Source organism: Candidatus Binataceae bacterium (assembly GCA_036495685.1).
Lineage (GTDB): Bacteria > Desulfobacterota > Binatia > Binatales > Binataceae > JAFAHS01.
Genome location: DASXMJ010000020.1, coordinates 1 through 49,635, shown reverse-complemented (window position 1 = coordinate 49,635; position 49,635 = coordinate 1). Strand labels below are relative to the sequence as shown.

The 49,635-nt window shown below is 62.0% G+C and carries 42 protein-coding genes and 1 tRNA gene; 33 read left to right on the top strand and 10 right to left on the bottom strand.

Annotation, left to right across the window (positions count from 1 at the left end):
- Positions 1–1,055 precede the first annotated feature (1,055 nt).
- The 12 genes from def to VGI36_01890 all read left to right on the top strand — a co-directional run bounded on the left by def (position 1,056) and on the right by VGI36_01890 (position 11,613).
- Positions 1,056–1,595: a peptide deformylase gene (def, locus tag VGI36_01945; GenBank protein ID HEY2483877.1), complete on the top strand. Its 540-nt coding sequence runs from the start codon at positions 1,056–1,058 to the stop codon at positions 1,593–1,595.
- Complete coding sequence (gene fmt / locus VGI36_01940) at positions 1,567–2,550, top strand: methionyl-tRNA formyltransferase (protein ID HEY2483876.1); 984 nt, start codon at positions 1,567–1,569, stop codon at positions 2,548–2,550. The genes def and fmt overlap by 29 nt, the downstream gene beginning before the upstream one ends.
- Positions 2,547–3,926 (top strand): 16S rRNA (cytosine(967)-C(5))-methyltransferase RsmB, encoded by a 1,380-nt coding sequence (rsmB, locus tag VGI36_01935; protein HEY2483875.1) that lies wholly within the window; start codon positions 2,547–2,549, stop codon positions 3,924–3,926. The genes fmt and rsmB overlap by 4 nt, the downstream gene beginning before the upstream one ends.
- A gap of 392 nt (positions 3,927–4,318) precedes the next feature.
- Entirely contained in the window at positions 4,319–4,906 is a 588-nt protein-coding gene (locus VGI36_01930; protein ID HEY2483874.1) for a septal ring lytic transglycosylase RlpA family protein, read from the top strand.
- Between the two features lie 90 nt (positions 4,907–4,996).
- Positions 4,997–5,812, top strand: coding sequence for a DUF169 domain-containing protein (locus tag VGI36_01925; protein ID HEY2483873.1), 816 nt, complete (start codon positions 4,997–4,999; stop codon positions 5,810–5,812).
- Between the two features lie 35 nt (positions 5,813–5,847).
- Positions 5,848–6,528, top strand: coding sequence for a ribulose-phosphate 3-epimerase (rpe, locus tag VGI36_01920; protein ID HEY2483872.1), 681 nt, complete (start codon positions 5,848–5,850; stop codon positions 6,526–6,528).
- 144 nt (positions 6,529–6,672) lie between these two features.
- Positions 6,673–7,563 (top strand): dienelactone hydrolase family protein, encoded by an 891-nt coding sequence (locus VGI36_01915; protein ID HEY2483871.1) that lies wholly within the window; start codon positions 6,673–6,675, stop codon positions 7,561–7,563.
- Positions 7,564–7,639: 76 nt separating this feature from the next.
- A tRNA-Pro gene (locus tag VGI36_01910) sits at positions 7,640–7,717 on the top strand.
- A gap of 22 nt (positions 7,718–7,739) precedes the next feature.
- A complete protein-coding gene (plsY, locus tag VGI36_01905; protein ID HEY2483870.1) occupies positions 7,740–8,360 on the top strand; it encodes a glycerol-3-phosphate 1-O-acyltransferase PlsY in 621 nt (206 codons plus the stop codon).
- Between the two features lie 272 nt (positions 8,361–8,632).
- A complete protein-coding gene (locus tag VGI36_01900; GenBank protein HEY2483869.1) occupies positions 8,633–8,971 on the top strand; it encodes a P-II family nitrogen regulator in 339 nt (112 codons plus the stop codon).
- A 1,850-nt stretch (positions 8,972–10,821) separates the two neighbouring features.
- Positions 10,822–11,160: a hypothetical protein gene (locus VGI36_01895; protein ID HEY2483868.1), complete on the top strand. Its 339-nt coding sequence runs from the start codon at positions 10,822–10,824 to the stop codon at positions 11,158–11,160.
- 153 nt (positions 11,161–11,313) lie between these two features.
- Entirely contained in the window at positions 11,314–11,613 is a 300-nt protein-coding gene (locus VGI36_01890; GenBank protein ID HEY2483867.1) for a hypothetical protein, read from the top strand.
- Between the two features lie 133 nt (positions 11,614–11,746).
- On the opposite strand, the gene VGI36_01885 is transcribed toward VGI36_01890, so the two are convergent.
- Both VGI36_01885 and VGI36_01880 read right to left on the bottom strand, forming a co-directional pair.
- Positions 11,747–12,982, bottom strand: coding sequence for an acyl-CoA dehydrogenase family protein (locus VGI36_01885; GenBank protein HEY2483866.1), 1,236 nt, complete (start codon positions 12,980–12,982; stop codon positions 11,747–11,749).
- A gap of 149 nt (positions 12,983–13,131) precedes the next feature.
- Complete coding sequence (locus VGI36_01880) at positions 13,132–13,440, bottom strand: hypothetical protein (GenBank protein ID HEY2483865.1); 309 nt, start codon at positions 13,438–13,440, stop codon at positions 13,132–13,134.
- 285 nt (positions 13,441–13,725) lie between these two features.
- On the opposite strand from VGI36_01880, the gene VGI36_01875 reads away from it, so the two are divergent.
- Together VGI36_01875 and VGI36_01870 are read left to right on the top strand one after the other, a co-directional pair.
- Positions 13,726–14,940 (top strand): CoA transferase, encoded by a 1,215-nt coding sequence (locus VGI36_01875; GenBank protein HEY2483864.1) that lies wholly within the window; start codon positions 13,726–13,728, stop codon positions 14,938–14,940.
- Positions 14,937–16,187, top strand: coding sequence for a CoA transferase (locus VGI36_01870; GenBank protein HEY2483863.1), 1,251 nt, complete (start codon positions 14,937–14,939; stop codon positions 16,185–16,187). Before VGI36_01875 ends, VGI36_01870 begins: the two co-directional genes overlap by 4 nt.
- Before the next feature lie 169 nt (positions 16,188–16,356).
- Here the strand turns inward: VGI36_01870 and VGI36_01865 are convergent, their stop codons facing one another.
- Positions 16,357–16,689: a hypothetical protein gene (locus tag VGI36_01865; GenBank protein HEY2483862.1), complete on the bottom strand. Its 333-nt coding sequence runs from the start codon at positions 16,687–16,689 to the stop codon at positions 16,357–16,359.
- Positions 16,690–16,830: 141 nt separating this feature from the next.
- Here VGI36_01865 and VGI36_01860 point away from each other — a divergent pair, with 141 nt between their 5' ends.
- From VGI36_01860 to VGI36_01845, 4 genes are all read left to right on the top strand, one after another.
- Positions 16,831–17,370 (top strand): metallophosphoesterase family protein, encoded by a 540-nt coding sequence (locus tag VGI36_01860; GenBank protein HEY2483861.1) that lies wholly within the window; start codon positions 16,831–16,833, stop codon positions 17,368–17,370.
- Positions 17,371–17,404: 34 nt separating this feature from the next.
- A complete protein-coding gene (locus VGI36_01855) occupies positions 17,405–18,751 on the top strand; it encodes a glycine--tRNA ligase (GenBank protein ID HEY2483860.1) in 1,347 nt (448 codons plus the stop codon).
- Between the two features lie 74 nt (positions 18,752–18,825).
- A complete protein-coding gene (gene ppdK / locus VGI36_01850; GenBank protein ID HEY2483859.1) occupies positions 18,826–21,573 on the top strand; it encodes a pyruvate, phosphate dikinase in 2,748 nt (915 codons plus the stop codon).
- Between the two features lie 150 nt (positions 21,574–21,723).
- Positions 21,724–22,710 carry a phytanoyl-CoA dioxygenase family protein gene (locus tag VGI36_01845; GenBank protein ID HEY2483858.1) on the top strand — a complete coding sequence of 329 codons (987 nt, stop codon included), beginning with the start codon at positions 21,724–21,726 and terminating at the stop codon, positions 22,708–22,710.
- Between the two features lie 56 nt (positions 22,711–22,766).
- Here the strand turns inward: VGI36_01845 and VGI36_01840 are convergent, their stop codons facing one another.
- Entirely contained in the window at positions 22,767–24,431 is a 1,665-nt protein-coding gene (locus tag VGI36_01840; GenBank protein ID HEY2483857.1) for an amidohydrolase, read from the bottom strand.
- On the bottom strand, positions 24,428–25,582 hold the full coding sequence (gene solA, locus VGI36_01835; protein HEY2483856.1) for an N-methyl-L-tryptophan oxidase: 1,155 nt from the start codon (positions 25,580–25,582) through the stop codon (positions 24,428–24,430). Before solA ends, VGI36_01840 begins: the two co-directional genes overlap by 4 nt.
- 170 nt (positions 25,583–25,752) lie before the next feature.
- On the opposite strand from solA, the gene VGI36_01830 reads away from it, so the two are divergent.
- From VGI36_01830 to VGI36_01820, 3 genes are read left to right on the top strand one after another with little or no spacing between them, the layout of a single operon-like run.
- The gene (locus tag VGI36_01830) at positions 25,753–26,574 is read left to right on the top strand and encodes a hypothetical protein (GenBank protein ID HEY2483855.1); all 822 of its coding nucleotides are present in this window, start codon (positions 25,753–25,755) and stop codon (positions 26,572–26,574) included.
- Positions 26,575–26,579: 5 nt separating this feature from the next.
- Positions 26,580–28,100 carry a DNA polymerase Y family protein gene (locus VGI36_01825; protein HEY2483854.1) on the top strand — a complete coding sequence of 507 codons (1,521 nt, stop codon included), beginning with the start codon at positions 26,580–26,582 and terminating at the stop codon, positions 28,098–28,100.
- On the top strand, positions 28,093–31,323 hold the full coding sequence (locus VGI36_01820; GenBank protein ID HEY2483853.1) for an error-prone DNA polymerase: 3,231 nt from the start codon (positions 28,093–28,095) through the stop codon (positions 31,321–31,323). The genes VGI36_01825 and VGI36_01820 overlap by 8 nt, the downstream gene beginning before the upstream one ends.
- A gap of 77 nt (positions 31,324–31,400) precedes the next feature.
- On the opposite strand, the gene VGI36_01815 is transcribed toward VGI36_01820, so the two are convergent.
- The 3 genes from VGI36_01815 to VGI36_01805 all read right to left on the bottom strand — a co-directional run bounded on the left by VGI36_01815 (position 31,401) and on the right by VGI36_01805 (position 33,854).
- Complete coding sequence (locus VGI36_01815) at positions 31,401–32,243, bottom strand: isocitrate lyase/PEP mutase family protein (protein ID HEY2483852.1); 843 nt, start codon at positions 32,241–32,243, stop codon at positions 31,401–31,403.
- Positions 32,244–32,402: 159 nt separating this feature from the next.
- Complete coding sequence (locus tag VGI36_01810) at positions 32,403–33,311, bottom strand: trypsin-like peptidase domain-containing protein (protein ID HEY2483851.1); 909 nt, start codon at positions 33,309–33,311, stop codon at positions 32,403–32,405.
- 132 nt (positions 33,312–33,443) lie between these two features.
- Entirely contained in the window at positions 33,444–33,854 is a 411-nt protein-coding gene (locus VGI36_01805) for a hypothetical protein (protein HEY2483850.1), read from the bottom strand.
- Positions 33,855–34,194: 340 nt separating this feature from the next.
- On the opposite strand from VGI36_01805, the gene VGI36_01800 reads away from it, so the two are divergent.
- From VGI36_01800 to VGI36_01745, 12 genes are all read left to right on the top strand, one after another.
- Complete coding sequence (locus tag VGI36_01800) at positions 34,195–35,286, top strand: hypothetical protein (protein HEY2483849.1); 1,092 nt, start codon at positions 34,195–34,197, stop codon at positions 35,284–35,286.
- Between the two features lie 12 nt (positions 35,287–35,298).
- On the top strand, positions 35,299–36,516 hold the full coding sequence (locus VGI36_01795; protein ID HEY2483848.1) for an acyl-CoA reductase: 1,218 nt from the start codon (positions 35,299–35,301) through the stop codon (positions 36,514–36,516).
- The gene (locus tag VGI36_01790) at positions 36,513–37,727 is read left to right on the top strand and encodes an aspartate aminotransferase family protein (GenBank protein HEY2483847.1); all 1,215 of its coding nucleotides are present in this window, start codon (positions 36,513–36,515) and stop codon (positions 37,725–37,727) included. Before VGI36_01795 ends, VGI36_01790 begins: the two co-directional genes overlap by 4 nt.
- A gap of 11 nt (positions 37,728–37,738) precedes the next feature.
- Entirely contained in the window at positions 37,739–39,016 is a 1,278-nt protein-coding gene (locus tag VGI36_01785; protein ID HEY2483846.1) for a HAMP domain-containing sensor histidine kinase, read from the top strand.
- Between the two features lie 197 nt (positions 39,017–39,213).
- Entirely contained in the window at positions 39,214–40,200 is a 987-nt protein-coding gene (gene thiL, locus VGI36_01780; protein HEY2483845.1) for a thiamine-phosphate kinase, read from the top strand.
- 13 nt (positions 40,201–40,213) lie between these two features.
- Positions 40,214–41,425 carry a hemolysin family protein gene (locus VGI36_01775; protein HEY2483844.1) on the top strand — a complete coding sequence of 404 codons (1,212 nt, stop codon included), beginning with the start codon at positions 40,214–40,216 and terminating at the stop codon, positions 41,423–41,425.
- On the top strand, positions 41,422–42,714 hold the full coding sequence (locus VGI36_01770; protein ID HEY2483843.1) for a hemolysin family protein: 1,293 nt from the start codon (positions 41,422–41,424) through the stop codon (positions 42,712–42,714). The genes VGI36_01775 and VGI36_01770 overlap by 4 nt, the downstream gene beginning before the upstream one ends.
- Complete coding sequence (larB, locus tag VGI36_01765) at positions 42,711–43,484, top strand: nickel pincer cofactor biosynthesis protein LarB (protein ID HEY2483842.1); 774 nt, start codon at positions 42,711–42,713, stop codon at positions 43,482–43,484. Before VGI36_01770 ends, larB begins: the two co-directional genes overlap by 4 nt.
- Positions 43,484–44,830: an AarF/ABC1/UbiB kinase family protein gene (locus VGI36_01760; protein HEY2483841.1), complete on the top strand. Its 1,347-nt coding sequence runs from the start codon at positions 43,484–43,486 to the stop codon at positions 44,828–44,830. Before larB ends, VGI36_01760 begins: the two co-directional genes overlap by 1 nt.
- A 103-nt stretch (positions 44,831–44,933) precedes the next feature.
- Positions 44,934–45,782 carry a hypothetical protein gene (locus VGI36_01755; GenBank protein ID HEY2483840.1) on the top strand — a complete coding sequence of 283 codons (849 nt, stop codon included), beginning with the start codon at positions 44,934–44,936 and terminating at the stop codon, positions 45,780–45,782.
- 232 nt (positions 45,783–46,014) lie between these two features.
- Entirely contained in the window at positions 46,015–46,839 is an 825-nt protein-coding gene (locus VGI36_01750; protein ID HEY2483839.1) for a ThuA domain-containing protein, read from the top strand.
- A 123-nt stretch (positions 46,840–46,962) separates the two neighbouring features.
- A complete protein-coding gene (locus tag VGI36_01745) occupies positions 46,963–47,895 on the top strand; it encodes an alpha/beta hydrolase (protein HEY2483838.1) in 933 nt (310 codons plus the stop codon).
- 87 nt (positions 47,896–47,982) lie between these two features.
- Here VGI36_01745 and VGI36_01740 read toward each other — a convergent pair whose 3' ends face one another.
- Positions 47,983–48,711, bottom strand: a complete 729-nt coding sequence (locus VGI36_01740) for an FAD-dependent oxidoreductase (protein HEY2483837.1) — start codon at positions 48,709–48,711, stop codon at positions 47,983–47,985.
- Between the two features lie 96 nt (positions 48,712–48,807).
- Positions 48,808–49,179: a 2Fe-2S iron-sulfur cluster-binding protein gene (locus VGI36_01735; GenBank protein HEY2483836.1), complete on the bottom strand. Its 372-nt coding sequence runs from the start codon at positions 49,177–49,179 to the stop codon at positions 48,808–48,810.
- Between the last annotated feature and the right edge of the window lie 456 nt (positions 49,180–49,635).

The window sequence follows — 49,635 nt, the reverse complement described above, 5'->3', positions numbered from 1 at the left end:
TCCGTTTTTCGCCGCGAGTGCAGCGAAGGTCGGGGGAAGAGCTCTCCGACACGTTGGATTTTCTGCCCAAGACAGCGCCTGGTCAAGCTAGCCCTACCTGCCGCGCAGCTTCAGGCTCACAGCCGCTGCTAGAGTCTTGTGGTTGTGTCCCTGGAAATCTCTGACTGATGGCGAGCAAGCTTAATGCCTTCGCGCGGCAACCCTCCAAGCTAACTGCGCAAACTAGAAATCAAGAGCGGGATCAAACCACGAGTTCCAAATTTGAAGCAATCCCGCGGGTCCCGTTCAAATTCTTGAACAGTTCTAGAGAAGCTCGATAATCGGTCGCCTTCACGACCCATCACCTCCTGGCGTAGATTGCCGATCTCGCGGGTCAGAATTCCGGCCTTCGACGCAAGCGTACGATAGCAGCGAACTCAAGTCGTATGTCGGGAAATCAGCTGGTTGGCCAAAATTCACGCTGCACAGCTTTTGTTGGTGAGATGAAGTTGGATAGCGGGCTCGGTGCTGCAGGCTTCGAGGCTAAGTTAGACTGTTCGCAGCCGCGAGACGATTTCCTCGGAATCGTTCTCGTCGAGGGAGCGAGCTTGTGCCCAAACTGCGGCACCTCTGCGTCAAGACTCTACTAGTTCGTTCCGAGTGTCCCGACCAGACGGCCCAACTACACACCGAGGACAAAGTGATGTTTATGGAGTCCGGTTGCCAGTAGCCAATCGCGGGTTCCGCAATGGATTGCAGTTTAGATTCTATCGCGGCCCAAACTGCCGCATCTTCATAAGCAGTGTTTCTTCTGTTCGCCGCCAAGGCGAGCCAAGCTGCTGCTGACGAGCGCCGCATCACTCCATGGCTCAATCGCAAATTGGCCGGCGTTTGGATCGTTTGCCAGCAGTGAAGGCCAATTTGTGCGAAAACCAGATAGAAAAGATTTCCCGGGCCATCTGGGCCAATCCCTTTCCCGTCCACCGTGAGGCTGCAATTGATAATCGAAGATGGGTCGGTTCGACGGCTTTCGAGGAGCCCGATGCTCTGATAGCTTGATTTTTTGAACCGGATCGATGGCGCTCCTGCGGATACGCAAATTCCCCGACGAGGTTCTCAAACGGCCAGCCCGCCCGGTCGAGAACATCAACGGTGATCTGAATTCGTTAGTCGACAGCATGGCGCAGACCATGTACGCTGCGCCCGGTGTGGGACTCGCCGCTCCCCAGGTTGGGGAGTCAAAGCGCATCATCGTGCTCGATCCCGACCACGAGGAGCCGGGCAAACATCTGCTCAAGCTTATCAACCCGCGAGTGGTGGCGGCGGAAGGTAAGATCATCTGGGAGGAAGGATGCCTTTCGGTGATCGACTTTTCCGCGGACGTGGAACGCGCCGCCAAGGTACTCGTCCGGGCGTGGACGCCCGAACAGAAGGAAATCGAGATCGAGGCCGAGGAGTTGCTCGCGGTCGCCCTCCAGCATGAGATAGATCATCTCGATGGCAAGCTGTTCATAGACCGGATCAGCCGCATCAAGCGCGAGCTGTATCGCCGCAAGCTCAAGAAAATGATCAAGGAGGGCAAAGCCGATGAGCGTCCCTCCACGGTCCGAATCTGACCTCGGCGCTGGGCTTAAGATCATCTTCATGGGAACGCCGGCCCTGGCGGCTCATATTCTCGATCGTTTGGTCAGGGCCGGCGATCCGCGCTTTCGCGTGGTGGCCGTGGTTACGCGCCCCGACGAAGCGCGCGGCCGCGGGCTCACACTTTCGCCCAGTGAAGTGGGTGCGGTCGCGGCCACTCACAAAATTGCGACCCTGAAACCGACCCGCATCAAGACGGCCGAGTTTCTTGCGGAACTCCGCGGGTTCGAGCCCGACGTGCTGGTGGTCGCAGCTTATGGGCGTATCCTGCCGCAAGCGATTCTCAAAGCACCACGGTTGCTGCCGATCAACGTGCACGCTTCGCTGCTGCCTCGTCATCGGGGCGCCGCTCCGATTGAAGGAGCTATCTTGTCGGGCGACGTGGAGACAGGCGTCACCATCATGCGCATGGTGTCGGAGATGGATGCCGGTCCGATGCTGCTGAAGCGCGCAATTCCGATCGCGCCTGACGACACGCAAGGTTCGTTAAAGGCCAAGCTCGCCGAGCTGGGCGCGGCGGCGCTGCTCGATGCGCTCGATCATATCGCCCGGGGCAACTCGCATGAGACCCTGCAGGACGAATCCGCGGCGACTTGGACCAAGCCGGTAAAGAAAGAGGACGCGATAATCGACTGGAGTGCCGATGCCGCCACTATCGAACGGATGGTGCGCGCTTACGATCCCTGGCCGGTGGCGCGAACGACCCTAAATGGCGAGTGGCTGATGATCTGGCGAGGATCGGTCGCCTCCGCACCGACCACCGGCGGGGCTGTGGGCGGCATCGTTGCACTTAAGCCTATGCCGGTCGTGCAATGCGGTCGCGGTCAGCTCGCTCTACTCGAAGTCCAGGCGCCGGGCCGCAAACGGATGCGCGCAGCGGATTTCCTCCACGGCCGTCGAATTTCCATCGCCAGCCAGCTCGGAACATGAAAACCGCCGCCCGGCACGATCGGGGCGTACCCTCCGGAAGTTCTGTCGGCCTGCCTGCACGCCAGATCGCGCTAGAAATCCTGATGGCGGTGGAGCGCCGCGGAAGTTACGCCGATGCTATGCTCGGTACCCGCGTTCCAGCTCTCCCACCCCCCGATCGCCGGCTGACGACCCGGCTGGTGCTGGGGACCATTGCATGGCGGGCACGGCTCGACTACGAGCTGGAGCGTTTCTGCGGTCGCGACCTTGCTGGAATACAACCCGAAGCGTTGACCATCATGCGGATGGGCTTGCTGCAGATTCGGTTTCTCGATCGCATCGCGCCGCACGCGGCTGTCTCTACCTCGGTGGAGCTTGCAAAGCGAAGCCACGAGGCGAGAGCGACCGCAGGATTCGTAAACGCGGTAATGCGCCGCGCCACTCGGGAGAAGGTTGCGCTGCCCGCCCGCAGCGACGATGAGATTGGATGGCTCGCCATCGAATATTCGCATCCGCGCTGGCTGGTCGAACGATTCCTCGATTGGTTCGGTCAGGATGCGGCGGAAGGGCTGATGGCCGCCAACAACGAGGCGGCGCCCAACGTGGTACGGCTCAATTTAGCCAGAGCGTCACGCGAGCAGATAGTTCGGCGCCTCCAGGCGGACGGCATGGAGGTCGAACAGGTGGCGTGTTTTCCGGAGACCGCGACCCTTAAGGGTGCTGCCCGATTCGATTCGCCAACCTATCGTGGAGGGTTTTTCCAAGCGCAGTCCGAAGCATCCCAGCTGGTCGCGCGGCTGCTTGCGCCGCCCGGCGGTGCGGCGGTGGCGGATTGCGCGGCGGCTCCCGGAGGCAAGGCGGCACATCTTGCGGAGCTTGTGGGCCCGGATGGTCGCGTGACGGCAGTCGATACGAACTTTGCCGGTCTAAAGAATGCGCGCCGCCTGTGCCGTCAATTGGGTCATCGGAACGTCCAATTCGTGCAAGCGGATACTTCGTCACCATTGCCCCTGGCGGGCAGGTTCGACTGCGTGCTACTCGATGCGCCTTGCACGGGGCTCGGCACGTTGCGGGAACATCCCGAGATTCGCTGGCGTGTTGCGCCGAATGACCCTGCTCGAATGGCGGTGTTGCAGTCGCGAATGCTCACAAATGCTGCCGCGCTGGTGAGGCCGGGGGGTGCAATGGTCTACTCGGTCTGTAGTCTCGCCCCCGAGGAAGGTCAGGACGTGGTGCGTGCTTTCCTGGATAAGCACCCAGCTTTTCACCTCGATTTGCACGCCTCCAACCGCGCCGTTTTCAAGGGTCTGCTTGACGCTCAGGGTATATTGCGAACACGGCCCGACCTGGGCGGATTGGACGGTTTCTTCGCGGCGCGCCTCGTTAGACCCGACTGAATCCGTTCGCAGCTCCGTGACTATTTGCGCTTTCACTCTGTCTGTTGATGATGGTGAAGCACTTCACTGCGAGTTAATTGAAGGCTTGAGCAAATCCTTCGCGCAAGGCGAAGGATTGCTCCTGAAGAATTAACGGTAGGATCTTCAAGGCCGAGGTCCAATTTCTACCAAGCCCTTTCGTGTGCCAGACCTTGGGACGTTTGTGCCAGTGCCATCAAGGCTGGTTATGTCGAGCAGATTTGACTGGCACGGCGCTTGCGACCCAGCCTTTCCGCTAAGCCACATAATAGCGGTCTCTCCGGCACGAGCTCTTCTTTGCCGCGGTCGAGTTGAAACTTTTGCCAGCGCCGGCGGGATCGAAATGCTCCTGACCAAGACGGATCGGTTTCGCAATGGCCCGCAGGCGGCAGGTTCGCGAGATCGGCGGAATGTCCATGATGATCTCATCAACCTTTGGGCGTTGCGCGCCCCTCAGAATTATCGCCCTGAGCTTCGCGCTCTCGACGCTGGCGGGGCTCAGCGGATGTTACAGCGTGCCTGAAGAAGTGCCGGCGCCACCGCCGGTACCCGTGCCGGTGCCGCAGGTCCGCCTCCCTCCTCCTGCTTCGAGGCCGAAGCAGGAACTCGCCTCCTGGTATGGCCCCGGGTTCAACGGCCGCCGCACGACTACCGGGGAGCGCTTCAACGAGAACGCGATGACTGCGGCGTCGAAAACCTTACCGCTCGGGTCACACGTGGTGGTCACCAATCCTCAGAATGGCCGTTCGGTGGAGGTGCGGATCAACGATCGTGGTCCGCGTGTACGCGGGCGGACGTTGGATCTGTCCAAGCGGGCTGCGCAAAAGCTGGGCATTACCAAGAGGGGGGTGGCGCGGGTAGAGATAACTCCCTCCTCGGATGCGAAGCATCATCCTGCACGGGTGGCTCCGATCGCTCCCTCTGCGGTCGGCCCAACCCCGGTTCAACAATCCCACATCTGAAACGGGCCGCGCCTTTGCCGCTTTGCGACGGTTCGGCTAGTTCTATGAACTAGGGCATGATCTCGGCAGTGATGTGCCCAGAAGGGATTCATGGACATCGACGTCGCACAAAAGCTCAAGACCCTCGACGAAGCGATCGGGCGCTATGTCAGGCCCGACACTTTTCCGCTCGGAATCCGAATGCTTAAGGCGGGCGAGCCGCTGCCCGAGGGTCTTAAGGTTCCCAGCCAGAGCATGGGCGAGCACTGGATCGTGTGCCAGTCGATCGGAGTGGCGCGCCGTTACGGATGGGGCATCGCGGTGGGCAAGGAGGACGTCATCTGTCCGCTCTCGGCGATCGCATTCGGGTTTCGCGCACCCAACGACGAGTACTTCCACGGCTATGCATCGACCGGCATGTACTGCGAGAACGAAGAAGCCGCGACCCGGCTTGAGGCCGGGACCTGGCGCTTCGAACCCGGGAGCTACTCGCATGTCTGCGTAGCGCCGCTCTCCCGCGCGACCTTCCAACCTCACATCGTGGCGGTCTATGCGAACAGCGCGCAGGTGATGCGCCTGGTCAACGCGGCGCTCTATACGCGGGGTGGTCGGATCGAAAGCACGACCGGCGGGCGCCTCGACTGCGCTGAAATCGTAATCCAGACCATGACCACCCGCGCCCCCAAGGTGATCATTCCCTGCAACGGTGATCGGGTGTTTGGCATGGCGCAGGACACCGAAATGGTGTTTGCGTGCCCATGGGATTTTGTCGACGAACTTCTGAAGGGCCTTGATGGGACCCAGCGCGGCGGCGTGCGCTACCCGATTCCGGTCGCGATGCGCGGGACAGTCACCATGCCGAAGCATTACCAAGATTTATTCAAGATGCTGGAAGGCGCCGACAAGGGCGGAGACAAACGTCAATGATTCCGGCTGCGGGTCGCTGACGGTATCTTGTGCGCATGGATCGCGAAGACAAGATCGCCCCGTCCGTCCTCTCGGCCGACTTTGCGCGCCTGGGAGACGAGGTCGCCGAGGTCGAGCGCGCGGGCGCCGACATGATCCACTTCGACGTCATGGACGGGCACTTCGTGCCCAACCTGTCGATCGGAGTTCCGGTTCTGGAATCGTTGCGCAAGGTAACCAGACTACCGCTGGATGCGCATCTGATGATCGAAAACCCGGAGCGGTATGTGGAGGTTTTCGTGAAAGCGGGCGCGAATTCAGTCTCGGTGCATGCGGAAGTCTGCAAGGACATTGCGGCGATGGCGAAGCGGCTCCACGATCTGGGCGCCCGCGCTTCGGTCGGAATAAATCCGGAGACCGACGTGCAGCGCGTGCTGCCCTTTGCTGCGCACCTCGACATGATTCTCATCATGAGCGTGCATCCCGGTTTCGGAGGACAGGAATTTATTCCGGAGGCGCTGGAAAAATTGCGTGTGGTGCGCCGCGAGTTAGATCGGCTCGCGCTCAAGGTCGATATTGAAATCGATGGCGGTGTGAAACTCGACAATATCGCCGAGGTGAAAGCCGCGGGTGCCAACGTGTTCGTATCGGGCTCGGGAATCTTCGGCCAGAGCGACTATCGCAAAGTGGTCAAAGAGATGCGTGACCTGATTGCACACGCTCCGGTCAAAGCATAGGGATCTGCGCGGCCGGCGACCTTCCTCTGAGAGGGGCCTCGCGCGTCTCGGTGGTAATCACTCTCGGTTAACCAATCTATCCGGGATCGAATGGGGCCCGCGCAGACCGATGCTGCGAGGCAAGTATTCGCGGAGAAAACCTTGATGGTGCGCTGGTTCCAGCTGGTCCGGTTGACGCTCTTGGTCGCGTGCTGCGCAGCGATCGCGCCGGCGCACTGCGCCGAAGGTGCGGGGCAGGCTCTCCCGGTTGCGCAAAAACTTCAAATCGCGGGGCTCGCAGTGGACGCCTGGATTCCTGACAGCCAAACCGCGGGGCCCTGGCCGATAATTCTCTTCTCGCATCGCTACCGCGGCTGTAATACCCAATCGTCCTACCTGATGCAGGCGTTGGCCGAGGAGGGCTACGCGGTATTCGCGCCCAAGCATCGTGATGCCGACTGCGGAAAGCTCCAGTCGTGGTTGCCGCGCCCCGAGATTCCCTTCAGGAACCCGGAAGATTGGAGTGACGAGACCTACGCGGACCGGGCGCAGGATCTGAAAACCCTGCTCAACGCACTACAGGAAGACGCGCGTTTTCGCGCGCCGCCCTTCGATTGGCAGCATGTCGGACTGGTCGGTCATTCGCTCGGCGGGTACACCGTCCTGGAGCTGGCTGGCGGATGGCCGCACTGGAAAGATCCGCGAATCAAGGCGGTCCTCGCGCTCTCGCCATATGCTGCGCCTTTCGCGGTTCAGCATACGCTTAGCGAGATCGATGCGCCGGTCATGTATCTAGGTGGCTCTCGCGATACTGCAATCACATCGTCGTTGGAGCGACGTGAGGGCGCGTACGAGCAGACGCCCGCGCCGAAATACCTGGTGGTAATCGATGGGGCAGGGCATTTGGCCTGGGTAGACAACCGGGCGACAGCTAAGCACCCGCTGACCATTGAGTACAGCATCGCGTTTTTCGACCGATACCTGAAGGGAAAGCGCTTCCCGCGCAGCCTCGAAGAGCCGGGTCCGGGCGTAGCTGACCTGAGGTTTCAGGAGTAGCGCGGGTTTGCTCGCCTGGGCTCTCCGTGGATGCTATAAAAATCGTCTGCGCTTTACCGACCACGCTCAACCTGATCGGGGTGTAGCTCAGCCTGGCTAGAGCACTGCGTTCGGGACGCAGGAGTCGCTGGTTCAAATCCAGTCACCCCGACCACTTTCTTCCGAGGATCTACAAATTGCTCAGCTTCGCACTCATGATGATTGCCGCGTATCTTATCGGATCAATTCCATTCGGAGTCGTCGTAGGACGTCTGCGGGGTTTCGATCCGCGCACGGTTGGTTCGGGAAATATCGGGATGACGAATGTCGCACGCGCGGGAGGTTCCAGTGCCGCCGTCTTGACTTTCGCCGGCGACGTTCTCAAAAGTGCGGTGCCCGTGGCCGCAGCCCGCGCGCTTGGGTTTTTGCCGCCCGAACTTGCGTGGATCGCGCTGGCCGCTTTTGTGGGATCGATCTTTTCGCTCTTCCTGCGTTTACGTGGGGGCAAAGGTGTGTCGGGCGCGCTTGGAGTATGGGCGATGCTCTCGCCCTTCGCATTGCTATTTGCAATCGCCGCCTTTGCAGTCGTGCTAGCGAGCTTTCGGATTATGTCACTGGCTTCGATTGTCGCGGCGCTGGTTATCCCCATCGCGGTGGCGGCAGTCGGAGGACCGCGGCCCTACCTGGTGCTGGCGCTTACGATCAGCGCGCTAGTACTTGTGCGCCATGCGGAAAACATTCAACGCCTGCTGAGGGGCGCGGAGCCCAGATTTGGCGAGCGCAAGCGCGAAGAGGGCGCGATGCAGCAGAACGATTAGTGATTGTGCGGTGCCTGTTCCTTGGTCGTTCGCCCGCGATGCGGGCAAGACAATTGTGAACCAACTGGCTGCTAGGGGCTGTCCGAGACTCAAACACTGGCACTTGGCTTGCGTAAACCGGAGACCCAACCATGCTAGAAGTCGCGCAGATGGCGGTCATCAACAGGGGGACTTGCGCAGCGGGCCGCACTGGGGACAAGGTTAGGCAGGTCGAGCGGATTGCGTTGCGTGGAGCGCTCTTTCCACCTGCGTGACGAGTCGAAGAGGACGCTATGAGAAACGTCGTGGCAATCATCAAACCGTTCAAACTCGATGAGGTCAAAGAAGCGCTCTCGAGCATTGGTGTGCAAGGCCTTACGGTTAGCGAAGTTAAGGGATTCGGGCGTCAGAAGGGCCATACGGAGCTTTATCGGGGTGCCGAGTACGTGGTCGATTTTCTGCCGAAGGTGAAACTCGAAATTATCGTGGCCGACGAATTGGCCGGCCAGGTGGTCGAAACCATTGAGCGCGCCGCGCGGACTGGCAGGATCGGTGACGGAAAGATCTTCGTCATGCAGGTGGAAGACGTGGTCCGCATCCGGACAGGCGAACGGGGCGGCAACGCTCTGTAAGGAAATTCCCAGCTTGCGCCGTTCGGTGGAGCGGTGACCGCCCGCGCTGGCGAATAAAGTTCATTTCGGTAATCGTCCGTTCTGCCCGCTTCGCGGCTAGCTTGGGCTGTCATTTTCAGCTGCTTGCTAACGCCGTCACCCCAAAGGGGCGTGTTCAGGAGTGGGCCAGGCCAAATGGGCAGCATGCAAATTCAGCCACCCAACTGTTGCGGCGGATTGGCTTTGGCCACCGTATCCGCCTAGGTTGAACTAATGGCCAACGTGGGCGCGAGCTTTTGGGGGTTCAAAGAAGGCGTGATTGCTGCGATTCGCGCCGGGGACATTCACGACCTCGGTTGCGACCGGAGCTGTAACCACCACAGACGATACGCGACAATTCAAACCGAGTGTGGGGACCAAAGCGGACACTACTTCGGGAATAGAGACTGCTGCAATGCTCTTGCACGAGCCGTACTCCAGCGAGTGGAGGAATGCGGAATCCCGGCGTCGTGGCACTAGGGCATACGTTAGGTGTATCGGCGCTGCTCGCGTTATTGGTGGGTGTGCCTGCTTGCACCTCCACCATGCCCGTGGTTTATGCGCTCTCGCCGAGCCCAACCCCTGCATTTCCGAATGGCAGCCTCAGCTCGCCGGTCTCGGAATGGGTCATGGTAGGACGGTTTCCCAACATCGACGCCTGCGAAAGCGCACTGCCGAAAGTGCAGACCAAGGTTCAGCGCCCCGTCCAGTGCATTCGGAGCAACGACCCACGGCTGAAAAATTTGTGGTTCTTCACGCACAAGCCTCTGGTCGGAACATAGGAGCTCATCCGACTGACCGACGTGCAAGCCGATCGCCACATAAATAAGCGCGACATGTTTGTCCGCTCGACGCTCGCCGTTTTGCTGGTAACCATGACGGGTTGCTGGCCGGCCGCCGACCCGCCGTTTGCCTGGTACGCTCTTTCGCCTGCCCCAAACTCTTTCTTTCCCCAAGGGGACTCCAGCTCGTCAATCTCGACCTGGGAGCAATTGAAGGTGTTCCCTACCTTCGAGGGGTGCGAAGACTCTCTCAAGGAAATTCAAAACCGGATTAATCGCGAGGTCGGTTGCTTCCCCAGTGACGATCCGAGGCTCAAGAATCTTAAGCCTGCGTCGCTTCCTGAGCCGTCACCCGCGCCATCAGCCGGAGCACCCGCACCCGCTCCCAGAGGAAGCTCACGAACTTCTTGAACGTCTCTGGGCCAACGCCCGAAACAAACAACCTGCTGGAAACAGAGTAAGGCCGAGAACAGCGGCGCATCGGCCAAGATAGTGGCCGGCGCTCCCCTTGAGGCCCCAACCCATCGACGGATCAGCGCAGATGCTTCGCCGACGCGGTGAGAACAACCCCGCGGCGAGAACCGTCAAACTGCATCACCGGTGCGAGCGCTGCGACAGTGCAGGGCTCATTGTTTGCTGGTTGAGCGCCTTCATCGGTAGGGATCCCATAAACGAATTGCTTGCGCGTTGAGTGCATTCTTATAGACGAGTAAAGACTGCCAAAAAAGGACTCATTAGTCCATAAATCCACTATAGATATCACGACAAAAAGGACTGGGCAGTCCATAAATTTAGTCGCATTGCATTAATAAAAAGGACTGAACAGTCCAAAAAATCCTCAATAAGATTAGCAAGATGAATAATGATCATTAGAACTATTGATCTTACTAGAAAAGAAGACTAATCCAGTGACAACTTACGTAGAAGCCTTTGGGGAGGCAGGCCATGCGATCCATCAACTCGGAACATTGGAACATACCAAGGAACATCCCAACCCGCGCGGAGTTCGTGACCCGCCACGCACGACACGCTCTGTCTCGAAGGGCGTTCATGAGTTCAATTGCCGCTACCGCAGCCGTCGGCCTGGTTCCCGGTTCGGTCCTGGCCGCACGAAGACCATCAAATTCGCCGCCCAAGCCGACGAGCAACCTCACTGTGCTTAACGGACTGGGATTCCATTTCACTAACTTCGGTCCTGGAATCGATCCCTCTTCGATAGGTGACTTCAAGGGCCAAGTGGGCGTGGCCGACGTTCAGGGGACCGGGACCGCGACATACGCCGATGGATCTACTGAGCGGCTTCTCTTTGATACCGACATGCGCTTCATGAGCGGTTCATATGTCGGTTTCGACGGGGCGGTCCACAGTGGTGCCTTTGCCTTGGTCTGACTTGACCTCTATCGAGGTCAGTATGACTTCGTAAATTTCACTACCCAGGTTCACGACTTCGACCCCGGAATTCACCCCTATCCGCGAGGACTCTTCTGGACGGTTCCGCTGCCGGCCAAACCTTCTGTCGACCTCAGTTCCGGAGAGGCGCGCATGAGTATGAGCGGCTTGGTATTGCAGGACTATTTCAACATTCCGAATGCGTTGTTTCGATTCCAGTCGCCGGTGTCCGCAGGCGCAAGCTGCAGCTTCGATGTCGCTTGGAGCGGACCGGTGACCGACCGCGTGCCTGTCTCCAGTCCAGAGGGCTCGTCCGGGGAGCTGCTCATGAACCAGGCAACCATGACCTGGTCGGCTAGTAACGACCTGGGCTTTAGCTTCATCTCCGAGCCATCGCCGACGACCAGCGCCTTCGCCGAGATCGGCACGATCAAAAATGGAGTCTTTGCCTAGGCGCCGAGGGTCGAAACTGGTCGCCAGCCGGAAAAATCCGGCAATTGTAAGACCGTTACGGCTAATCCGCAGGCGGCGCCTACTACCAGATCTAAGTCAGGGAAATCGGCACCGTCTGCGGAGGTCGTGCGTCCTATCTAAATCCGGCCCCGTCCCTCACCCCACGGCCGAAGTCCCATTTGCGGCCTTTCTTGTACTCGTTGGTGATTCGACGGGCGACTGTCATCCGATGCACTTCGTCGGGTCCGTCATAGATTCGCGCGAAACGTGCGTGACGGTACATCCGCGCCAGTGGAGTGTCTTCCGAGACGCCCATCGCGCCGTGCACCTGGATCGCGCGGTCGATCACGTCGTGCAGCACCTTGGCCCCGAAGAATTTGATGAGCGCGATCTCAACGCGCGCCTCGTCACCGGAATCGATCTTGGCGGCGGCGTCGAGCGTAAGCAGCCGGGCCGCCTGGATCTCCGCCGCAGAGTCCGCGATCCAATTCTGGATCGTCTGCTTGTCGGCCAGCGGTCCGCCGAATGCCTGGCGATTGATCGCGCGATTTACCATCAGCTCGAAGGCGCGCTGCGCCTGCCCGAGCCAGCGCATGCAATGATAGATGCGCCCCGGTCCGAGCCGCCGTTGCGCGATTTTGAATGCCTGCCCGCGCGGTCCGAGCAGGTTGGTGAGCGGCACGCGCACATTATTGAACTTAAGCTCACAATGCCCGCCTTCGGTTTCGCCCATCACCGGGACCACCCGGACAATTTCGAAGCCGGGGGTATCGGTGGGCACGATGATCATGCTGAAGCGCTCGTAGGTCGGCGCATCCGGATCGGTCACCAGCATCACGGTGGTGTAGGCGGCCCGGTTGGCGCCACTCGAAAACCACTTGTGCCCGTTGATGATCCACTCGTCTCCGTCTTGAACCGCGCGGGTGCGCAATCCCGTGGGATCGGCACCCGAGACTTCCGGCTCTGTCATCGAGAAACACGGATAGATGTCGCCATTGACCAGCGGGAGCATCCAACGCTTTTTCTGCTCGGCGGTCCCGTACAGGTAGAGCATGGTTGCATCCTGCGCGGAATGCGTTCCGAGGCCCGCCATCGCGAATTCGCTGCGTCCGACCAGTTCGTTAACGAATACGTAGGGCATGAAGCCCAATCCGCCCCCGCCGATTTCCTTGGGAAGCCCAAGCGCCCACAGGCTACGTTCTTTGGCCTTGGTTTGAATCGAACGCATCGTGCGGCCCGCTTCCGAGTCGTGGCGGAGCAGGACCGGTTCGTTTGGATAGATGAATTCTTCGAGAAAACCGGAAACACGAGTACGCAGGTCCTGGACTTCCGAACTGGCCTCGAGCTCGGAGACACTTTGCATTGCCATAAAGAATCCTCCTCGGTAAGCAGCCCAGACTACGACGGGCGCTCGCCGACCCACAACGGCGCCGAACTGTCCAGGTTTCCGAGATTTGTGGGCGGACGGTGGACCCCGGCGCTTTGAAACCACCCAATCTCGCTGATTCGCCGCTTTTCCTATTTAGGTGGAGGTGGAGGCGGTCCCAGGCTGAACGGAACCTTACCCTGCAGGCGGGGGTCGTCGCTCGCAACGCAGCCCGCTTGCGCACTCACGATGTTCTGAATGCGCGGAGCGCCGCCGGTTCTGCGGTATTCCTCGACCAGGTTGCGCTTGGCGTTCAGACAATCTTTCTCGCTGTCGAAAATTCCTTCTTCGTTCCATTCGGACATGGCCAGCGGAACCACTTTTCCCGACCTGGGGTCGAACATCGGAACCAGCAGGTACCAGCTCGCTGCCGCCAGTGCGGCTATATGACTAAGCCTCATCTGAAAGCGCATCATACACGAGGAAGGCGGTGCCGGAGACGTGCAGAAGGGCTCGCCCCGCAAACACCACCGGCAACGATCATCACGATCGCAACCAACCGGACAACGCTAAGCGGCATTCCTGGCTGTTTGCGGGAAAGAACCCAGAGCGGTACGGGGTCAGGTACGAGGAGTAAAAATTGGTTTTGCGCCTGGCGATGCCAAGCACCGCTTTTCCGCTCACGCGCGGCGACGCGTTTGACATCGTGACGGCCGCTGCGGTCGAATGCCCCCGGGGATGGGGTTATGCGCTATCGCGCGCTGAGCGATATCCGGGTCGTCGATCTTACGCACTTCATTGCGGGTCCGTATGCGACCAAACTGCTCGCCGACTACGGCGCGGAAGTAATCAAAGTGGAACCGCCCGGTGGCGAGGGCGGGCGCAGACTGGGACCGTTTCCATCCAACGGAAATGTTGCGCACGATCGCGGCGGGCTGTTTGCCTTTCTCAACACCAACAAACTCGGCATCACCCTAAACCTTAAAGATCGGGCCGGCCGCGACGCGCTCCTCAAGCTGCTGGGTGACGCCGATTTAATGGTCGAGAACTTCGCGCCTGGCACGCTGGCAAGACTCGGTCTGCCGGCGGAGGAACTGCTCGCGAAATTTCCCCGGCTTTCGATCATTTCCATTTCGAATTTCGGACAGGATGGTCCGGACCGCGATTCCATCCTCAACGATCTCACCCTGTTTGCCAGGGGTGGATGGACCTACCCGGTCGGTGAGAAGGATCGCGAGCCGCTGACCCCGCCCGGGTCGCTCGCGCAGTATGTAGGCGGCCTTTACGGCGCCATCGCCGCGCTGCAGGCAGTGGTCGCGCGCAAGCTCTCGAATCAGGCGGGCCAGCACGTCGACATCTCGCTGCTGGAAGCCACTGTGGCGACCATGATCTACGAGGCGGTCACCTTCCAGTACGTCGGTGTCGCACGTGAGCGGGCGGGCAAGCGCTTTGCGGTCGGTCCGTTCCTGATCGTGACGCTCAGATGCCGCGACGGCTATGCGGGCCTGCAATGCGTGACCGACAAACAGTTTCAGGCGCTCTTTCAATTGATGGGCGAGCCGGCGCTGGCCAGCGACGCGCGCTTTGCCAGCGCGCGACAGCGGATGGTGAATAACGACGAGCTGCTGCGGATGGTCGAAGAGTTCTTCCTCCGGCACGAGCGCGCGTGGCTGTACCGCGAAGGCCAGCGCCGCGCGATTCCTCTCGTCCCGATTCCGAGCGTGGCGGAAGTATTGGAATGGGAGCAGACTCGGGCGCGCGGATTTTTCGAGACGATTCAGGATCCCGAGCTCGGGAGCATTCGCATCCCTGGCGCCTCCCTGCGCTTTTCGTCGCATCCGCCGGAAGCCTCGCGGCCGGCGCCGCGCCTGGGCGAGCACAATCGTGAAATTCTCCACTCGCGCCTGGGGTTTGATTACGGAGCGGTGGAGCAGACGCCGGATCGGGCGAGAGCGTCATGAGCACCATAGTTGATAGAAAGATTCGGGTCCTCGACCTGTCGATGGGATGGGCCGGGCCGCTGCTCGGAGCGATGCTTGCCGAGATGGGCGCCGAGGTCATCAAAGTCGAAGACACGCAATTCTTCGATTGGTGGCGCGGGTCGCTTTCGATGGCTCCGCCCGAGATGCAACCGATCGAACGTTCCCCGACCTTCAACACTGTGAACCGCGGCAAGCTCGGGGTCACACTCGACTTGAACAATCCTCGCGGCATCGAGCTGGTAAAGCGCCTGGTGAAAACCGCGGACATCCTGATCGAGAACTACAGCCCGGGAGTCATGAAACGCTTCGGACTCGACTGGGAAGTGCTGCAGCCAATTAATCCCCGCCTCATCATGATCTCGATGCCGTCCTTCGGGTACGGCGGGCCGGAAACGGAATCGCGCGGGTACGGGAACACGGTTGAGGCGATGGCGGGGGTGACTGGACTCACGCGCTACCACGACGCGGAACAGCCCTACACACTCTCGAACGCACTCGGCGACCCAGTAAGTGGCCTCACCGGAACTTTCGGGGTGCTGGCGGCGCTGAACCAACGTGAACGCACTGGCACGGGACAATGGATAGAGCTCGCGCAAGTCGAGGGCGCGATCCCGTTGCTCGCAGCTCCCATCATCGAGTACCAGCTGACCCAAGAGATTCCGCGAGCGCAGGGCAATCGCCATCGCGACTACGCGCCGCACGGAATCTATCGTTGTGCCGCCGACAGCGGGTGGATCGCGGTCGCGGCCGCCGACGATGCGCAATGGCGAAAGGTTACGGTGGCACTCGGCGTAGAGCGTCTTGCAGACGACCCGCGGTTTTCTGATCCAGCGCAGCGCAAGGCAAATGAAGACGCGTTGGATGCGGAACTGGCTAGCGCGCTCGCAAACGTTGCTGCAGAAGAGGCGCTCGCTCGCTTGCAAAGCGCCGGTGTATACGCGGCGCCGGTGAATTCAGCGGCCGCGGTGCTTGGTGATGTACAAACCGCAGCCCGCGAGTTTTTCGTGGCGGTGGATCGCGCGGTGGTCGGAACCCATCTCTATCCGGGTGCGGTCGCGCGCTTCTCCAAAACCCCGCTGCAAGCCGACCGTCCCGCGCCATTGTTAGGCGAACACAACGGTGAGGTGTTTCGCCGGCTGCTTGGCATCAGCGATGCCGATATTGCGGAGCTGGAATCCGCCGGGGTTATCGGGTCGGCGCCAAGACAGTACAGCAAAGCCTCATAGCCCCGAATTGCCTTTCACGCCCGGCCCTTCGAGAGGCTGGGACGGGTTCATCAGGTCGGCGTAGCGCCGGCCGCGCGATGGCTTATGCGCGCAGGTATGATGGTGGTTACAGTGAGCGCGAAGGGCTTTCCCTTCTCCTCCGGGTCATCGTCGACCGCAACTGCACCGCTCAGTCCACGTTCGCTTTCGGAACGAACCCCTTCATCCCCTTCGACGGACCGTCCGACACCTCGATGTTCGAACCCAGGTCATCGCTGGAAATAATCTTCACCGGAGTCTGGTTGTCCAGTTTGCCGGCCGCAAGATTTTCCCCCATCCCGCTCAGCATACCGGCGACGCCACCTTGGGCCTTCATCTGCGAAAGCTTCTTGTAGGTGTCCTCGTCGGGATAAATCGATACCTGGCTCTGCCCTTCGGTCGCGACCAGCTTGTGGCTGCATCCTCCCAGCATCATCAGGGCGACCAGCGCGATGGCGGCCGATCTGATCCTCAGGGTTGGCATGGTTCCTCCGCTGCAATGGCTTTTATCATGAGGCCGGAGCTTTGATTCAAGCGTTGAGGGCAAAAATTGCTCCGCGCGTTGGCGCCATGATAACCTTGTTTCCTCGCGCTCTGGGGCTGTTCTGCCCCGCAGCGTATCACAATGCGCATCGGTCTGATTTCGGATACTCACATTCCCGAAGCGTGCGAGCATCTTCCCGCCCGCGTCTTCGAGGTGTTTCGTGGGATCGACCTCGTGATGCATGCCGGCGATGTGTACGTGAACCGGGTGCTGGACGAATTGGCCCAAATCGCGCCGGTGATCGCCGCGCTCGGCAACGGCGACGAAGGCCTCGATGGCCATCAGCACCGGCTTGAAGCGGACGACCGGGTACGCGAGGCGCACCTGCTTGAGCTGGAAGGCGTGCGCATCGGGCTGGTGCACGCGATTCCGACGCCCGACGAGACCTCGCAGGAAGTCTTCGAACGCGCAATGCGGCGGCATTTCGGCGGCCTCGTCGACGTCGTCGTACAGGGTCACAGCCATATCGAGGGAGTGGTGCGCTTCGGCTCGACTCTGGTGGTAAACCCGGGGAGCGCCACCTTGCCGCGAAATTTGACCAACATCCCTGGGACGGTCGCAATCCTGGAAGTCGCGGACGGAGTGGTGCGCTCGGCAGAGATCGTTCAGCTCGGCGAATAACCCGTCCGCCGGCGGAAAGTGTCAGGAAGGAATTTTGTCCGACGAACAAGCAACGGCCGCGCGCAAGAACGCGGTCACGATGGAAAAGCTGGTCAACCTATGCAAGCGCAGAGGAATCGTCTTTCCGACCAGCGAGATTTACGGGGGCCTCGGCTCGACCTACGACTACGGTCCGCTCGGCAGCGAGTTGAAACGCAACGTGAAAGAAGCCTGGTGGCGCGAGATGGTTCAATACCGCAGCGACGTGCTGGGACTCGATTCGGCGATTTTCCAGCATCCGCGCACCTGGGAGGCATCCGGGCACCTCGAGAACTTCACCGACCCGCTGGTCGACTGCAAGAACTGTAAGCTGCGCTTTCGCGCCGACAAGGTGCAAGGGCGTCAATGTCCCGAATGCGGGGGCGAACTTACCCCGGCCCGCCGGTTCAACCTGATGTTCAAGACATTCATGGGTCCGGTCGAGGACACGGCCAGCACCGTTTTCCTCCGTCCCGAGACCGCGCAGGGAATTTTTACGAACTTCCAGAACCTCGTCGACACGCAGCGCGTGAAGCTTCCGTTTGGAGTCGCTCAAATCGGTAAATCGTTCCGCAACGAAATCACCACCGAGAACTTTATCTTTCGCACCCGCGAGTTCGAGCAGATGGAAATGGAATTCTTCATCAAGCCCGAAACGGCGGAGGAAGAGAAGTGGTACCGCTACTGGGTCGACTTCCGGGTCAACTGGCATGTCAAATATGGCCTGCGGGCTGAGCACCTGCGTCGGCGTGAGCACGCGACCGATGAGCTGTCACACTATTCCAGCGGCACCACCGATCTCGAATATCTGTATCCGTTCGGCTGGGGTGAGTTGGAAGGCATCGCCAAGCGCGGCAGTTTCGATCTCGATCAGCACGCCAAAGCCAGCGGCAGGGACCTGAGTTACTTCGATGAAGACGCTAAGCGGCGCTATCGCCCGTGGGTAATCGAACCGGCGCTGGGGGTGGACCGCGCGATGCTCGCATTCATGCTCGACGCGTACGACGAAGATGTGGTCGAGAATGAAGAGCGGATCGTGATGCGTTTTAACCCGCGCCTGGCGCCGATCAAGGTGGCGACTTATCCGCTGCTGCGTAAGGGGGGCCAGCCGGAGAAGGCGCTGGCGGTGCGCGAGATGCTCGCACGGCACTTCAGTACTGCCTACGATCAGGCGGGATCGATCGGACGCCGCTATCGCCGGCAGGACGAAATCGGCACTCCGTTCGGGGTGACCATCGACCATCAGACAATGGAAGACGACACCGTCACGTTGCGGGATCGCGACACCACCCGGCAGGAGCGTTATCCGATCGCTGGCCTGGTGGAGGTGTTGAACGGCAAGGTCGGCTGGGTCGCAGCATGAGGTCGGCGAAAGGAACTAGACTTGAACTGTAGAAATCAACCCGCACGGTGCGGAACTGGAGACTGAGACTCGAAATGGCGCGTGTTCATCCTGAAGTTTATTTTTTTGGCTCCGGTGTCGCGGAAGGCCGCGCGGCAATGCGCGAGCTGCTCGGCGGCAAGGGGGCGAACCTCGCCGAGATGGCATCGCTCAAGCTGCCGGTCCCGCCCGGATTCACCATCTCGACCCGGGTTTGCAACTATTACTACGACCACAAGGATAGCTATCCGAAAGGCCTTGCCGCAGGCGTCAAGAAAAGCGTTGCGCGGATGGAAAAGGCACTGGGCCGCAGCTTCGGCGATGCCACCAAACCGCTGCTGGTTTCGGTGCGTTCGGGAGCGCGGGTCTCGATGCCGGGGATGATGGACACGGTCTTAAACCTCGGCCTTAACGATGAAACCGTAAAAGGTCTCGAGACGGTGTCGGGCAATCCCCGCTTTGCCTGGGATTCGTATCGACGCTTCTGCCAGATGTATGGCGACGTGGTGTTGAAGCTCAAGCCCGAGAACAAGAACGACCCCGATCCCTTCGAAGAGCTAATCGACCACAAGAAAGCGGCACGCGCGGTGTCCGAAGACGTTGACCTCAAAGTGGATGATCTGAAGGAGCTGGTGAATGAGTTTCGCGCGCTGATCCAGCGGCGGGTTGGCCGCGATCTTCCCCAGGATCCCGACGAGCAGCTCTGGGAAGCGATCGGCGCGGTGTTCGGCTCCTGGAACAACGACCGGGCGATTACCTACCGGCGCATAAACAACATTCCGGGCGACTGGGGCACCGCCGTCACCGTGCAATCGATGGTGTTTGGGAACCTAGGCAGTGATTGCGCGACCGGAGTCGCCTTCACCCGCGACCCCGGCACCGGCGAGAAGGGGATCTACGGCGAGTTCCTGCCCAACGCCCAGGGCGAGGATGTCGTGGCCGGAATTCGGACCCCGCTGCAAATCAGTCTGGCCGCAGGCCGCAAATGGGCCGCGCGTAACAACGTCAGCGAACCAGACCGGGCTGCGAAATTCGCGACGCTCGAAGAACTCTTCCCCGCGGTCTACAAGGAGCTGCTCAACATCTCCAAGCGGCTGGAACACCATTTCCGCGATTGCCAGGACATGGAGTTCACCATCGAGCGCGGGCGGCTGTTCATGCTGCAGACCCGTACCGGCAAGCGCACCGCGGAAGCGGCCGTGCGAATCGCGGTGGAGATGGCAGAGGAGAAGCTGATCAATCGCGCGACCGCGCTCACCCGGGTCGAGCCCGAGACGCTCGAGCAATTTCTGCATCCACGGCTCGACCCGAGCAGCAAAAAAGAAGTGATCGCGCGCGGCCTGCCGGCTTCACCGGGAGCCGTGTTCGGCGAAGTCGCGTTCTCCGCCGATGAAGCTGTCGCGGTTAGCGCCGCGGGACGGCCGGTTATTCTGGTGCGGATCGAGACCTCGCCGGAAGACATTCATGGCATGCAGGTCGCCGAAGGCATTCTCACCGCGCGTGGCGGAATGACCAGTCACGCGGCGGTGGTGGCGCGCGGGATGGGCAAATGTTGTGTTGCCGGCTCGACCGCCCTGGAAATCAACTATGCTGCGGGCACGCTGTCCGCCAACGGTCGCGTCGTCCACCGCGGAGAGTACATCACTCTCGATGGTTCGGCCGGGGAAGTCATTTTCGGACGCGTGCCCACGGTGAAGCCCGAGATGCCATCGTTTCTCAAGAAATTCATGTCGTGGGCCGACCAGGAACGCGGCCTTGGGGTGTGGGCCAACGCCGACACCCCCGGCGATGCCAAGATTGCGCGCGAGTTCGGCGCCGAAGGAATCGGACTCTGCCGCACCGAGCACATGTTCTTCGACCCCGAGCGCATCGAGGCAGTCCGCCAGATGATCATGGCCGAGAACACCGACCAGCGCATCGCGGCGCTGAGGAAAATCCTGCCCATGCAACGGAAGGATTTTGAAGGAATCTTGCGCGAGATGAAGGGGCTGCCGGTTACCATTCGCCTCCTGGATCCGCCGTTGCACGAGTTTCTCCCCAAGGAAGACGCGGAGATCGCCGACCTCGCGGCTAAAATCAACGTTTCCGCAGCTCATCTGAAGCAGGTGCGCGATAGCCTGTTCGAATTCAACCCGATGTTGGGTCATCGGGGGTCGCGCCTGGGAATCAGCTATCCGGAAATTTACCGGGCGCAGGCGCGCGCAATCCTGGAAGCGGCCTGCGCGTTGCACAAACAGGGCGTCAGGGCACTGCCGGAGATCATGCTTCCCCTGATCGGCGACCAGAAGGAATTCGACCTGCTGGCCCAGGACATTCATGCCGTGGCCAAGGACGTCTTCGCCGCGACCGGGACCAAGGTCGCCTTCACTATAGGGACCATGGTCGAAGTTCCGCGCGCGTGCGTGCTGGCCGGAGACATCGCAAAGTCGGCAGAATTCTTCTCGTTCGGAACCAACGACCTGACCCAGATGACCTACGGCCTTTCGCGCGACGATTCAGTGAAGTTCCTCGGCGATTACGTCACCCGCGGCATCTACAAAAAGGATCCATTCCAGGAACTCGATGCAAGCGGAGTGGGGGATCTCATGAAGATGGCGATCGAACGCGGTCGCAAGGCCAACAAGAAGCTCAAGATCGGAATCTGCGGAGAGCACGGCGGCGATCCGGCCAGCGTAAAAACCTGCCATCGTCTCGGACTCGACTACGTGTCGTGCTCGCCCTATCGAATTCCGATCGCGCGCCTAGCCGCAGCCCAGGCCGCGATTGAGTCGAAGCAGAAGAAGGCGACCTTCAAGGACGTGTAGCTGGCCGGGAACTCTCCCTCTCCGGAGGAGGGGCCAGGTTGGTTCGCCGCGGCGGGTTGGGTGGTAGGCCGCCGAACGCGGTTTCTATGCCGCGCCGAATGCGTGCAGCCGGTCTGCCTCCCGAGCATCGGCCGACCAGGGGGTCGGCACGTGCCGCTGCCCACAGCCCGGTTCAAGACAGCGGCCGGCGGCTGTACTAGACTGAGCCGCGATCGCGAGGTCAAGGCAATGTCGGAGAACGCGTACCTGCACGAGTCAATTCGTCATCTGAATGATGGTGTGTCCGTCACCCCTGACGGAAGCGCCCCGGCGCTGGTGACCGTGGGGCAGGAAACGCCCCTGTCGCAAATTTTCCCGATCATCGAGGCCGATGGCGGCGTTATCGTGCGCGATTTTCTTTCCCCCGTTGTGCTTGCCCGTTTGCAATCGGAATTGCAGCCCTTTGTCGATGGCAGCGCGCCCGGCAGCAAGGAAGGCGGCAAGGGTTGGCAGCGGTTTCATGGTTTTCGTACCAAGCGCTTCTGCGGCCTTGCGGCGAAATCACCGACCTTCGTCGAACTCCTGCTTGATGCGCGGCTGAAAGAATACGCGGACCACTTTCTGCTTCCCAACTGCGGGAGCTACTGGCTCAACACCAGCCAGATGATGGTTATTGGCCCCGGCGAACCCGCCCAGCTGCTTCATCGTGACTCCGCCAACTGGCCGCACTTTCCGTGGCCCCCGTTGGAAGTCACCGTGAGCTGCATGTTCGCCTTGAGCGACTTCGACGTCGAAAGCGGTGCGACGCAGGTTGCGCCGGGCAGCCACCGATGGAGCGATTCGGCGCGCGCGCCGGCCGCGCATGAAATCACCCAGGCCGTCATGCCGGCGGGTTCAGTGCTCTTCTACAGCGGCAACGTAATTCATGCGGCGGGAGAAAATCGCGCCACCGATCGCTGGCGCTGCGGGATGCACGTGAGCTGGGTACTCGGATGGCTACGCCCGGAAGAGTGCCACTACCTGGCGGTCCCAATCGAAGTCGCGCGCCGCCTGCCCGATCGGGTCCAACATCTGCTCGGTTACCATTCATACCATCCGTCGACCTATGGCGGTCGCCTGGGACTGGTCGATTTCGAGGAAGCGAAACGAATTCTCTGAGCGCGCGAAGAGCCCCGGCCGCTCCTGGAGCATTGCCGGAGTTTCGAACCGAAGCCTTAAACGCCAGGCTGCAGGCGGCCACCCAGCACGGTGCCCCACACCCGCAGATCGCGGATAGCTGCTGGATCGACCGCGGTCGGGTCATCTGACAGCACCGAGAAGTCGGCGAACTTCCCGACCTCGAGACTTCCGATTTCGCGCTCCATTCCCAGCACGTAGGCCGCATCGATCGTGATCGCGCGCAGCGCGCGCTCGACTCCGATGCGTTCCCCCGGCGCCTGCACGGTTGCGCCGTCGGCCGCGATGCGGTTTACCGCGATCCACACCGACAACAGCGGATCGAGCGGGGCGACCACCAGCGAAAAGTCGGAATGCAGTGCGAAGGTGACGCCCTCGCGCTCCAGCGAACCGAGCCGCGCCGTCGCTTCGGCGCGATCCGGCCCGAACGCCTGCTCGCTGTGAATCTGGCTACGGAAGTGGACAAAATAGCAGTTCACGCTCGCAAGTCCACCCAGCGCCTTGAGCCGTCGCGCCTGGTCCGGGGTGCTTATGCAATAGTGCTCGATCGTCAGCCGATGGTCGAAACGCGGATGAATCGATTGCAGCTTGGCGAGCGCGTCGAGCACCGCATCGATCGCCTCGTCGCCATTTGCATGGGCGTGAATCTGCACGCCTGCCTTCCAGAACGGCAGCATGCGCTCGGCAAGATTGTCCCACGGAATATCACCACGCAGGCCGTTACCACCGTCCAGGTACCCGGGCGGGCGCACCCGCAGCGACATGGCGGGGTACGAACCGTCGCTGAAGAACTTCACGCCGTGAAAGCGAATCTTGTCGGTCGCGCGTGCGTCCAGGTCCGCGACATAAGCGGCGGCATCTTCCTCAAATCGCTTGCGAATCGCGGCTTCGTACGGCACCAGCACCATTCGCAGTGGAAAGTCCGGGTCGCTGACCACGGAATTCTGCAAGCGCCACTCCGATTCGAAATTACGCGCGCCAAACAGCATGTCCGCGGTGGTGGTCACCCCCGCATGCTGCGCCACCTGAGCCATACGCCGCAGACCCAGTTCATGCTTATCCGCCCCCACGAAATGGCCGCGCAGCGGAGCGAGCGCGTAGTTGAGAGCCTGCATCTCGATAAAGCGCCCGTTGAGTCGCCCGTCGGCGTCGCGGCCAACCCCGTGCATCTGAAGCGACTCATCCGCGCCCAACAACTTAAGCATCGCGCTGTTCGCATAAACGAAATGCGGCGCGTACGAGAGGATCGCGACCGGGCGTTGCCGGGAAATCAAATCCAGTTCATCGCGATGGAGATGGCCGCCTTGCATGCCCGGATCGAATCCCCACGCAAACAGTGGTTCAGATGCTGCCCGGATTTCCGCGTGAAGCTCGTGCAGTCGAGTCATCACCGCCTCCCGCGTGGGCAGAGCCGGGTTGATCCGATCCGGACCGGGCGACGGAATCGGACCGATATAGTTCAGGAACATGTAGGCACCCGATTGGCTCAGATGGGTGTGCGGATCGATAAAGCCCGGCAGCAGCACCAGATTCGCCAAGGTCTCATCGATGGTATGCGAGTAGCGTCTGAGCCACGGTTGCATCGATTCGATGGTTCCCACCGACAGGATGCGCCCGTCGCGCACCGCGATCGCGCTGGCAGTGGGCCGGCCGGGATCCATGGTTAGGATCCGGCGCGCGACGAAGACGGTGATATCGCTCATCGCTCAGCTCCCGTTCTCAAGGCGGGCCGTGATAGGCGCAGGAACTCGATCTGGTGGCGGGTGCGTCCGTCGCCGCTGGCCAATTCGGCAAGAATTTCGCCAATCACGCTACAGAACTTGTAGCCATGCCCGGAGCAGGGCGAGGCCAGAATTACTTGCGGACATGCCGGGTGGCGATCGATGACGAAGTGTTCGTCGACGGTGTTGGTAAACATGCAGGTACGCAGCGCCACGGTCGGCCCGGTGCCCTCGGGAAAATAGCGCGCGGCGAATTGGCGCAATAGCCGCTCGTCTTCCGCGTCGGGCTCGCGTCGCAGTTGGTCGGCGGTCGAAAAAGTTTCGCCGCGATGGTGATAGCGGCCGAATTTAAAGCCGGGCACCTCGAACACCGGCAATCCGTAGTAACGGCCTTCATCCACGGCAAGGTTGAAGACCGGGAAACGGGACGGTTCGAACCAGTCCGGCCGCCGAGGTTGCAGCCACGCCAGCACTTGCCGCTCCGGGATTGCAACTTGCTTGAGCGGAGCCGCCAGTTCTCCAATCCACGCGCCCGCCGCCAGGACCAGATGCTGCGCCCGGTAGCGGCCTTGGTCGGTGATGACCGATACGCTTTCACTCCCGTGCGGCGCCCATTCGATCACGCGCTCGCGCGCATGAATCTCCGCTCCGGCCGACTGCGCCGCGCGAACGTGCGCCACGATGGCGCGCTCGGAAGTTATAAATCCCCCGTCGGGCTGGTAAATCGCGCGATGAGTGGCAGGCAGCCGATAGGCGGGAAATCGATCGGAGACCTGCGCGCCGGTCAGGACTTCGTGAACAAGCTGATGCTCGCGCGCGGAGGCCAGCGCGCCCTGGAACAACTCTCCGTCTTCAGGGCTCGCGTCGATCGAGCCGGTCGTTACCAGTAGGCGTTCGCCTGCTGCGGTCTCGATTTCGTGCCACAGCTCATAAGCACGCCGCAGCAGCGGAACGTAGCGCGGATCTTCGTAGTAGGGCAGCCGGATGATGCGAGTAACACCATGCGAGGATCCCATCGCATGCGGAATGTCGAATCGCTCGATGCCCAGCACGCGCCGTCCACGGCGGGCAAGCTGCCACGCGGCGGCGCTGCCCATGCCGCCCACTCCTACGACAATTACGTCGAAATTCATCCCGGTCCGGGATGAATTTTAAAGCACTTGGATACAAAGCCACCAAGGGTAGAGGACATCGATCAGTGGTGAGCGCGCGATGGCCAAAAGAAAGTCTTAAAAATCAAATACTTAGGACTTTTTTCCAGTATGGTTGGACTTAAAAGCGAAACAAAAGCGAAAATATATCCATGACCGCTATCAGTCTTCTGAGACCGAATGGTTTTCAGATCGAACCGGCTCAAATCTGCGCTGCGGTTGTTCGAGGTCACGAACTGACCTTGAAGCATCGGCGCTTGAGTTCGGGAATCGGAGCGCTCGACGCGATCCTCGATGGCGGTCTGGCGCGCGGCCGCATAAGCGAGATTGTCGGGCAGGTCGGCTCCGGCCGCACCACGATTGGCGCTCGCTTGGTAGCCGCCGCAACCCGTGCCGGTGAAGTTGTCGCGTGGTTAGAAGAGTCGCGGAGCTTCGCTCCCGCCGATATCGCCGCCGGCAGTGCGAACCTGGATCGAGTCCTGTGGGCATCTGTGAGCGATCGCCGCGGGCGCGGGTTTGATTCGGCGGGTCGCTTTCGCCGCTACCGGTTCTCGGCCGTCTTCAAGGCCGCCGAGCTGGTGTTAAAAGCCGGCGGTTTCGGACTGGTCGTGATTGATAGTGGCGTGAGCGCGCCGCTCCCGCAGAACATCGCGTTGCGGCTGGCGCGCGAAGCGGAGCGCAGCGGTACGGCGGTAGTGGTAATTGCGCCGCACCGCATCTGCGGAACGTTTGCCGCGCTAAGCCTCAAACTCACCCGCTTGGAGGTGTCATTCAACCGGCTCACCCCAGCATCGCCCGCCGTGTTCGACGGGTGCGTTATCCATGCCGCAACCGTGCACAACAAGCTGGGCCGCACCGGCGGCAGCGCAATTCTGTGTGGGGCGATCGATCCGCTGGCGTCGTTATTTGCAGGTATGCACCGGTCGCAAGCAGGTGCCGCTACCCCACTTAGGTTTGATGCTTCCAACGCATAGTCGTCATGTCGCGCATCGCCTGTATTCTGGTCGGCAATTTTTCTATTGCGGCATTGATCCGTTCGGACTCCTCGCTGGCTGACGTGGCGCTGGTTATCAGCGATAGTCACGCGGCGCACGCCGAGATTCTGTCGGTCTCCGAGATTGCCGCCCGGCACGGCGTGCGCGTCGGAATGACGTTGGCACAGGCGCGCGCGCTGACGGCGCAGCTCACCGTAATGCCACGCTCGGCGGCGGCAGAGCGTTCCGCGGCGGAGGCGATCGCGGACGCCGCGGAGTCGGTCTCTCCCGTGGTGGAGCCGGGCGAGGATGGATGCGTGTGGCTCGATCTTGCCGGGCTGGGCCGCTTTTACGAATCGGAAGAAGCGATCGCCGCCGAATTGATGCTTCGCGTGCAGCGCGTCGGGATGGATGCCGCCGTGGGAATTGCCGCCACCCGCGAGATCGCGCACCTGGCGGCATGTTGTGGCGGCCGGCGGGTAATTCCCGAGCGCCGCGAGCGCGAGTTTATCGATTGGCTGCCAATCGATGCCTTGAATCTCGCGGCGCGCGAAGGGGGCGAGGAATTGGAGAACACCCTCGCGCGCTGGGGCCTCAAGCGGTTGGGCGACCTGTCGCGACTCAATCCCGATGCGCTCGGGAGCCGGCTCGGCCGCCGGGGCATAGAACTGGCGCGACTGGCACGCGGGGAGAGTCCGCGTCCACTCCACCCGCGGCGCCGCGCCGAAGTGTTCACCGAATGGGTGGAGTTGGAATATGGAATCGAAACGCTGGAACCGCTCGCGTTCGTCATGCGCGCGATTCTGGCTCGGCTGGTGGAGCGGATAGAGATGCGCGGGCTGGTCGCCGGGGATCTGTTGTTGACGCTGGGGCTGACCGACCATCGCATCAACACGCGTCGGGTTGCGATCGCAGCCCCGACCAACGATACCCGCGCGATTCTGACGCTCATCAGTTTGAGTCTGGAAGCTGCTCCGCCCGAGGCCCCCGCGGATACGATTCGAATTGAAATAACCCCGCGTGCCCGGCGTCCCGCACAGGTAGATATGTTTCTGCCGCCTGCGCCGGCACCCGACAAGCTCGAAACCACCATCGCGCGACTGGCGGCGTTGTGCGGTCCGGAGAACGTCGGGATGCTCACCGCCGACAATACCCATCGCCCGGAAGCGGTGCGACTCGATGCATTCCAACCCCCGCCGCCGTGCGTGACCCCGTCGCGGGTGGAGCCCGTCGACCACATCACGCGGCTGGTGATTCGCGCGATTCGACCCGCGCTGGAAGTCGAGGTGATGAGCGTGCGCGGGACGCCGGCGTTCGTGCGCGGGCCGCGGCTGGGCGCGCGCGTGATTTCGATTGCGGGTCCGTGGCGACGCGACGGCGAATGGTGGCGTAATGGCGACGGCGAGTCGCACACCCCGGCATTTTGCCGCGACTATTACGAATTAGAACTGGACGACGGCTGCGTGTACCGCGCGTTCCGCGATCCGCGTTCGGATCGATGGTTCGTCGATGGCGTCTATGACTGAAGTTCCACCCGGTAGCTCTCGGGACCGGACCGCATCGCGGGAGCGCGAGCTGGCGAGGGCAGAAAAATTGTCGGGAATCTCGAAGAGGTCTGAGTACATCGAACTGCGCACGCGCAGCGCCTTCAGCTTTCTTGAGGGCGCGACCGCACCCGAAGATCTCGCGCGGTATGCGGCGGCTTTCGGCTATCCCGCCATCGCGATGGGCGATCGCGATGGCATGTATGGGCATCCGCGGTTTTTCCAGGGCGCCAAGGCGGTCGGAATCCGCTCGCTGGTCGGTGCCGAACTCACCCTCGATGACGAAAGCCGCCTCTATGTACTGGTTCCCGATCGCGAACGCTACCGAAATCTGTGCCGGATGATCACCGCCTCGAAGCTGCGCGTGATTGGTGCCCAGCCCGACGGTGCGCCGCAATATCCTGCCAAAGGCGAGAGCCGCATCACGCTCGACGACCTGGAACGCTACGGGCAAGGCCTCATCTGTCTTGGCGGCGGCGTGAACAGCCCGCTTTCCAGGTTGCTGGTACGCGGCCAAGACCCGATCGCGCTGGGCCGCCGTCTCGCCACGATTTTTGGGCGCGGAAATCTGTATGTCGATCTCCAGCGCCACTTCGATTCCGACGAGGAGCGGCTCAACCGCAAGCTGTTCGCGTTGGCGGAGGCGTTGCGGCTTCCCATCGTCGCGACCAACGACGTCGGTCATGCCGGCGTGGAGCGCGCGCTGCTGGATGTCCTTACCTGCATCCGCCTGCACACCACCCTGGAAGAAGCGGGACGGAGGCTGTGGGTGAACAACCAGCGCCATCTGAAGCCGCCTGCGGAAATGGCGATGCTGTTTCGCGATCTGCCGCGCGCGGTCGCGGCCACCTGCGAGATTGCCGACCGGTGCAGTTTCACGCTCTCGGATCTGGGCTATCGGTTTCCTGATTATCCGGTCCCGATGGGTGAGAGCGCAGACAGCTACTTGCGCATCCTGACCTATCGTGGCGCCCGCGAACGCTGGGGTGACAAGCTCAACCACCGCACCCGCGCACAACTCGAGCACGAACTTAAGATAATCGAGCGGCTCAAGCTGGCCGGCTACTTCCTGATCGTCTGGGACATCGTCCAGTTCTGCCGCGATAACCGCATCATGGTGCAGGGCCGCGGCTCGGCCGCCTGCAGCGCCGTCTGCTATGCGCTCAGTATCACCGCGATTGATGCAGTGGCGATGAATCTGCTCTTCGAGCGGTTTCTTTCCGAGGAGCGCGGCGAATGGCCCGACATCGACCTCGATCTGCCCAGCGGCGAGCAGCGCGAGCGCGCAATTCAGTATGTCTATCGCCGCTACGGCGAGCGCGGCGCCGCGATGGTCGCGAACGTGATCACCTATCGGACCAGGAGCGCGGTGCGCGAAGCCGGCAAGGTGCTCGGTTTTCCGTCCGACCAGGTGGACCGGCTCGCCAAGCTTAACCAGGTCTACGAATTCCGCGACCGTCATGATGATCTGGTCGCGCTGCTCAAAGGTGCGGGGGTCGATGTGGAAGCACCGCGTCTCAAGTTGATGATCGACGCGGTGCGAAAGCTCCAAAGCCTGCCGCGCCACCTGGGGCAGCATAGCGGCGGGATGGTGGTCGCGGCCGCTCCGCTCGATGAGATCGTGCCGTTGGAGCCGGCCACCATGCCGGGGCGGGTGGTAGTGCAGTGGGACAAGGACGACTGCGCCGACCTGGGAATTATCAAGATCGATTTGCTCGGACTCGGCATGCTCGCGGTGCTGGAGGAATGCTTTCCGCTTGTCCACGAGCATGACGGCGTCGACCTGGACATGGCGCATCTGCCGCAGGACGATCCCGGGGTCTACGAGATGCTGCGGCGCGCCGACACCATCGGCGTGTTCCAGGTCGAGAGCCGCGCGCAGATGGCGACCTTGCCGCGCATGAAGCCCGAACGCTTTTACGATCTGGTGATCGAAGTCGCGATAATCCGTCCCGGTCCGATCGTCGGTGGCATGGTCCATCCGTATTTGAACCGGCGCAACCGGCGCGAGCCGGTCCGCTACCTGGCGCCCGGACTGGAGGAAATCTTGGGACGCACGCTCGGCGTGCCCTTGTTCCAGGAGCAATTGCTGCGGATGGCGATGGCGGTAGCCGACTTCAGCGCCGGCGAGGCCGAAGAACTGCGCCGCGCGATGGGGTTCAAGCGGTCGGCGGAGCGCATGGAGCAGATCGAGCGCAAGCTGCGGGGCGGAATCGCCAACAAGGGTATCAACAAACAGGACGAAGACGACCTGGTCCGATCGATTACCTCATTCGCATTGTTCGGCTTTCCGGAAAGCCACGCCGCCAGCTTCGCGCTCATCGCGTACGCGTCGGCATATTTGAAGTACTACCATCCGGCGGCGTTTTTCGCGGCGATGCTCAATTGCTATCCGCTGGGGTTTTATCATCCCGCGACGCTGATCAAAGATGCGGAACGCCACGGGGTTAAGCTGCTGCCGATCGATGTCGGGTACTCGAACTGGAGCTGCACTATCGAAAACGGCGCACTCCGGCTGGGGCTTCGCTATGTGAGCGGACTGCGGCAGGAAACCGGCCAGCGCGCGGAGCGCGAACGCGCCGGCAGGGGGTTCGAATCGATAGCTGACTTTTCCGCGCGGGTCGGGCCCAATCGTCGCGAACTGGATATTCTGGCCTACGCCGGCGCGTTTGCGTCTTTCGGGATGACGCGGCGCGATGCATTGTGGCAGGCAGCCGCCGTCGAGCGCGAGCCGGGAAGCCTGCTTGCCAGGGTAGCGCCGCGTGCCACGCCCACCCGGCTGCCCGCCATGTCGTCAATCGAAGAAACTACCGCGGATTATGCGGCCACCGGACTGACCACGCGGCCGCATCTGATGATGCATTTGCGCAGGCAGTTGAAGGAGCGCGGAGTCCTTAGCGCAGAGGAGTTGCCGCGCGCAAAGCACGGCAGCTGGGTGAAGACTGCCGGAGTGGTTATCGTCCGTCAGCGGCCCGGCACCGCGAAAGGATTTGTGTTCGTGACGCTGGAAGATGAAACGGGAATTTCGAATTTGATAGTGCTGCCAGATCTGTTCCAGGCCCATCGCGCGTTAATCCGCAGCGCGAAGATTCTATACGCGGAAGGCGTGCTACAGACGGTCGATGGGGTGACCGCGATCAAGGCGCGCCGCTTCCGCGCCCTTTCGCCCCCCGGCGCGCTGCCAGCCTCGCACGATTTCCATTGAAGGCCCAGCAATTCCTGGCGGGCCAGTTCGCACTGATTCCGACCTCGGCAGGCTCTACTTCTGCGCTAGACGCGAGCTCATGTCCGGTATTTCTCTTCCCGCGCCTGATATTCCGGCACCCGCATGGTACGGACGAACTCCTCAAAGACTCCGCTCCTGGTGGTGACCCCAATCTTTCCCGAGCGCCTGAGCTCACGCATGCTGTCGCGCGCCGCCTGGTAGGCCGCCAGCATCGTGCCAATGTGAATCGTCATTTTGAACGGATACTGGGCCAGCTCATCCAGCGGCAACAAGTCGCCGTTATACAGCAACGGAAGGTCGCCGAGTCGCTTCGCGTAGGTCTCCAACTCCCCGCTGCTCTTGATGCCGTCAAGGAAGATCACATCCGCTCCCGCCGCGCGATAGGCGCGCGCCCGCCTTTCCGTTTCATCCCATCCGTGCGGCTGCAGCGCATCGCTGCGCGCGATGATGACCAGGTTCGCATCGCGGCGCGCATCACATGCTGCGCGCACTTTCGCCACCATCTCCTCCATGGCGATCACCCGCTTGCCCGCCAGGAAGCCGCATCGCTTAGGCCAAACCTGATCCTCGATATGCAGCGCCGCCGCGCCCGCGTCCTCGTATTCGCGGATAGTGCGCCACACGTTGAGCGGATTTCCGTAGCCGGTGTCGGCATCGCAGATGACCGGCACCCTGACGCAGTCGGCGATTGTCCGAACATTGGCAACCATCTCAAACATGGTGAGCAACCCCAAGTCGGGGTACCCGCGCGATGCCGCCGTGCCGAATCCGCTCATGTAGACCGCCTCGAATCCCGCTTCCTCGGCAAGCCTCGCCTGGATGCCATCGAACGCAAACGGTGCGACAATCATCCCCGGCTTCACCAGCATCGCGCGCAGGCGCGCTCTAGCTTCGTTCATGGTTGTTTCCTTTCCGGGCGAAGGCAGCGCCATTCACGTCAAAACGATTCTTCCTGCTGCCGGGAGCGCCGCCTTTTGCTTGGTGGCAGAAGCGGTGTGGTGGTCGTTGCCGAGTCTTCCCGCCGAGAGCCGGCAGGGAAAACTTTCTGGAGCGATTGGCTAGGCGAAGTAGTCCTCCGCGCGGATCGCGGGAACGTCGACCTGGTACACCCGATTGTTGCGCAACACCTTGAGGCTTATCTGCTCGCCCGGCTTTCGATTACCCAGCGTGTCGTAGAGCACGCGACGTTCATTAATGTCGCGCCCATCGACCGACAGCACAAGGTCGCCCTGCTGCAGTCCCGCCTTTTCGCCGGGCCCGCCCGGCATCACGCCCGCGATTACCACGTGTTCGCGAAGCGTATACGACAGTACCCCCAACCAGGCGCGCGGTGCCGCCGTCACGCGCCGCCCGTGCTGCTGAAGCTCATCGCGAACGTTAAGAAAATATTCGCCAGGAATTCCGAGAATCGCGCGGCCCAGGTCGGCGAAATTCAGGTATGAAATCGCGATCACCTCGCAGCGCCGATTCATAACCGGACCGCCGTTGAGCCCGATGCTCAACGATGATGCGGTCACGCAAACACAGCGCTCGAGCACGAATTCCCAGACCGCGTCGAAAGGGCCGAGATAAGTGACAATTCCGCAGTCCGCGCAACGCTTCTCGCCGCCCAGGCTCGCGACGCTGAACGCTTCCTCGCCGGGTACGCAGCTTTCCGACGAAACCACCTTGAGATGGGGCAGTGTGCCCGCATCGATTTTGAGCAGCCCCAAGCCGGTGCTGTAGTCTTTGCCGACGATCCGTGCTTCGTACTGGTCGCCGCCCGGCAAGGTTACGATTACGTTCTTGGCGCCAAGCAGCAGATAGTGGGCGGTCAGTATCAGGCCGTCGGGGCTGACGATGGTCCCGGTGCCGCGCCGATCGGTTCCCAGCCCGATCGCGGTGGAGACGTGCGTCGGAGGAACGTGCGAATGTACCCCCACGGTCGCACGCAAAGTCTTCTGCAACAGGCTTATGGGCGCATTCACCGCAGTCAGCTCTTCGCAACAAGGCTAGGACCCCGTCGCGAAGCTTTCAAGCACGCGCGGCGCTTGCAAGGCCGCGAAAAAAAGAGGCGGCTTCCGGTCAAGCCGCCTCGCAATCGTGATCTGGTTGTGGAGCTACTTCTTGCCGGGTGCGTTGTCCGCGGGAACCGCGGTCTCGCCCGCGCGCAGCGTCAGCACCTGCAAGGCCTGACCGAGATCGAGTTCCGTATACTTTTGGTTGGAATACATTTCGTCGAGCTGCTTGATGGTGATCTCGGGGCTAAGATCCGCCATCGAAAGTTCGCGCCTGACTTGCCCGATGATCTTGCGCGCTCCCTTCCAGTGGAAAATGTCCGCCGCATTCCCCAGGTTGTCCAGCTGTCCGACGCTGACCTTCATCGCGTCGGAGTAGCCGTTGACGTAGCCGTCCTTCGCGGAGTCGCTAAGGCGGTTCCAAAAATTCCCGTTATGGTTACCGGAAGCTGCGAAACTGACACCCCAACTCGCGATAAATCCAAGCACCACGCCAGCAACAAACTTTTTCATCTAGGCAAGCCCCTCCGGCTTCCACCAGCTGCTTTTAGCAAAGTTACGCCTGCGTTGCAAAGTTACCTGCTATGCTTAGAAGGCAACCTTGCGCTCTTCTTATGCTATATGAAGCGAGGTTATCACGAGAATCGGCTGAGAATTCACCAGCCCGAAACCGTCTCCGCCGGCAAGCCGCCGCCTCCACCACCTCATCCTCGGCCAGCAAAGCTATACTATCCAGGTTTTCGGGTAAATACGGGTACTTTTGCGCAGCCTCCCACAAACTCTGGCATTGAACCAGCGCCCCGCGCGGGACATCATCGCGTGGGCGACCCCTCCGGTTGATCCGGGTTTCCTGATGAGCATCCAAGAACAGGTTTTGTCGTTTATCCACAGGCCCGAGCCGGGGCGGTTCGATTCCCTCGCATTAGACGTATTCCACTCCCAGTACGTTTCAGTGCCCGCCTATCGCCGCTACTGCGATGGTCTGGGCATCTTGCCCGAGACCCTTTCGTCCCCCGATAGAATTCCACTTGTGAGCACGGTCGCGTTCAAATACGCGAGCTTGTGCGCGCCCGATTCGGTGAAACTGCCAGGTGCGCTCACCTTCCTGACCAGCGGCACGACCCGAGGGCGCCAGCGGCGTGGCCATCACGTGGTGGCGCGCGCCGAGATCTATCGCGCGTCGGCGCTTTCGCACATGCGCGCGACCATGTTTCCCGATGGCGCGCGCATGCGCGTGCTGGCGATCCATCCCACGGCAGATCGCATGCCGGAGTCGTCGCTCTCCATGATGATCACCTGGTGCATAGCCGAATTTGGGCAAGGTCCCTCACTGTGCGCGGCCGACCGCTTGAGTCTGGACGTTGAGGCGGCGCTCGCCTTTTTGCGCCGCGCCACCGAAGATGCGGCGCCCGTCTGCATCCTCGGCACCACCGCCGCATACGCTGCCATTTTCCACGAGCTCGCCGCACGCGGCGAAGCAATCGCTCTCCGGCCGCTCTCGCGCATGATGGACACCGGCGGACCCAAAGGGCAGATGGCGCCGCTTGGTGCAGGCGAGGTGGTCGAGCTGGCGCGGGACCTTTTGGGGATGGTTCCGGCGTATGTGATCAACGAGTACGGGATGACGGAATTGTGCTCGCAGCTTTACGATGCGACCGAGTTCAACGCGCCGGGCGAGGCGGCGCGCGAGCGGGTAAAGCTCGCGCCGCCGTGGATGCGTCCCTTGGCAATTGATCCGGTGACCCTGCGCCATCTCCCGGACGGCACGCGAGGGCTGCTCGGCTTTATCGACCTGGCCAATGTCAACTCGGTTTCCGCGGTACTCACGGAGGATTTCGGCATGGTTCACGAGGGCCGGGTTAGCATCCTGGGTCGCGCCAGCGCGGGCGGACCCCGCGGCTGCGCGCTGTCGGTCGCGCAATTCAAAAGTACGGCCGGAGCCTGACGCGATGAATCCGTGCTGAACCTGCCCACCCCAAATCAGATTGTGCAGGGAGCGAGGTCGCTTGAAGCTGCGACCCGCGAGCCGCTCACTCCGCCGCAAGTCGCCGAGGTACTCGCTACCGTGCTGACGCGCTGGCGCGATCGCGAATTCGCGCCACGCCACGCGACGATCGTGCGAATTGCGCAGCACCTGGGGTTCAGCATTCCCTTGCTGGAGGAGTCGCTTGATGCGCTGTTGGCGCCGTTCACGCATGATGCCCTGGCGCAGCTCGCTGCGCGGGTCGCGGTACGGCGGGAGACGCTGGGCTTTGTCATGGCCGGCAACGTGGTCGGCGCGGGACTCCATGAAGTCGTGCTGGGCCTGCTCGCGGGAGCTGGGCTGCTGGTCAAGACCGCCTCACGCGAACCCTGGTTCTTCGCGGAGTTGGCGAGGACCCTGGTGCATGAGGACTTGCGTGTCGGCGGCCGGCTGCAGGTTTTCAACTGGTCGCGTGCGCATGCCGATCTCACCCGGACGCTGCGCGAGGTTACCGATGAGCTCGTCCCATATGGCGACGACGCGACCATCGCGGCAGTGGGCGGCGGCGAAATTGTCGGCTTCGGCAGCCGTTTGAGTGCCGCGCTCGTTACCCGCGCTGCTGCGCACGGCGGTCCGGTGCAGCAAGTGGCGCGCTGTCTGGCACGCGATGTGACCCTGTTCGAACAGCTCGGCTGTCTGTCACCGCACCAGATCTTCGTTGAGTGCGACAGCGAGGGAGACGCGGTGGACTTTGCCGAAAGTCTGGGCCACGCGATGGGCGACCTGGCGGACCGGCTACCACCACCCCTTCATCTGGAGTTGGAGGACGCCGCAATCCTGCGCAGTGTGCGCGAGACCGCTCGCTGGCGCGCGATTGCCGGTGAGCTGGTGCGCACGATCGAGGGGCCGGGGCTTTCGTGGGTGGTAATCTTGGATCCTGAGGCGGACCTGAGTGCCGCGCCCGGTCTGCGCTGCGTCCGCGTGAGTGCGATCCGGAATCTTGCGGACCTCGCTACCAGACTGGCATCGGCACGCGGCAAAGTGGAGGCATTTGCGGTTGCGGGAAACGGCGACAATATATCTTCGATACGGGACCTTCTGGCGGTGCTGGGAGTTTCATACCTTGCCGAACCCGGTGCGATGCAGTCTCCGCCGCTCACCTGGCGGCATGGTGGTGGCTGGTTTCTGGAACGGATGACCGTAGGGCAGTGAACGAACTCCGAGAGCTTTTCCTACGCAATCTCGCGCAAACCTCTGACGCACCCATCGGGCTGGAGATCGTGCGCGCCGAGGGTGCGTGGCTCTATACGGCCGACGGTCGCCGCTACCTCGACTTCATCGCCGGCATCGGGGTCAACGCGCTGGGTCACGGACATCTTGCGGTGCTGGCCGCGATCCAGCATCAGGCGCGCCGCCATTTGCACGTGATGGTCTATGGCGAGTACCTCATCGAGCCGCAAATCAAGCTGGCGGCGCGCCTTGCCGGCCTGCTGCCTGCGCCGCTCTCGCGAGTCTACTTCACCAATAGCGGCGCCGAGGCGATCGAAGGCGCGGTCAAGGCCGCCCGCAAATTTACCGGGCGACGCGCGCTGGCCGCATTCGAGGGCGCGTACCACGGTGACACCCTAGGTGCCCTGTCGCTGGCTGGGAACCCGGTCTGGCGCAAGGCCTATGAACCCCTGCTCGATTCGGTGCGTCATCTGCCCTTCGACAATCCCGGCGCGCTCGATGCCATCGATTCTTCGATCGCCGCGGTGGTTATCGAGCCCGTGCAGGCTGAAGGCGGGGTCCGCATTCCAGCAATCGACTTCATGCGCGAGCTGCGCTCGCGATGTGATCGCGCGGGTGCGCTGCTGGTGTTCGACGAAGTACTTACCGGGCTCGGTAGAACCGGGCGGCTCTTTGCGCTGGAACATTTCGGCGTCGTGCCCGACATCGTGGTGCTGGCAAAAGCGCTCGGCGGCGGCCTGCCGCTTGGTGCATTCGTCGGCTCCGATGATGTGATCGGGACGCTGTCGCACGACCCTCCGCTGGGGCATATCACGACTTTCGGGGGCCACCCGTTGTCATGCGCCGCCGGACTTGCCGCGCTGGACGTCATCATCAAAGAACAGCTTTCCGCCCACGCGTTGGAGAAGGGTGCGTACCTCATGCAGGAGCTGAGGGCCCTGGCTGCACCCGAGATCGCTGAGATCCGCGGAGTCGGGTTGCTGGTGGGGCTCGATTTTCATTCCGCGGAATTTGCCCATCGATTCGTTGCGGAAACGATATCTCGCGGGGTGATAATTAATTGGACTCTAAATGCGGGCCAGGTTGTCAGGCTTGCGCCTCCACTAGCTATTGTGCGCAGTGAGATTGACATCGCCGTTGCTACGATGCGTGATGCGCTGTTGGGGACACGTGACGGCCTCGGCCGCACGTGAGCCTTCGAACAGTGGCAGACGAGTTCGATACCCACCAGGGCGGCAACAAATGGTCGCAGACGTTCCGGGCGCCGCATCTCGACACGGGCGGTGAGGAAGAACCGCTCAATGCACTGCGGCTGGCCGCCTCGATCGGGCTCGTGTTCCTGATCCTGTATCTCGTCGTCGACGTGGCGATTCGCGGGGCGGATCCTGTGCTGCATCTCCTGGCGTTTTCCGCAGCGGCAGTGTTTTTGGCCCTCACCTGGACCCCGATGTTCCGGCGCTTCTGGCAGCTATGGGTTTTCGCGGTCTGCCTGGTCATCATGGTGATGTTCATCGCGATCAGTGCGACCACGCACGATCCGGTCTCCCGCCTGTCGGTCATCATCCTGTGTCCGTTCGCGACCGCATCGTTCGTGAGCTGGAGTCCCCGCTGGCAGCTTGCGATGAGCGCGGCCACGTTGCTCGCGTACAGCGCCGCGCAGCTTCTGGTTCCGATCAACGATAACCTGAACATTTATCGCTGGCTGAGCGTGCTCGCCGCCCTCCTGCTTGCCCAGAGCACTTCGATTTTCATCAACCAATACCGACTCAAGATTCGCGGGCAACTCGAAGAGCTGGAAACCGCGGCGCGCTTTCGCGAGCGTCAGATAGCAACCATGGCCCACGACATTCGCAACCCGGTCTCGGCGCTGGCCGGCTATGTTGAGCTGCTCGAGGAGCCCTCGGCGAGCCCGTCGGATCGCGAGCAAATGATCGCGCGAATCGGGTCGACGGCGTGGAACACCAACCTGGTGGTCGGCAACTCGCTTGACTTGTACCGCATGGAGGAAGACGGCCGCTTCCAGGTCAAAGCAACCGACACCGATCCAAACCCGGTCGTGGCCGAGGTCGTCGAAGACTGTGCCGCTCAGGCGCGGCGCGTCGGAACTCAGTTCCTGCATCACCTCGAGCTCCTGCCACACGTTTCGGTCAACCCGCAGCACCTGGCGCGCATCGTCCGCAACCTTGCCGCGGTACCCCTGGCCGCCGACTGCAAGAGCGAAGTTACGCTTCGGACCTCGCTGTGCGGTGAACAGATTGCCATAGATATCGACGCGCCCGGAGCCAAGATTACGGAGGCCGAGCTCGAGCAGATGATGGCGAATCCGCGCACCAGCGCTCGGCCTCTCAACGCGGGCCGCATCGGGCTGTTCCTGGCGCGCTCCATGACCGAGGCTGCCGGCGGCAGCCTGCTGGTCCGTTGCTTAAAGCCCACCGGCATTCACCTGCACGCGGAGATTCCCTGTACACCTCCAAGTCGGTGACTGCTTCGGACTGCTAGCTCCGCCACCGCTGGGACCGCGTCTTCCCTGCCGATGCAAAGTTCTGCAAGCTCTCCTTTCGCGGTGATGCGAGGTGGCCGTCCGCCTGGAGGATTGTCTCAGCGAAGTCTTTGCTGCGGAGCAGGGAGGGGGAGGCCAGCATCATTCCCGACCCGGTTCCTTTGTGGTGAACTTGATAGATGCAGACCCAGGGACGCCAACGGGCGAAGCTGCCCGGCGAGTTCGAGCTCATCGCGAGGCTGGTAGCGGATCTTCCCCACCGCCGCCGGACGGTTCTGGGTCCCGGCGATGATTGCGCCATCCTGGCGCGTGGCGTTTCACCGATCCTGTTTACCATTGACTCGATGGTCGAAGGTGTTCATTTCAAGCTGGGATGGGGAACCCCCGAACAGCTCGGCGCCAGGGCGCTGACGGTGAACATGAGCGATGTCGCCGCGATGGGCGGGGTTCCCACCGCCTGCGTAGTCAATCTCGCAATTCGGCCCGGACTCACACCGCGCTTCTTCGAGCGGCTGTACGGAGGCCTGGGGCGCGCCGCCCGGGTGGGAGCGGTGGATATAGTCGGCGGCAACATAACTTCGGCGCGCCAGTTGGCAATTACGATTGCCCTGCTAGGTGACGCGCCGGTGCGACCGCTGCGCCGTGATAGCGCGCGCGCCGGCGATGAAATTTTCGTCACCGGGACTCTCGGCGATGCGGCGCTCGGCTGGCGAATCCTGGCCGGAGAGCAGCGGGTGAGAAACTCAGCGCGCCGCCATTTGGTGTCGCGCTACCTGGCGCCTACCGCGCGGCTGTGGGCCGGCCAGCGTCTGGCCCGGCTTCGACCCGTGCCCGCCGCGATAGACCTCAGCGACGGTCTGTTACAGGACCTTGGCCACCTCCTCGAACGAAGCGGCATGGGCGCCGAAGTCGATGCCGCGTCGATTCCGGTATCGACCGCGTACCGTGAAGTTGCCGGATCCGATCTGTCCTTGGCGCTCGGCGGCGGCGAGGACTACGAGTTGTTGTTTTGTATCCGACCCGGACATTCCCAGTCGAAGCTCGCGCGATGGTTGCGCGTTCCCACCCATCGTATCGGCGCCATAGTTCGCCGACCGGGCTTGCATTTGCGGGGCGCCGCCCGGCCGCGCGTGGGCGGATGGGATCAGTTGCAGGTGCGAAACTAGTCGACCTTCCGTGATGCTGTTGCTGCCAATTCTGGTGCTCGCGCTGATCATGGTCAGCGCCGGACTCGCCGCGTCCGAAACCGCGATCTTCACCATGGCGCGCGCGGAGCACATCCGCGACCAGCTCACCCAGCCGGCCCGGCTCGCGCTCGACCGGATCATGCGCCGACCGCTTGAGTCTCTGATCGTAGTAATCGGCCTCAACGAGGGGAGCAACGTTTTTGCTGCATGTCTGGCCACCGCGTTCTTTCTCTTCTGGCTCGGCGGCGAGATGGGTCCTTATGTCGCGGCGCCGGTGATGTTCGTGGTCGTGTTGATCTTCTGCGACATCACGCCCAAGACTTTCGCACTTAGCCATCCGACCGGGGTGGTACGGCTCACCGCGCGCCCGCTCGCCGTCCTCACCGAGCTGGTGCATCCGGTGGCCAGGTTTTTTGCGCCCCATGATGTGGCTCCTCGACCTGAGCCCTTTTCCGAAACCGAATTCAAGGCGCTTCTGAAGCTCGGGGAAACCCAGGGGGAGGTGGAGCCCGAGGAACGCGCGCTGATCCATCGGGTATTTGACTTCGGCGCGCGTCGCGCATCCGAAGTGATGACGCCGCGCGATCGCATCTTCGGCCTCGATATTGCCACGCCACCGGCGCAATTGATTACCGAAGTCGCGCACGGCCACTTTTCCCGCATTCCCATGCATCGCGGTAGCCCGGAAAACATCGTCGGGGTCCTGCACGCCAAGGACCTCGCCACCCGGCGGCTTGACCCGGCCCTCCCGCGGGTCGAGCGACTGCTGCGGCCCGCCTATTTCATCCCGCCGCGCAAACCGTTGGGGGAACTGTTTGACGAGATGCGGCGCGGCCGGTTCCAGATGGCCCTGGTGGTCGATGAATACGGGCGCCTTCTGGGGCTGGTGACCCTCGAAGACCTCCTCGAAGAGTTGTTCGGGGAATTGCGCGACGAGTTCGACGTGGAAATTCCAGAACTGCAAAAAATCTCCGCGAACGAGTGGGTAGCCTCCGGCGCCATCGATACCCGCGAGCTCGCGACCGCCCTGGGGCCGGATTTCAAACTGGAGATGCCGGGCGGCGGCCGGAACCTCTCCAACCAAATGTTGCGCCGGCTGGGCCGGGTTCCCCCGGTCGGCGAAAAGCTTAAGCTCGGGGAATTCGAGGCGTCCATTGAGCGCGTGCGCGGCGCGACCATCGAGCAGGTGAGGCTCAGGCGATGAGCCTTGGGGTTCTCCTCATCACGCTCGTCGCGTGCCTTGCGCTGCAGGCGTTCTTCGCCGCCAGCGAAATCGCGCTGGTCTCCGCCGATGAACTCAAGGTCCGCGCGGAAGGCGAACGGGGCGGCAGAGCGGCGCGAACCCTGGGATGGTTGCTGGCGCGCCGCGATCGCCTGCTTGCCCTGACCCTCACCAGCAACAACCTGGCCACGGTGATCATTGCGGTGGCGCTGACCGCGTTTCTGCACGATTTGAAACCCAAGCTCTCGTTGTGGGCACCGTTTATTCTGGCGCCGCTGACGCTGGTGCTGGGCGAATCGATACCCAAACTGCTGACCCTGCGGAATCCCTTGCGCTTTGCGCGCCTGGCGGCGCCGGCCCTGCGGGTCATGGCAATTGTCATGGCGCCGCTGCTGTTCGTCGAGACTCTCCTCAGTCGCGGGCTGCGCTGGCTCGCCGGCGTACCCTCCGGGGCCGAGAGCGTCTTCCTGGAGCGCGAAGACCTCGTGCGTTTGCTGCATCGCTCGCCAGGCGACGTGAGCTCGGCGTCCGACAAGGACGCGATCTTGCCGGCGGAAAGCAGGATGATCAGTCGCATCTTTCGCTTCTCACGCGCCGAGGCGCGCAAGGCGATGGTGCCGCTGGTGCGGGTGGATGCGATCCCGCAAGATGCTTCGCTTTCCGCGGCGATCGAAACGGTGCGCCGGCTCGGCTTCAGCCGCCTGCCAGTGTTCAGCCATCGCATCACCGATATCGTCGGGGTCGTGCACGTATTCGATTTGTTGGAAGCCCCCAACTTAAGCCACCCGGTCACCGAGGTGATGCGTCCGGTCAGTTACTTTCCCGAATCGACGCCGTTGGACGAGGTGCTAGTCGCGCTACAGCGCACCGGCGAAAATCTCGCCGTGATAGTCGACGAATACGGCGGCGCGGCAGGAATCATCACCATGGAAGACCTGCTCGAAGAGGTGGTGGGCGAAATCGAGGACGAGCACGATGATCGCGAGGAGGAGGTCGCGCGGGTGGTGAATCCGCACACACTGGCGGTGATGGCGCGCGCGCCGATTGCGGAGTTGAACGAACGCTACGGACTGCATCTGCCGGAGGGCGACGAGTATGCTAGCATCGGCGGATTCGTGCTCGAACGCCTGGGTCATATTCCCCAGCCGGGTGAGCAGCTCAACGCCGGCGGGATCACGATCACCGTCACCCGCAGCGACCTGCGCGCGGTGCGCGAGGTGATGCTGCACCTGGAACACCCGCTTCGAGCTGATGTCCTCAAGCGGCGATGACCGAACGCCAGATTCGCGCGATTCTCGATTCCGTGGCGGAGGGCAAAACCACCGCCACCGCGGCGATGCGCGCGCTGCGCGAGTTGCCGTTCCAGGACCTCGGCTTCGCCAAGCTCGATCACCATCGCACGCTCAGGCGCGGGTTTCCGGAAGTAATCCTGGGGCAAACCAAGACGGTGGAGCAGATCGTCGCGATCGGGCGCGGCATGATCAAATCGCGCGCGAACTTCATCGTAAGCCGCCTCGGGCCAGACAAGGCGAAGGCGGTAGGATCGAAAATCAAGGAGCTGACCTATTACCCCGAGGCCCAGATCGGCGCGGTCATGGTCGAGGCTCTGGGCATCCGCGGTCGTGGCGAATTGATGGTGATCACCGCCGGCACCTCCGACATCCCGGTGGCGGAAGAGGCCGCGGTCTGTGCGGAATTGTTCGGCAATCGGGTCGCGCGCCTGTACGATGTGGGAGTGGCGGGGCTGCAGCGTCTGACCGCCAATCTAGATTCCATCCGGCGTGCCACGGTTCTGATCGTGGTTGCCGGCATGGAAGGCGCGCTGCCCTCGGTCGTCGCGGGCTTGATCGATAAGCCCGTGATCGCGGTTCCCACCAGCATCGGCTATGGAGCCGCTTTCGCGGGACTCGCCGCGCTGCTCGCGATGCTGAATACCTGCGCGTCGGGGGTTACGGTAGTCAACATCGACAACGGCTTCGGAGCGGCGGTGGCCGCCACGCTGATCAATCGGAGCGGAATCGAGCGCGACGGAACCGACTGATGGCAACGCGCAATCCGATCACACGGGGCCGCGCGCGGCGCGCCATCAAGATGGGCGGTCTCGCCTCACAGGTTGGCTCCAGCTACCTGTGGACCTCCATCCGCCGTCCCTTCCTGTCGCGCACCGCGCAGGATCGCGAGCTGCTCGAGACTCACATCCGCAACGCGCAACGGATTCTCGAAAGCTCGAAGAACCTGCGCGGCGCGTTCATGAAGCTGATTCAGATGCTCTCGATGCGCCAGGACCTGCTGCCCGGCGAGGCGCTCGACGTGTTGCGCGCAACCCAGTCGAGCGTTCCGCCGATGAGCTACGGTACTATCGCGGAGCAGATGCGACGCGAGATTGGCCAGCGCCCCGAGCAGCTGTTTCGCGCTTTCGACCATACTGCGTTCGCGGCCGCATCGCTCGGCCAGGTCCACCGGGCGCGTCTCAAGGACGGACGCGAAGTGGCCGTGAAGGTCCAATACCCCGGCGTCGAAGCGACGGTAGAAGAAGATCTCAAGAACATGAAACTTCTGCTGCGCACGCTGCAGGCGATCGGGCGCGACGTAATGCGCCAGAAGGTCGACACGGCAGCGATCTACGGGGAGCTGGAGGCGCGGCTGCGTGAGGAACTCGACTATGTGAGCGAGGCCCGAAATCTGCAGGAATTCGGGCGGCTGCTGGCGGACGATCCGGAAGTCGAGGTCCCCGAAGTGGTCAAGGAGCTCAGCTCGCACCGCGTCCTCACCATGACCTTCGTGGAGGGTTACCCGCTGGCCGACGTGATGGGCCCCGAAGTCGACCTGGATCTGCGCACCTGGGTGGCGAACAAGTGCCACGCCATGGTGTGGCGGCAGATCCTGGAATTCGGCGTGCTGCATACCGACTTTCATCCCGGCAACTACCTGGTCAATTACCATCCTCGCCTCGGCATTCTCGACTTCGGATCAATTCGCCGCTTTCGCGACGCGGAGCGGAGGGCTTACCTGCAGGTCGCCCGCGGAATTGTCGACGACGATGCGCGCGCCATCGGTGCGGGGATGCAAAAACTGGGATGGCTGGATCGTGCGCAGAATCCGACGCCGATGGTGAAGATAATCCACATCCTGTTCGCGCCGATGATGGTTGATCGCGACTACGACCCCAAGGAGTACGACACGGTGGGCAATGCGACCAAAGTCGGCGAGATCGCATTCGAGCACAAGCTTTACAAATCGCCCGCGCACAGCGTGTTCCTGCTGCGCGCGCTGATCGGACTGGAAGGTATAATCCGCCATCTGGGTGTGAAGACCAACTACCGTCGCATTTTCAAAAGAAGTGTCGAACACGCCGAGGCGGCCGCGCGCGGCTCAACGGTGCACTGACCATCGCTCCGGACCCAGGTCGGAACGCGGACCACGAGAACCAATCATGTTCCAACCGCGACCTTGGCGGGAATTCCTCCAAACCTGCTTCGATTGAGTGACCGTGACTACTCTCGAGCGCCTCGAGGCGCATCGCGACTACTACTTCCGCCGGACCCGGTCGCGGCGCGTCACCAATGAAAAAACCGCGCTGGCGTTTATCAACGAAGTCGGGTTTTGCGCTGGTTTCACGGCCGGGCTCGGCGTCCCGTGTCTGCGTGAAGCGATCGTTGGCGCGCGTGAACCCGCGCTGCCCGAGCATATACAGCACGATCACGCAATCGGGATGACTTGGCGGCTCAAAGACGAGCTGGCCGCGAAGCGTCTCGTCTACTACGGCAAGGCTATTGCGGGACGGCCAAGTTTTATCGCGCGCGACCTGCTGGGTGCGTTCCTGCGGCTGCGCGTATCTCCTGGTGGCTATCGCAGGCTGTACACGAACGGCATGCTCTCCCACTGTGCGAAACTGGTAATGGATGCGCTGGTGAGGCGCGGAGCGGCTGAGACGCGTGCGCTCAAGCTTAGCTCCGGTTACGCGCAGCCTAAGAGCCGCACGGCGTTCGACCGCGCGATGAAAGAACTCCAGGAAAAGTTTCTCGCCCTGAAGGTGGAAGAACGCTACGAGCCGTTCACCTATGTATGGGACACGATGGACCATCGTTGGCCCGACGCGATGCGCGAAGCGCGCGACCTGACCCCGCGTGAGGCCGCCTACCGACTCGTCCGGCGTTATTTCGAGGTCGCAGGCTACGGTTCCGAAAAGACCGTCGCCCGCCTGCTGGCAATCCCGCCCAAGTTGGTGGCCTCGGCCACCCAAAACCTGGAACGCGAGCGAAGGATCAAGCGCGCAGCGCGAATCGAGAGCCACCCGGGTGAGGTGAGCCTGCTACTCGAGTACACGGAGAGCTCCTAACCACGACCTGAGCGGTCATGCCGGGATTGCTCGGCAGACTTAAAGAAAGCAGAACCTCGAATGGCGCAGCCCCAAGCGTGGTCGAAAGTCCAGAATTTCGCGCCGTAGCCTTTCCACCCGCGCCCGCCAGAAGCTGCGCCCTCGTTCTGGCACGCGGGTGCACGAAATGCGGGCCTAGGGTCGGTATCGCTTCACTTCCGGATGCGCAATAGTCGAATCATCGAGGAAGACCATGCCTAGACCGCAAATCACTCGGGTCCATCTGATCGCCGGCGGGTTCCCTCCCGGCAGCGCGGCGGGACACGACATGAACTACGCCCGGCTGCGACTGCTCGGTATCCTGGAACAGAACCCTACCATCTATACGACCGTAAGCAATGACTACGGCGATCTGGCACGATGGCTGCCGGAAACGCGGCTGCTAATCACCTACGTCGCGGGCCCGTATCCGGACGATGAGCAGAACCAGCACCTCCGCAGCTGGCTTCAGGCTGGCGGGCGCTGGCTTGCGCTTCACGGTACCAGCGGCGGCAAGGCCGCCAGAGTCGGAGAGCAGCGCCGCAAGATGGTCAAAGGCGCCTACCACGATACCCTGGGCAGTTTTTTTCTGAACCATCCTCCGGTAAGAAAGTTCCACGTTCACATCGCCGACCCCTCCGATCCCATCACCAGCGAACTGCCAGAATCATTCGAAACGTCCGACGAGCTCTACCTGATCGAACTCCAGCACCCAGCGGACACCAAGACCCTGTTGACCACCGAACTTCCCCGCGATCCGTCGCCGCCCGGCTTTGGTTTCATCTACGACCAAGACACCTCGGTCCTTCCCGATGGCAAGACCCGGGTCCTTGGCTATTCGCGTCAAATTGGGAGAGGCGCGGTAACCTACATCGCGCTCGGCCACTGTCACAACCCGACCAACAACGTGCAACCTTTTGTCGACGCGAGCGTGGAAGCCACCGGCAAGACCCCGCTGACCTTCCGCGGCTCCTGGGAGCTCCCGCAGTTCGATCGCCTGCTGCGCAACGCGATGGAGTGGGGCACGGCGCCATCGTAAAAAGCGCGGATTCCAAGCCTCCGATTGTGCGTGGCCTGCGAAATCTGTAGTCGGCAGATTCTTCTTGCGGGTGGAAAGTCACTGCCGGAATTTGCGAAGCTGCCCTCATCGGAGGTCTCGTCTATGCCGCTCGATCCGCAGGCCGCTGCCCTGATCAAACAAATGGCCGTCGCGCCCGGACCCAAGCTCGAAGAGCTGCCGCCCCACGATGCGCGCCGGCTTACTTCGGCCACGTTCAAGGTGCTGGCCGGCGCCGCCGAAGAGGTCGCAAAGGTTGAGGATCGCAAGATTCCCGGTCCTGCCGGGCAGATCCCGATTCGGATTTATACGCCAGCAGGCGCCGGACCTTTTCCGCTGCTGGTGTTCTACCACGGCGGCGGATGGGTGATCGGCGACCTCGACACTCACGACAACGCTTGCCGCTCGCTTAGCAATCGTGCGGGGTGTGTGACGCTCGCAGTCGATTACCGGCTCGCGCCCGAAAACAAATTTCCGGCCGCGGTGGAGGATTGCTATCAGGCTACCGCCTGGGCGGCGGAGCATGCGCGCGAATTCGGCGCGGATCCCACGCGAATCGCGGTCGGGGGCGACAGCGCCGGTGGCAACCTCGCGGCGGTGGTGTCGCTGCTGGCACGCGACCGCAGAAAGCCGGCGCTCAAGTTTCAACTGCTGATCTATCCGGCTACGGATGGTGCGCTCGCTACCAACTCGCACAAGACCTTCACCGATTACTTTCTGACCGATACGGCAGTGCGGTATCTGTGGGGAAGTTATGTGCGCGACGATGCCGACCGCACCGATCCGCTCGCCTCGCCCGCGTTAGCGAAGAGCCATAAAGGGCTGCCGCCCGCGCTCATCATCACCGCCGAGTTCGATCCCTTGCGGGATGAGGGCGAGGCTTACGGAGAGAAGCTGCGCGCCGCCGGCGTTCCAGTCAGCGTCACCCGTTACGACGGTATGATCCACGGATTCTTCACGATGACCGGTATGCTCGACCAGGGCAAAAGGGCGGTCGACGAGGCAGCGAAGGCGTTGCGTAAGGTGTTCAGCCAGTAGCAACCGAAATCGGCGAATCTTTTGCGTCTTCTCTGCAAATCAGAGAGTTCCTTTCCCCGGAGCGTCTGCGGATTGCCGGGTTTCTTCCTACCACTGTTCGTAGTGCACCGCGCGACGTTCGTAGCCTGCGCCTCTCAAGAGATCGCGTAGGGCGAGTACCCCCTTACCCACGCCGCAAATGTAGAACTGGCGGCTGCGATCGGCGTCGCTCCGGACCCAGCGGCGCTCGGCTTCGGTGCACAAACCCTCGTAGAGTTCTGATTGGGGAAGTATCAGTGGTTCAAAATGAAAACCGCTCGTGCCGGCCGCGAGTGACTCGAATTCGGCACGATAGAGGATGTGATCCGGGGATCGCGCCGCATACAGGAGCGTCATCATCGGGGAGGCGGGCGATCCCGAGGCGCGCCGGATCATCGGCCGGATCGGCGCTACGGCGGTTGCGTCCGCAAGGAAGATGGTTTCGACCGCTGGCACCGAATCCATCATGAAGGTGCCGTAGGGCCCGGTAAATTCGACGCTGTCTCCGAGCCTCCGATCGAAAAGCCAGTCCGCACCCCGCCCCCCGGGAACCCGGTTGAAACAGATTTCGAAAGGCATGCCCCGCTCGGGCGGCGACGCGATCGTGTAGGGACGGGTCCGCGTCTCGTCGGGCAGGGTGATTGCAATCGAGATGAACTGTCCGGGTAGGTATCGGAGGCTGCCGCTATCGACGGGCGCAAGGAAGAGTGAGCGGGTGTCCGAGGTGTGATCGAAGATGCGCTCGACCCGCGCGGTGCGGATTGGACGAGAGCCGCCGTGGCTGTCGGATGGACTCATGCCGGCGAAACCTCAGTCAACGTTAATCACCAAGTCACACGGCACCGAGCGGACCAGAGATGCGGTTCTAGGGACGTCCCGTGCGTTTGACGCATCTCATTCCTCCGCTTCGCCGGTCAGGTTTATCGTGTACCTCGGGATGACGACGGTGATTTCGGCGTTCGGATCTTCGACTACTGACTGGCATCCGAGGCGTGAGGTCGGGGTCAGCCCCGGTGCTCTGTCGAGCATGTCCTCTTCCTGCTCGGTCGCTTCGCTAAGCTGCTTGCCGCCCTGCTTCACGATCACGTGGCAGGTGGTGCACGCGCAATTACCTCCACACGCGTGCTCCAGATGGATCTTATGTCCGAGCAGAATATCGAGGATCGATCCGGGACGGCCGTCGTGATGGAACGGCGCCTTGGCGGGGTCGAATTCGACCACCTGCTCGGGGTCGCCATTTTCGAAGATTACCCTCAGCTTAGCCATTGGTAGTGTCAGAGGACTCTCAGCGAGATGGTCGGCACCTGCCACGGGATCCCGACTTCTCTGCTGGAATTAGTTGCGAATCCGCCAAACGCGGAACCGAAGGTCTGGGCGTCAATTCGGAGCTGTGTCCCGGGGGAGCGCCGCCTCCTCGTAGGACCGATCCGGGAAGAGGTCGGCACGAAAATCACCAAGATGAGTGGCTTCATCGAAGAAATCGCTTTCCAGGTTATCGGCCGCCGTGGCGATGTGAAACCGATCGCCTGACCGGTCTTGCAGCTTCGCCGAATTTTCGCCATCATGCACATAGCTGCCGAGGGGGAGGACCATCGATGGCAACACTTACCAAGCGCCAGAAGCAGATGGTGGACTATTTGGAACAGTATATCAGTGAGCACGGTTATGCTCCGACGTTGGCGGAAATCGGCCAACACTTCGGGCTCTCGTCGCTGGCTACCG

Bases quoted from the DNA above. Each gene is read 5' to 3' on its own strand.
- VGI36_01775 (HEY2483844.1), top strand. From the start codon at position 40,214: ATGCTGTTGCTGCCAATTCTGGTGCTCGCGCTGATCATGGTCAGCGCC.
- larB (HEY2483842.1), top strand. From the start codon at position 42,711: ATGACCGAACGCCAGATTCGCGCGATTCTCGATTCCGTGGCGGAGGGC.
- VGI36_01830 (HEY2483855.1), top strand. From the start codon at position 25,753: ATGACCGCTATCAGTCTTCTGAGACCGAATGGTTTTCAGATCGAACCG.
- VGI36_01840 (HEY2483857.1), bottom strand. From the start codon at position 24,431: ATGAGCGATATCACCGTCTTCGTCGCGCGCCGGATCCTAACCATGGAT.
- VGI36_01750 (HEY2483839.1), top strand. From the start codon at position 46,015: ATGCCTAGACCGCAAATCACTCGGGTCCATCTGATCGCCGGCGGGTTC.
- VGI36_01800 (HEY2483849.1), top strand. From the start codon at position 34,195: ATGAGCATCCAAGAACAGGTTTTGTCGTTTATCCACAGGCCCGAGCCG.
- fmt (HEY2483876.1), top strand. From the start codon at position 1,567: ATGAGCGTCCCTCCACGGTCCGAATCTGACCTCGGCGCTGGGCTTAAG.
- VGI36_01735 (HEY2483836.1), bottom strand. From the start codon at position 49,179: ATGGCTAAGCTGAGGGTAATCTTCGAAAATGGCGACCCCGAGCAGGTG.
- VGI36_01870 (HEY2483863.1), top strand. From the start codon at position 14,937: ATGAGCACCATAGTTGATAGAAAGATTCGGGTCCTCGACCTGTCGATG.
- VGI36_01885 (HEY2483866.1), bottom strand. From the start codon at position 12,982: ATGGCAATGCAAAGTGTCTCCGAGCTCGAGGCCAGTTCGGAAGTCCAG.
- rpe (HEY2483872.1), top strand. From the start codon at position 5,848: ATGGATCGCGAAGACAAGATCGCCCCGTCCGTCCTCTCGGCCGACTTT.
- VGI36_01930 (HEY2483874.1), top strand. From the start codon at position 4,319: ATGGCCCGCAGGCGGCAGGTTCGCGAGATCGGCGGAATGTCCATGATG.
- VGI36_01820 (HEY2483853.1), top strand. From the start codon at position 28,093: ATGACTGAAGTTCCACCCGGTAGCTCTCGGGACCGGACCGCATCGCGG.
- VGI36_01900 (HEY2483869.1), top strand. From the start codon at position 8,633: ATGAGAAACGTCGTGGCAATCATCAAACCGTTCAAACTCGATGAGGTC.
- VGI36_01915 (HEY2483871.1), top strand. From the start codon at position 6,673: ATGGTGCGCTGGTTCCAGCTGGTCCGGTTGACGCTCTTGGTCGCGTGC.
- VGI36_01825 (HEY2483854.1), top strand. From the start codon at position 26,580: ATGTCGCGCATCGCCTGTATTCTGGTCGGCAATTTTTCTATTGCGGCA.
- VGI36_01890 (HEY2483867.1), top strand. From the start codon at position 11,314: ATGAGTATGAGCGGCTTGGTATTGCAGGACTATTTCAACATTCCGAAT.
- VGI36_01925 (HEY2483873.1), top strand. From the start codon at position 4,997: ATGGACATCGACGTCGCACAAAAGCTCAAGACCCTCGACGAAGCGATC.
- VGI36_01745 (HEY2483838.1), top strand. From the start codon at position 46,963: ATGCCGCTCGATCCGCAGGCCGCTGCCCTGATCAAACAAATGGCCGTC.
- VGI36_01740 (HEY2483837.1), bottom strand. From the start codon at position 48,711: ATGAGTCCATCCGACAGCCACGGCGGCTCTCGTCCAATCCGCACCGCG.
- VGI36_01760 (HEY2483841.1), top strand. From the start codon at position 43,484: ATGGCAACGCGCAATCCGATCACACGGGGCCGCGCGCGGCGCGCCATC.
- VGI36_01770 (HEY2483843.1), top strand. From the start codon at position 41,422: ATGAGCCTTGGGGTTCTCCTCATCACGCTCGTCGCGTGCCTTGCGCTG.
- rsmB (HEY2483875.1), top strand. From the start codon at position 2,547: ATGAAAACCGCCGCCCGGCACGATCGGGGCGTACCCTCCGGAAGTTCT.
- VGI36_01805 (HEY2483850.1), bottom strand. From the start codon at position 33,854: ATGAAAAAGTTTGTTGCTGGCGTGGTGCTTGGATTTATCGCGAGTTGG.
- thiL (HEY2483845.1), top strand. From the start codon at position 39,214: ATGCAGACCCAGGGACGCCAACGGGCGAAGCTGCCCGGCGAGTTCGAG.
- VGI36_01875 (HEY2483864.1), top strand. From the start codon at position 13,726: ATGCGCTATCGCGCGCTGAGCGATATCCGGGTCGTCGATCTTACGCAC.
- solA (HEY2483856.1), bottom strand. From the start codon at position 25,582: ATGAATTTCGACGTAATTGTCGTAGGAGTGGGCGGCATGGGCAGCGCC.
- VGI36_01865 (HEY2483862.1), bottom strand. From the start codon at position 16,689: ATGCCAACCCTGAGGATCAGATCGGCCGCCATCGCGCTGGTCGCCCTG.
- def (HEY2483877.1), top strand. From the start codon at position 1,056: ATGGCGCTCCTGCGGATACGCAAATTCCCCGACGAGGTTCTCAAACGG.
- VGI36_01860 (HEY2483861.1), top strand. From the start codon at position 16,831: ATGCGCATCGGTCTGATTTCGGATACTCACATTCCCGAAGCGTGCGAG.
- VGI36_01895 (HEY2483868.1), top strand. From the start codon at position 10,822: ATGAGTTCAATTGCCGCTACCGCAGCCGTCGGCCTGGTTCCCGGTTCG.
- VGI36_01880 (HEY2483865.1), bottom strand. From the start codon at position 13,440: ATGAGGCTTAGTCATATAGCCGCACTGGCGGCAGCGAGCTGGTACCTG.
- ppdK (HEY2483859.1), top strand. From the start codon at position 18,826: ATGGCGCGTGTTCATCCTGAAGTTTATTTTTTTGGCTCCGGTGTCGCG.
- VGI36_01815 (HEY2483852.1), bottom strand. From the start codon at position 32,243: ATGAACGAAGCTAGAGCGCGCCTGCGCGCGATGCTGGTGAAGCCGGGG.